The sequence below is a fragment of the Atopomonas hussainii genome, from assembly GCF_900109735.1.
GTDB lineage: Bacteria > Pseudomonadota > Gammaproteobacteria > Pseudomonadales > Pseudomonadaceae > Atopomonas > Atopomonas hussainii.
Map to the genome: position 1 here is coordinate 1 of NZ_FOAS01000020.1, position 54,233 is coordinate 54,233.

The window sequence follows — 54,233 nt, forward strand, 5'->3', positions numbered from 1 at the left end:
ACCGACAAAGCCGCGAATAGCCTGACTGTCGTAAACCGCATCTTCTGTGCCTTCGTCCGAAAGACCAAAGCACTGCTGCACAACGTACAAGCGAAGCATGCGTGGCAAACCAATGCTGGGACGCCCACGCTTGCCCGTGTTGTCTGCATAGAAGGGGGCAATCTGAGCTTCAAGCAAGGTCCAAGGCGTGAGCTGCTCAAGATCGCTGAGAAATCGATCGCGGCGTGTCAGCTTTTTCTTGCCGGCATATTCGGCTTCGGAAAAGGTTTTTTGCATGCGGCTGACTCAGGCGATGGGCTTCCCGCGATTGTGCCAGCCAAGAGAGCTGCTGAGGAATAAATCAGCGTTTCCTTAGCATCGACCACGGTGCGCAAGATGGCTTTGACGATATGGAAGCCTTCGACCTCTTCCAGAGTCGTGACAATTTTGTCCTCCTCTTGGTCAGCGCTCTCTTCGTTGGTGGCAGGCTCGTGGGCAATCTGAGTCTGAACTACCGCGCCACTCATGGCTGACTTGAGGCGGTCGTTTATCTGGTCATTTAAGAACTGAGCCAGTGCTTTGCGGGTAAGCTCGTAAAACTGCTCACGCACTTTCTGAGTCAGCATGCCGTCATAGACTCGGCTGGCGAATAGCTTCACAAAGTCGTCGTCTGGCTTGGAGAACTGCCCAGCAATGGCTTTCTTGAGCTGTCCAACGTATTTCAATTCACCCGCTGCATTGATGATTGAGTCCACGTCAAAAGCATCCTTGGTCAGCTTTTGCAGCTCGGGGATTACATGCTCGTCAATGTCCAGCAAGTCCAGCTCCAAGAAGGGTTTTTCGTCCATCTTGTTAGGAGCATCGAGGTCTGTGAAGAACTTGAAAATGCGACCGTTGGTGAGAATGGAAATACGGGCATTGGTGACGTGGAAATAGCGGAAAAGCTGGCTTGCGTGGTTGAGGCTTAGTGGCTCGCCAATTTTTTTGCACTCAATCAGAATCTGCACTTCGCCACCTTTGAGAATGGCGTAGTCAATTTTTTCCCCTTTCTTGGTGCCAACGTCGCACACATATTCTGGGGTCACTTCTGTGGGGTCGAATACGTCGTAGCCCAAAACAGAATGGATGAAGGGCATAACGAAAGCGTTTTTTGTAGCTTCTTCGGTTTGAATGGGCGCGCTTTGCTGGCGAACCTTTGAGGCGAGAGCGTTCAGCTTGTCAATGAATTCCATGTCCTGCTCCTTTTTAGGGACTGCCTGCATCCTAGTAGCACTTGAGCTTGTCTTGCAATCCGTGAAGTGCTGAGCAGTTTTTGGGCGAAAAATCTGAATGGCCTTTAATAAATAAGGCTTCGGCCCAGTTCCCCCCGTAGGCGGGGTGGTCTCTTTGAGAATTGCTGCCCAGCCTCTTAGCAGCAAGCTAAGCGTAAACCTCCAACCCCTTACCATCCTGCCGCGCAAGCGGGCTGGGTTGCTGCGTTCACTCTGTTCCTTTTGGGTATACCTAAGCGACTACGGCTAAAGGGGCGGTCTTTGTTGTTGTTTGTTGGCGATTGACAACTCAAACGACAACAGTAATAGTGACAACACTTAAACGACCACAAGGACTCCTCCCTATGTTTATCCGTGCTTACCTGCGCGCCAGTACCAGCGAGCAAGACTCTAACCGCGCTCGCAGCTCTCTTGCCAAGTTCGCTGAAGAGAAAGGGAAGAAGGTCGCCGCTTACTATGTGGAGAACGAAAGCGGGGCATCACTACAGCGGCCTGAGCTGTTCCGCCTGCTGGACGAAGCGCACGCTGGAGACGTTCTCTTAGTGGAACAGGTAGACCGCCTATCACGCCTCACTGAAAGCGACTGGCAGAGCTTACGCGCTGCGATTAAGGCTAAGCAGGTCAAGGTAGTGGCTCTGGACTTACCGACCTCTCACCAGTTCCTTAGCGATGCTGAGACGGCTACAGACGCCTTTACCTCCCGCATGCTGGCGGCAGTGAATGACATGATGCTGGACATGCTCGCCGCTGTGGCTCGCAAAGACTACGAAGACAGGCGCCGACGCCAGAATGAGGGCATTGCCAAGGCCAAGGAGAAGGGAGCCTATAAGGGCCGAGGCATCGACAAGGAGAAGCACGCGCGCATTCTCAAGATGTTGGGCGATGGCTACGGCATCCGAGAGACAGCCCAGACTTTACAGGTCAGCACCAGTACGGTCTTGAGGGCGCGAGACAGAGCTAAGTAGCAGGCTTAAACCACCAGTACTAGGGAGGGGTGAGGGTTGTTGGCACTATATATTGTGTTGCCTTTCCCTTTGGGGTCGATGGAACACTACCTAGCCGCACTCAAAGCCTCTTCATGTACGTCCGAGTGGCCTTCATGCAGCTCTACAGCGAACACGACGTCCTCAAAGACTTCCGCGAACAGGTACTCCTCCAGTTAGACCCGGCGCAGCTCGACGACCTCCCGCCACTCCCCAGTAAAGGCAACTTGGAACTGCACTCTGTCCTTCAGAGCAAGTACTGCTTTGCCTAAAAGAACCGCAACCGTTGATAAATACATAACCGTTAGGAACACTGAACAATGAACGCACTGACCTCCCTGAACACCGCCAACACCCTGACCATGAGCAGCCTAGAGATTGCCGAGCTGTTGGGCTGCCGCCACGACAACGTGAAGGTGACCATCGAGCGCCTTGTGGCGAAGGGTGTGATTGTCCGTCCTGCAATGCAGGATGAACCCACCAAAGACGCTATGGGCCGTACCCGCATGATGAGCGTCTACCGCATCGGCAAGCGTGACAGCTACGTCATCGTCGCTCAGCTATCCCCTGAGTTCACCGCCAAGCTGGTTGACCGCTGGCAGGAACTGGAAGCCCAAGTCACCCAGCCAGTCTTCCAAATCCCTCAGACCTACGCTGAAGCCCTGCGCTTAGCGGCCACTACGATGGAAGAGAAGGAAACCTTGCGCCTCCAGAACGAAGCCATGAAACCAGCGGCCACTATCGGCACCGCCGTAGGCTCCCGTAAGCGCACCACTATCATGGACTTCGCTCGCAAGCTGCCCTACGTCAACACCATGCAAGTGCAGGCCACGCTGGCCGCTAAGGGCCACCTTCACAAGCGCCAAGGCATCTGGGCGGTCTATGCCAAGTCCAAGAAGTTCTTCGTTGAGGGATTCGATGGGCGCGGCTTCTCGGTTATCACCCTGACCGACAAGGGTATGGAGTTGGTGGCCTGAGTATCACCATGAGCAGCCGAGAGCTTGCTGAGCTGCTGGGTTGTCGCCAAGGAGTACCGCACTTACCCACTCCTCCAGCTCAAGGACGACGAGGTGGGGGTCTTAAAAATTCAGACCTTTAGCGGGGAGGAAAAGAGGGTAGGCAAACTACTGGGCTTTCGTGGTCACGGCGCGCTGACCATCTCCGAGTCCGGCCTTCACAAGCTCATCATGCGTTCGGGCAAACCTCGCCTTTCTGTCGTCCGTCTCTAAGCCCCTGCTGTTTTACCACCAGTACTAGCTGAACCAGCCATCGTCATAGCGACGGCTCAGCAATCCCTTAACACCCACTAAGCGCCCCCTGCCAAATACCTAGGCGGGGTCTCTGCGCTTGCCTATCACAAGGACATTAATCCATGAAAAAAGAACGAGCGCTAACTCGCCTCAATCTACACATTCGCCCGCGCCACCTAGACGAACTAACCAACCTTGCCGACTTGTTGTCACGCTGGCAGGGGCGCGAGGTTCGCCTAGGGGAGGCGCTTGAGCTTGCGCTTGAGGGCAGCTTCACACGCTTTGATGAGTTTGAATTGCTGGAGTTTGCCAAGCCGGACGCTGAGCAGCCGCATTGGAAAGCCCTCGGGCCAATCTTTCGGACGCGCTGAGGTCAAGCAATGAAGGGACGATACCAATCCATTCCCCTGACAAACATCATCACCAGCGCACGCCTACAGAATCGCAACACGAAAGCGCCCATAGTGAGGCACAGGGCACCGCTCACGCCGTCGAGCTTTGAACATCTGGACGACTTAAAGCAGGCCATAAGCCAAGGTGTAAGGCTGCCGCCTGTTCAGGTCGTTAAAGCTGAGGCCGACAAGGGCGGGCGCTTCTACTTGGTCGATGGCTTCCACCGCTTCTGGGCACATGAGCAACTCAAGAAAAAGGTCATTGCTGCCGAGGTCTTGGACGGTTGCGGTATAGCGCATGCCCTGATTGCAGCGGGAAGAGCGAACCTGAGCCACGGCCTAAGGCTCGACAAGCACCAGCGCGCTGAGAACGCTTGGCGATGTCTGAACCTCCCCGAGTCTGACCACTTCAGACGGTTGAATAAAACCGAGGCTGCGGGAGCGCTAGGCGTAAGCAGCGAGACGATTAAGAAAATGCGCAAGAACATCCGAAAGAGAGGTGTTGAGGCGGGTCTAATAAACTCAGACTTGAGCGGCAGCGCTGGCGAAGAGGCTTTACAAGCATACTGGGATGAACACCCAGCGCCGGACACTTGGCGAGACGCAAGGCGAGGCACTACGCCTACGCGCAAGGGCGATGACTGGAAGGTGCAAAGAGCGGGGCGAGAGATTGCCCAGCTATTAGTCAGCCTTGCCGAGGCATACGGCCCCGAGGTGATGAAGAGCGCTCACAACGCTGTCGGCTTCCACCTGCGCGACCTCAAGCCCGCCGAGGGAGTCACCAAGCTGACCAAGGCTTTCTCAGTAACCCCCAAGCCACTGCTTAGTGATGATGAGGCTGCAATCTCTACAGAGGCCATGGCGGGGTTCTTGGAGTGGCAACAAGCGCAAGGCTTTGACCACGACCCTAAATCACTATTTAACGACGTTGAACTGGAGGACAGCTCCTCGGACTTTTGAGGGGTTGTCAGGTGGGTCTCATCAGGGGGGTCTCATACCCACCCTGAGGCGACCTTTTCACCCAGTAAAGGACATTCATCCAATGACCAAATACACGATTTACACCGACGGCGCATGCCTGAACAACGGCACCAGCAAAGCCAAGGCAGGCTTCGGAGCTGTCTTAACCAACCCGCAAGGGAAGCGCTTAGAGATTGCTGGGCCAGTTCCTGCTGACCAACAACAGACCAACTCAAGGGCTGAGCTTATGGCGATTGTCGAAGCGTTAAAGCGTTGCACTAAGGTGGCGCCTATCACCGTCTTCACCGACAGCAAATACATAGCCGACGCTTGTAATGAGTGGTTAGACGGCTGGAAGCAAAGAGGCTGGAAGAAGGCAGACGGTAAGCCACCCAGCCATAGCGACCTATGGGAAGAAGTTGACCAGCAGTTACAGACTAAAGGCGTCACTGTCGTCTGGGTTAGAGGTCACAGCGGCATTATCGGCAATGAACAGGCTGACGCTTTGGCAGGGCTTGGCGCGCAAGGTAAAACGGTGAATAGACTGCGCACTAAGGCTTAACGAAAAAGCCCCTGAGAGCGTATCTCGGGGGCTTCTTGGGGGCTTGCTTAGTGCAGGTAGTCGGTTAGGCCTAAGTCGCTCAGGGCGGCCTCGGGCGAAGGGTTGCTACACCGCCACCAATACGAGAAAGCGTCAGTGAGGACAACTTCGTCCATAGTCTCAAGGCGCTCGGCTAAGGTCTTGCTAACTAACCACCAAGAGCTGCCAACGGCGTCCCGCTCTTCGACTAGCGTACCGAGATACAGCGCCAACGAGTCGGTCTGCTCAGCGAATACATGAGGGCTAGGTCTGAAGGTGGGGGTGGTTGCTGCTACTACTACGGACATTGTTCCTTTCTCCTTGTCACGTTCTTTAAGGCCTGCACAGCGCGTGCTGTGAGTGCTGAAAAGCCTACCTAGGAGAAACTAAAAATTGCAGTCTGCCGTTTTCGTTTTGTAGCATATAGACGCACGTTTACAGGAGATATGCACCGCTTCCGTAACTTTTCAAGCGTTGCTGTCTTTCTCTCTGCTGTGGGCTTAGCGTCTAAGCGGCAGGAGCTGCTAAAGCGTGAATCGTTGTTTACCTCTGTCAGTCAGGCCTCTTTCAATAAGCCAGCTTCAACTGCTAGGCGCGGGAATTTCGTCAGCTCTCGGGCCATGCGCGTTAGTGGATTTTCCCCGTAAGAGTCCCCGACTGTTGGGGATGAGTGGCCCACCATCCAGTCACCCACCTCTCGGGGGATGCCTACCTCTCGACATAAGGTCTTGAAGGTGTGACGGAAGCCATGCGAAGGGCTAACACTGCTTATCAGGCCTAGCTCTTTGGTCAGGTACTTTTGCCAGAGCTTCCCAAACGCCGCCCCGTAACCGTTGCGAGCGTTGTAGGGTAGGGCAGGGAACAGCCTCCCGTCTTTGGGCAGGCTCTGCGCGTACTCAACGAACCCAAGGGCCAGAAGGTCGCCGTGCAGCGGCATGCGTCTATTGCTGTCGGCTGTCTTGGTTGTTTTACCGTCGCTGTCGCTTATGTCCAGATACCAGCAGGCAGCTTCAGCGTCGTGCTTTACGTCTTTGGTCAGAAGTTGGGCCAGCTCTTCACGCCTTGCGCCTGTATACGCCATAAGCAGCGGGAGCCAATAAGGCGCTTTGCCATAGTCGGCGCGAGCGGGCGACCACTTGCCATGGAACAAGGCGCTGCCAAGAATCGCCGTGAGTTCTTTGCGGGTGTAGGTCTTGTCGCTGCGGCTCCTAGTCTCGACTTTGCGGGCTGACTTGGAGAGGCGAGACAGAACGCCTGAAGCTGAGACGGGTTCCTCGGCTATATGGCCTTGCTGGCGGGCGTGAGATAGCACAGCGGCAAGGCTCTTTAAGCGCTTCTTAACGCTGTGGATGCTCGGAAGGGGTAAGCCCTGAGCCTTTGCTTGTTCGATGGCTGCGGCAGCGGCGAGGCCTCTTGGAATGCCCTTCACAGGAATCTGGCTCAATGCTTCGTAGAAGCTGAAGACCTTGGCGCGGCTTATCTCTGTTACGGGGAGGTCGCCGTACAGCTCAACAAAGCGGCGCACAGTGGTGGCGTAGTCGTTGCTGGTGTTGTCGCTGGTGCGCTGGCTGGTTGCAGTGGCTTTGGTGAATGACGACCAAGCATCAAAGGCTTCAGATAGCTTGGGTGCTTTGGGGGTGGTCGCTTCCAGAGCAAGGGGCTGGCCCGCTGCTGAGGTGTCGGGGGCTGACCTCCAATCGTCGTGGGCGCGTAGCTCGGCGTATTCGCAGAGCGACACCCAGCTTCGTGCAAATTCAGCTACTAAGGGTGCGTACGTGGGTGAGTGCTGCGCAGGCATCGGTAGTTTTTGGCGCTGTAGTTCCTCTCTCAGCAAAGGGAGGACGGTGTCTTCAGGCGCTGCCGGTGCCACTGAAGAGAAGGCGACGGCGCCACCTTCACTATCACGCGCCAAGAAGGCTTCGATGCTTGAGTGGTCTTGTTGCCAAGTCTCCAGCACATGCTTTTTCCAGCGGTCGGCCAGCTTGGGGGCGTCTGAGGGAATGAGTAGAACAACGCCTTGGAGCTGGGCTTCGGCGGCAGCGAAGGCAGCCTCACACTTGGCGCTTTCAGCAGCAAAGCGGATGCGCGCTTCTGAGAAGTCTTTGGTGTGTAGAGAGACCTTCCACTCACGCTTACCAATGAGGCTGCGTAGGCGCTCAGGAACAGCTTTGCGGTAAAGGTAAGTCCCTGTTTTAGGGCATCTGGTAGGGCTTGGCATGCAGGCCATTTTGTACGACACCTTTGTACGAATTCAAGGGTGCAGCACTGGCCTAGAAATGAAAAAGGCCCGCAAGTTATTGATTTTGCAGGCCTTTCTTAAAATGGCGGAGAGATAGGGATTTGAACCCTAGGTACGGTTGCCCGTACAACGGATTTCGAATCCGTCCCGTTCGACCACTCCGGCATCTCTCCGTGGGCGCGCATCATAGCAGCTTAGGCGTGCGGTGGCACGCGCTAGGCTGATGATTTTGCGGCTTTTTTACAGCGGCACGCCGATGCGGCGGGCGACTTCTTCGTAAGACTCGATCACGTCGCCAAGGCCTTGGCGGAAGCGGTCTTTGTCCATTTTCTTGCGGGTTTCTTTGTCCCACAGGCGGCAGCCATCCGGGGAGAACTCGTCGCCGAGGACGATCTGGCCGTGGAACACGCCGAATTCCAGTTTGAAGTCGACCAGCAGCAGGCCAGCCGCGTCGAACAGGGCGCTGAGCACTTGGTTCACTTTCAGCGACAGGGCTTTCATCTCGACCAGTTGCTCGGGCTTGGCCCAGCCGAAGGCTTCGACGTGCGATTCGTTGATGAAGGGGTCGCCCAAGGCGTCGTTCTTCAAAAACAGCTCGAAGGTGGAGGGCTTCAGCTCAATGCCTTCTTCCAAGCCCAAGCGGCGTACCAAGGAGCCGGCGGCGAAGTTACGCACCACGCACTCGACAGGGATCATGTCGAGTTTTTTCACCAAGCATTCGTTGTCGGAGAGCAGGGCGTCGAACTGAGTCGGTACGCCGGCTTCTTCGAGCTTTTGCATGATGAATGCGTTGAATTTGTTGTTGACCATGCCCTTGCGGTCGAGCTGTTCGACTTTCTTGCCGTCAAAGGCCGAGGTGTCGTTACGGAACAGCAATACCAAGCGGTCGGCATCATCGGTGGTGTACACGGACTTGGCTTTGCCGCGGTACAGCTCGTTACGTTTTTCCATGGGAGTTCTCCACAGGGCGGTGAATGGGCAAGGGCCAGACATTGCAGTCTAGCCCTTGCTGAGTCGCTAAAACCTGCGCGCGTTAGGCGCGCAGTGTTTGGTTTAGTACAGGTATTCCTGAATGCGTTGCAGCACTTCGCGGGATACCTCGGCCGGTGCGGCGGTTTCGATGCTCTTTTCCAGGTTGATCTGGATGCGCTCGCCGTATTGGCTTAGGCGCAGCTGATAGCGCTCGCCAGGGGTGTTTTCGTCATATTTTTCATCGGACGAGAACGCGCCGCTGAACCAGCCTTTTTTCTCTTCGGCTTTTTTGCGCGAGCCTTCGGCGATGTTGATGTAGTAGATGCCTTGGGTGCGGTTTAAGTCGTCGACGCGAATGTCGGCTTCTTCCAAGGCGCGGCCAACGCTGGACCAAGCGCGATTGAAGTCGGTGTCGAGATTCAGCAGCGGCATGCCGTTGCCGTCTTCGCTGTAGCTAACGCGACCGGGGCTGTCGAACTGTTGGCCTTGCGGACGTTCGCCGCCAGCGAGCAGGGATACCGAGCCGCCGCGTTCTTCGTTACGGGCCAGCGCCAGCATCAGCTCGTCCAGCAGGGCGCCTTCAAGGCTCGGGCTGGAAGGGGCAGCAGAGATGTGCAGTTCGCTGGTGTTGCGCTGCACGCCAGGCTCGATGCGCACGGCTAAATGCTGGGTCGGTGAGAGGTTCTGCACGCGGCTATTGAGGCGGCTTTGCAGACCGGCGCTGAGTTGGCTCAGCTGGCTCCAGCTGGCGTCTAGCTCGCCGGTTTGCGGGCGCTCGCGGGTCAGATTGAAGCCGTTGTCTTCAAAGTACTGACGGGTCGCTGGCCACATTTCGCTGGGCAGGCGCTGGGCAATTACCCAACGGCGCTCGCCTTGCTTTTGCAGGCTGAATTCGCTGGTGTTTTCTTTCAGGCGCAGCGCAGTGGGGCGCGGCACTTCGTATTCGCCCGGGGTGGTGCTCGGCAGCGGCACATGGCTGGGGATGGCCAACAGCGGGTCGAGCGGGCGGGTTTCTACGCCAGCCGGCACTTGCATGACCGGGGCGACGCGGTCTTTTAGGTAGTCGTCGCTGCGATCGCGGAAGTAGCCTTTCTCACCGTACAGCCAGCCACATCCTGAGGCGCCGGCTATGGCGACGGTAAGAACAGACAACTTAACAAGGTGCTTCATGAATTCCCCCAAATCCTTAATTAGGCGATAACGCCGGTCTGACGCATGGCTTGGCGCACGGCTTCGTGGCAGCGCGGGCTGAGCCAAGTCATGGGCAGACGAATCCCTTCCTGAATCAGACCCATTTCGTGCAATGCGAACTTGGCCGGAATCGGGTTGGCTTCGATGAACAGGTTTTTGTGCAACGGCATCATTTGGTCGTTCAGCGCGCGGGCTTTGTCGGCGTCGCCGGCCAGTGCGGCGGCGCACATTTCGCTCATTAAGCGCGGCGCGACGTTGGCGGTGACCGAGATATTGCCTTTGCCGCCCATCAGCATCAGCTCGACGGCGGTTGGGTCGTCACCGGAGTACACGGCGAAGTCTTTCGGCAGGCGCTCAAGCAGCTCTTTGCCGCGCTCCAGATTACCGGTGGCGTCTTTAATGCCGATGATGTTGCTGATCTTGGCTAGACGCTCGGTGGTTTCCGGCAGCATGTCGCAGGCGGTGCGGCCCGGTACGTTGTAGAGAATCTGCGGAATGGCCACCGCTTCAGCGATGGCGCGGTGGTGCAGGTACAGGCCTTCTTGGGTCGGCTTGTTGTAGTAAGGCGTGACCAGCAGCGCGGCATCGGCGCCGACTTCTTTGGCCGCTTGCGTCCACTCGATGGCTTCGCGCGTGCAGTTAGCGCCGGTGCCGGCGATGACCGGGATGCGCCCGTTCACCTGATCGACCACGCGGCGGATGACTTCTAAGTGTTCGGTGTCGAAGTCCAGCGTGGCGGATTCGCCGGTGGTGCCGACCGCGACAATGGCGTTGGTGCCCTCTTGCAGGTGGAAGTCCACCAGTTTGTGCAGGGCGTCCATATCCAGACGACCTTGAGCATCCATGGGGGTGACGAGCGCCACCATACTGCCGCAAATCATGCGCACCACTCCTGCGGGGTGTATAAACGAAAGGCGTAATGGTACTGGTCATTAAAGGCTGCCGACAAGCCGCCAAGGGGCGCTGAGTGCTCTGTGGGCGTGGTTTCTTGTCTGCTACCGTGCTTGTACTAATCCGTAATGTGGCATGCGCCGAGTCGCTGTCGAGTGTGGTAGAGCTCGGCTAGGCTTTTGGGTAACCTTGCCGGCCTTTTTTATTTCTTTAGCGATTCGCCCCACCATGAGCCAAGAAGCACCGCGTGAGCAGCAACTGTTAATTTCTGTGTTAGGCGACGACCCGCGCAGCATGGCCAGCGAGCTGTGTCGTTTGTCGTTGGAGGCACGCTGCTCGGTGAGTTCGTCACGCTTAAGCCGTCACGCACAAGCCGGCGCTATGGTGCTACAAGTGTCAGGCAGCTGGGATGCCTTAGTGCGTCTAGAGAACAACCTCGCCCCGCTGGGCAAGCGTATGGGCTGGCAGGTGTCGGTTTTACGCACCCCGGTCAACGCCCCGCGCAGTGATGGCCTGCCTTACGTGGTGTATGCCAATGCGGCGTATCGCCCCGATGTGCTGAATGAGCTGTGCCACTTTTTTGCTCTGCACAACATCGAGCTAGAAGCGATGACCTGCGACACCTATCAGGCGCCGCACAGCTCGAGCCTGCTGATGACCGCCACGCTGACGGTGAACTTGCCGCAAGGCATCCAGATCAGCTGGTTACGTGAGCAATTCCTAGATTTTGCCGACTCGCTGAACCTAGACGCGATCATCGAGCCGTGGCGCCCAACCCATGGCTAAGCCGCTGTTGATGATTTATTAAGTGCTGACGGAGGACGACCTATGCGCGTACAACTCGATCAAGCCCTGCCGGCTTTTACTGCCCAAGCCACCAGTGGCGTTACGCTGGATAACGCCGCGCTGGCGGGCAAGCAAGTAGTGGTGTACTTCTACCCCAAAGACAACACCCCGGGTTGCACCACCGAAGGCCAAGGCTTTCGCGACCAGATCGACGCCTTTGCGGCGGCTAATACGGTGATTTTTGGCGTATCGAAAGACAGCCTGCGCACCCACGAAAACTTTAAGGCCAAGCACAGTTTTCCCTTCGAGCTGATCAGCGATCCGGACGAAACCTTCTGCCGTCTGTTCGATGTCATCCAGCTGAAAAAGCTCTACGGCCGCGAATACGAAGGTATCGAACGCAGCACCTTCTTAATCGATGCTCAAGGCGTGCTGCGCCGTGAGTGGCGCAAGGTCAAAGTCAAAGGCCATGTGGATGAGGTGCTGGCCGCCGCGCAGGCTTTAGCGAAACACTGATTTAATGTCTGCACGATTCAATCACTGCGTTGTGCGGTGCTCGCAAGCTCGTCTACCAAGCGGTATGCCTCGCTTGCTGCGCGCCGTACGCCTTGTGCTTGAACCGTTCGACGATTAAATCAGCGCTTCGTTAACCAAGAGCGAGTAATCACGTTGCACACTGCGCCCGCCCGCTGGGACATCTTTTGTGCCGTGGTGGATAACTACGGCGACATTGGCGTGACCTGGCGCTTGGCGCGGCAGTTGGTGGCCGAGCATGGCCAGCAGGTGCGCTTGTGGGTGGATGAGCCCGCCGCCTTGGCGCACCTGTGGCCAGCCGCTAACCCGCATCTCGAGCAGCAAGTCTTAGCGGGTGTCGATGTATGGCGCTGGGATGCCCAAGCCGAACAGGCCGAACCGCCGGATGTGGTGATCGAGGCTTTTGCCTGCGAGCTGCCCGCCGCGTATGTGGCGCGCATGGCGGCACAACCCCGCCCACCCTTGTGGCTGAACTTGGAATACCTGTCTGCCGAGGATTGGGTGGAAGGCTGTCACGGTTTGCCATCGCCACAGGCAGGGTTAAAAAAACACTTCTTCTTCCCCGGTTTTACTGCCAAGACCGGCGGTTTGCTGCGCGAGCAAGGGCTCATGGCCGCGCAGGCAGGGTTTGATCGGCGGGCGTTTTTACAAACTTTAAATGTGCCGCTGGCGCAGTTAGAGCAAGCGCTGCTGGTGTCACTGTTTGCCTACGCCGATGCGCCGTTGGCGTCTTTGTTAGCCGCCTGGCAGGTCGATAGCGCGCCGGTTATCGCTTTGTTACCAGCGGGGCGCTTAGTGCCGCTGGCCGCGCAAGCCTTGGGCGTTGAGCAGCTAGCGGTGGGCGATGTGCTGACGCGCGGCGCCTTAACCTTAGTGGTGCTGCCGTTTTTGCCGCAGGACGATTACGACCAGCTGCTGTGGAGTTGCGACCTGAACTTTGTGCGCGGTGAGGATTCTTTTGTGCGCGCGCAGTGGGCCGCGGCACCGCTGCTGTGGCATATCTATCGGCAAGCTGACGATGCGCATCTAGACAAGCTGAACGCGTTTCTTGATCGCTACGTGAGCGGGCTTGCTGCTGAGCAGGCGGCTTTGGTGCGTCAGGTGCAGCTGGCGTGGAACCAACAGACCGACATGCGGCAGAGGTGGCCTGAGCTGCGTAACTCCTTGCCGGTACTGCAAAAACATCACGCAGCGTGGCGCGCCGGCCTCATGGCGCAAGAGGATGCCGCATTAAAATTGATGCATTTTTACGCGACTTGGTTATAGTGCGCGGCTTTCCAATCTATTTATTTGTTTCGGATAGTCCGTATGAAAACCGCACAAGAGTTTCGCGCTGGCCAAGTTGCCATGGTCGATGGCAGCCCATGGGTGATCCAGAAGGCTGAATTCAACAAGTCTGGCCGTAACGCCGCCGTGGTGAAGATGAAGCTGAAGAACCTGCTCGATGGCCGCGCCACCGAGACAGTGTACAAAGCCGACGACAAGCTGGAGCCGGTGATCCTTGAGCGTAAGGAAGTGACCTACTCCTACTTCGCTGACCCGATGTTTGTGTTCATGGACCCCGAGTTCAACCAGCACGAAGTCGAGAAAGAAGACCTGGGCGATGTAGCCAACTTCATCGAAGACGGCATGAGCGACGTGTGTGAAGCCGTGTTCTACAACGACCGCGTGATCTCCATCGAACTGCCGACCACCATCGTGCGTAAAGTGGTGTACACCGAGCCAGCCGCGCGTGGCGATACCTCGGGCAAAGTCATGAAGCTGGCCCGTTTGGGCAGTGGTTTCGAGCTGCAAGTAGCGGCGTTCATTGAGAACGACGAGCTGATCGAGATCGACACCCGTACCAACGAGTACAAAGGCCGCGCCAAGGGTTAATTAATCCTCTCGCGTAGCACCAGAAAGCCTCGGCATTGCCGGGGCTTTTTGCTGTTTGGGGTGCCAAGGTGCGATGGCAGAATGGTCATCGACAGGGCGAATGCCGACAAACGGTGAAAAAATTAGGCTGTGTTTTCTAGATATTGGCCAAAAAGGCTTTTCAGTCATCTTGCCGTGGGTATACTCGGGACAGGCCGCGATAGGAACGCCTTTGCCTATGCGCCTCCCAAGTCTTAGACCGGGAAGCCCAATAAGCATAATAAGAAGCGTGTTTAAGTCGGTCGCACCCTGTGGGTGTTTTGCCCTCAGGTCATCACATCGCAAGATTTGGAGAGAGTGGTAATGGCTGATCGTGAGATCGGAACCGTAAAATGGTTCAACGACACCAAAGGCTTTGGTTTTATTTCTCGTGCTGCTGGTCCGGACGTGTTCGTGCACTTCCGCGCCATCCGTGGCGAAGGCCACCGCAGTCTGGCCGAAGGTCAGAAGGTGGAGTTCTCTGTGACCCAAGGTCAAAAGGGTCTGCAAGCTGAGGACGTTGCCAAGATCTAAGTCTTGGATACTAGGCACCAGGCATTTTTAACTGGTGCCGCTAAACACCCTGCTCAAGCTACCTTGTGCAGGGTGTTTTGTTTCTGGTTGCGGGCGTTTGGCTTGGTTCTTTTAGCTTGTAGCTAAGCGTATGGCCACTTCATCAACACTCAATAATATTCACCGCCAAACCGCCGCGTGCGGTCTCTTTATATTTGCTCTTCATGTCAGCACCGGTCTGGCGCATGGTGCGGATGACTTTATCCAGCGAGACAAAGTGCTGACCGTCGCCGCGCAGGGCCATGCGGGCGGCGTTGATGGCTTTGATCGCGCCCATGGCGTTGCGCTCGATGCACGGTACTTGCACTAGGCCGCCGATGGGGTCGCAGGTTAGGCCTAGGTTGTGTTCCATGCCAATCTCGGCGGCGTTTTCCACTTGCGCGGTGCTGCCGCCTAACACTTCGCACAGCGCGCCGGCGGCCATGGAACAGGCGACGCCCACTTCACCTTGGCAGCCGACTTCCGCGCCGGAGATCGACGCTTGCTCTTTATATAGAATGCCAATCGCCGCAGCGGTGAGTAGAAAGCGCACCACGCCGTCGTTGCCCGCGCCGTGGGTAAAGCGGGTGTAGTAGTGCAGCACAGCGGGCACGATACCGGCGGCGCCGTTGGTGGGCGCGGTGACTACGCGGCCGCCGCTGGCGTTTTCTTCATTCACCGCCAGCGCGTAGAGGTTGACCCAGTCCAGCACGTTAAGGTGGTCACGCAGGTTGGCTTCGGGGTTGTCGCTAAGCTGGCGCTTGAGGGCTGGGGCGCGGCGTTTCACTTTCAGCCCGCCGGGCATGATGCCTTCGGTGCGGCAGCCGTTATCGACGCAGGTTTGCATCACTTGCCAAATCTTCAGCAGGCCGGCGCGGGTCTCGGCTTCGCTGCGCCATACGCTTTCGTTACGCAGCATCACTTCGCTGATCGACAGTTTGTGTTCCGCGCAGTGCGCCAGCAGTTGCTTGGCGGTGGTGAAGGGCAGGGGCAGAGCGGTGGTGTCGGCGACGATGCGGTCGGCACCGGCGGCGCTGTCATCCACCACAAAACCGCCACCGACCGAGTAGTACTCGCGTTCGCGCAGTTGCACGCCGGCGCTATCCAGCGCGCGGAAGATCATGCCGTTGGGGTGATAGGGCAGCGGCTTGCGAATCATCAGCACATGCTGTTTTTCGACAAAGGCGATGGCGTGTTCACCGAGCAGTTTGAGCCGGCCGCTGCTACGAATAGCAGCGAGGTAATCCGGCACGCGCTGGGTATCCACTTGATCGGGGTAGTGACCTTCCAAGCCCAGTAGCACAGCGGTGTCGCTGCCGTGGCCTTTGCCAGTGGCACCGAGCGAGCCATACAGCTCAGCCTTCACATTAGCCACTTGGCTGAGTAGGCCATCGCGCTTTAGCCCCTCGACAAAACGCACGGCCGCCAGCATCGGCCCCACCGTGTGCGAGCTAGAGGGGCCGATACCGATTTTGAACAGGTCAAACACACTTAACGCCATGGGATTCTCGCGCGGTAGTCACTGCTTACAGCTTAGTCAGCTGGTTGAGCGTTGACGCGCGAGGATGCGACACCCCTGTAAGCGGCGGCGACGCGTTGGGTTGTCAGGCGGTGACCGGTTCAGCTGTGGCAGCCAGTGCTTGCAGAAAACACTCCAGCACCAAGTTAGGCCGCCGCCCTTTGCGGGTGACCGAGGCCAGCTGCAAATCGTAGAAACGGCTCTCGGCTTTTAGGGCACGCAAGCGGCCCTGCTGCACCCAGCTTTCGGCGTAGTGGTCGGGCAGATAGCCGATATAGCGCCCGGTTAAGATCAAAAAAGCCATGCCTTCGCGGTCGCTGGCGCTGGCGGTGCAGTTCAGCCGTTGGTAGTGCGCTTGCACATCGGCTGGCAAGCGGAAGGTCGGGGCGATGGCCTCTTGCTCATCTAAGCGCGCATCGCTGAGTTTGCGGTCGTCGACATAAAACAGCGGGTGGCCAACGGCGCAGTACAGCAGCGAGCGCTCGCCATACAGGGCTTGGTAATCCAGCCCTGAGAGCGGCGCGGTTTGCGGCACCACGCCCACTTGCAGGCGGCCATCGAGCACGCCTTGCTCCACTTCATCCGGCGGGCTCATGCGGATGTTGATCTGCACGTCTGGGCCTTGCTCTTTCAGCTGGCTAAGCGCGTTGCTGATGCGCATGTATTGGATGGTGACCAAGTTGTCGGTCAGGCCAATGTTCAGCTCGCCGCGTAAATGTTGGTGCAGGCTGTTCACTTCGCTGCGAAAGCCTTCCAGTGCGGCGAGCAGTTGCAGGCTGGCTTGGTACACCTCTTGGCCTTCTTCGGTTAAGGCAAAGCCGGCGCGACCACGTTGGCACAGGCGCAGGCCTAGGCGCTGTTCCAAGTCGCTCATTTGCTGGCTGATGGCCGAGCGGCCAATACCGAGGGCGCTTTCCGCTGCTGAAAAGCCGCCGCATTCCACCACGGCGCGAAACACGCGCAGTAGACGGATTTCAAAGTCGCTGACTTGGGCGAGGGGTTCGGCGCGGCGCTGGCTCATTGTTTAGTTACTCTGCAACTTAAGGTTTAAAGAGTTGGATTTTTGTGAATCTAACCGCGTGGCAGTCTAGGCTCAATCTTTATCGCGTTCGGCCTGTGGGTGGTTGCCGGGCGCGGCCCTTATTGCTTGGAGCCAACCCATGAACATGCCGCACAGTTTGTCCGCGACAGCCCCATCGTCCACCGCCGGTTTGAAGCTGGACAGCTTCTGGATGCCGACCACTGCTAACCGCAGCTTTCACCGCGATCCGCGGATGATTGTCGGCGCCGAAGGCAAATACCTGATTGATGCCGATGGCCGTCGCGTGTTCGACAGCCTCTCCGGCCTGTGGACCTGCGGTGCCGGCCATTGCCGTAGCGAGATTGCTGCGGCGGTGAGCAAGCAGATGAGTACGCTGGATTACTCGCCGGGCTTTCAGTTTGGCCAGCCGCTGGCGTTTCAGCTCGCCGAAAAGGTCGCCCAGTGGATGCCCAGCGAGCTGGGCCATGTGTTCTTTACCAACTCCGGCAGCGAGTGCGCCGACACCGCAATCAAGATGGCCCGCGCCTATTGGCGCTTAAAAGGCCATGCCACCAAGACCAAGCTGATTGGTCGGGCGCGTGGTTATCACGGCGTTAACGTCGCTGGCACCAGCTTGGGCGGCATCGGCGGTAACCGTAAGCTGTTCGGCACACTGATGGACGCCGACCACCTGCCGCACACCTTGCAGCCGCAGCTGGCCTTTACCAAAGGCATGGCAGAAACCGGCGGGGTCGAGCTGGCCAACGAATTGCTCAAGCTGATTGAGCTACACGATGCCTCGAACATTGCCGCGGTGATCGTCGAGCCCATGGCCGGTTCTGCCGGCGTCATCGTGCCGCCGCAGGGTTACTTGCAGCGTCTGCGTGAGATCTGCACGCAGCACAACATCCTGCTGATTTTCGATGAGGTGATCACCGCCTTTGGCCGTATGGGCAAGCGCACTGGCGCGGAATACTTCGGTGTCACGCCAGACATCATCAACTGCGCCAAGCAGATCACTAACGGTGCCATCCCCATGGGCGCGGTGGTCACCAGTGGCGAGATTTATCAGACCTTTATGAACCAAGCCGCGCCGGAGCACATGATCGAGTTTCCGCATGGCTACACCTATTCCGCCCATCCGGTGGCGTGCGCCGCAGGCTTGGCCACGCTGGAACTGCTCGAGCGCGAACAGCTGATCGAACAATCCGCCGCGCTGGCGCCAGTGTTTGAAGAAAAACTGCACGGCCTAAAGGGCAGCCAGCATGTGCTGGATATCCGTAACTGCGGCTTGGCAGGTGCCCTGCAATTGGCGCCGCGTGATGGCGATGCGGTGATCCGCCCCTTCGAGGCCGGTTTGGCTTTATGGCGCGCCGGTTTCTACGTGCGCTTTGGCGGCGACACGCTGCAATTTGGCCCCACCTTTAACACCACCGCCGACGAGCTGGACACCTTGTTCAACGCAGTGGGCGACGCGCTAACTCAATTGGATTAATGGCCAGCCCCGCGCTGCCACAACGCTTTTAGGTTTGGAGAAAACAGATGACCACCCCGATTGTGCATTTTATTAATGGTGAACTCGTAGCCGGCGGCGGCCGCGAAGCCGAGGTGTTTAACCCCTCGCAGGGCGAAGCCTTTCGCCGCGTAGAGCTGGCCGACAAGGCCACCGTCGAGCAAGCCATTGCTGCCGCTAAAGCCGCATTTCCCGCGTGGCGCAACACGCCGCCGGCCAAGCGTGCGCAGGTGATGTTCCGCTTTAAGCAACTGCTGGAAGAAAACGAAAGCAAGATTGCCGAGCTGATCAGCCAAGAGCACGGCAAAACCATCGAAGACGCTATTGGCGAACTCAAGCGCGGCATCGAGAACGTCGAATTTGCCTGTGGCGCACCGCAGCTGCTCAAAGGCGAATACAGCCGTAATGCTGGGCCAAATATCGACAGCTGGAGCGACTTCCAACCGCTGGGCGTAGTAGCTGGCATTACCCCGTTTAACTTCCCGGCCATGGTGCCGCTGTGGATGTATCCGCTGGCCATCGTGTGCGGCAACACCTTCGTGTTGAAGCCGTCTGAGCGTGACCCAAGCTCCACCCTGATGATCGCCCAGCTGCTGCACGAAGCCGGTCTGCCTGCCGGTGTGATCAACGTCGTGCAGGGCGATAAGCTGGCGGTGGATACGCTGATCGAATCGCCTACGGTAAAAGCCATCAGCTTTGTCGGCTCCACGCCGATTGCCGAATACATCTACACCGAGGCCAACCGTCGCGGTAAGCGCGTGCAGGCCTTGGGCGGGGCGAAAAACCACGCGGTGGTCATGCCCGATGCCGATTTGGATAACGCCGTGAATGCTTTGATGGGCGCGGCTTACGGCTCGTGCGGCGAGCGCTGCATGGCGATCTCGGTAGCCGTGGCGGTAGGCGATCAAGTGGCCGACGCGTTGGTGGCCAAGCTAACCCCGAAAATTCAGGCACTGAAGATCGGTGCGGGCACTTCTTGTGGCCTCGACATGGGGCCGCTGGTCACTCGTCAGCATTGCGACAAGGTGCGTGGTTATGTGGACACCGGCGTTAGCGAAGGCGCTGAGCTGGTGGTCGATGGCCGCGGCCTCAGCGTAGCCGGTAACGAGGCGGGCTTCTTCTTGGGCGGCTGCCTGTTCGACAAGGTCACCGCAGAGATGACCATTTACCGCGACGAAATCTTCGGTCCTGTGCTGTGCATCGTGCGTGTCGGCAGCTTGGAAGAAGCCATGCAGTTGATCAACGACCACGAATACGGCAACGGTACCTGCATCTTCACTCGCGACGGTGAGTCGGCGCGCTTGTTCTGCGACGAAATCGAAGTGGGCATGGTCGGCGTCAACGTACCCCTGCCGGTGCCGGTGAGCTACCACAGCTTCGGCGGCTGGAAGCGTTCGCTGTTCGGCGACCTGCACGCCTACGGCCCCGATGGCGTGCGCTTCTACACCAAGCGCAAAACCATCACCCAACGCTGGCCAGAACGCGCCAGCCACGAAGCAGCGCAGTTTGCTTTTCCTAGTAATGGTTAAGTAATTAGCGGTGCGTAAAAAAGCCGGCGTTTGCCGGCTTTTTGCTGTCTTGGCTTGGGCGCTTAGGGCTTAGAAATAGCTGTTCTTAATCGCGGTTAACTCGCCTTGTGCACGCAGTTCATCCAGCGCTGTTTGCAATGCCTGCACGACCTCGTCAGGGGTTTCGTGGTTCAGTGCCAAATACAGGTCAGCGCTGTTGAAGCGATAGACGACTTTCAGGCTGCCCAACGGTGATTGTTTAGCCATGAAACGCCCGGTGACATCATCGGTAGCCCACAAATCGATCAGGCCTTTCTCAAGTTTGTTGAGGTTTTCTTTGTCTTGCAGGCTAGTTTGTACCGCTAGGCCGCGGTCGAGCAGAAATTGCGAAATGGCATCGTTACGGTAGCCGCCGATGCGGTACGTGGCGGCTTGTTCCAGGCTATCTAGACTGATCGGGCTGTCCACCTTGGCCAGCAGTACCCAGTCACTGACAGCAATGGGGCCGACCCACTTGAACAGCGTTTCGCGCTCTGGTGTGCGAATCGTGGAAAACAAGCCATAGCCTTTGTGCTCCAGCGTTTGCTTGTACAGACGATCCCAGGGGAAGCGCAGAATCAGTTGGCATTCTTGTGCGGCCTTTTGGCACATGGCGCGCACGGTGTCGCTACTGATGCCTTGCACGTCAGCCTCTTTAGCAAAGTTACCGCCACTGGCGGCCATGCTGAAGGGCGGTAGGTTTTCCGTCAGCAGAACTAGGGGTTGTGCTGGCGCTAGGCTGGCAAAAGACAATAACCAAAGTGCGGTCAAAAGCCGAATAGCGGGCATAAGGACTCCGTGAAGTGATAAGGCCACATAAAGGTGAGGCGCATTGCCTGAAGCAGCCAAGGCCACAAAGGCAACGCTCATGAGCTGATTTTAGCGGTTCAGCCGCTGCTGTGTTGTCGACTTGGCAGCACGGAAGTATCGCGGTGAGGAATAGTTGAGCAGTGGTGCGGTAAGTGGCTGTCTTAGCTATAGCCACTTAATAAGTGGAGAATTGTTCCGGTAATCCTTAGACCGGCCCAACGTGATGTGTCCGTTAGGCCGGCTTGGGTTGGTGCGGACAGTTATTGCTGGCGTTGATAGGCTGCCGCATCAATAAACGGCACTGCATCGCCAGGCAATACCGTGGTGGGCAAAACACCATTCCAGCGCTCGGCTTTGGTTAATTCCACCAGATTCTTATTGCTCGCCAGTGCTTCGGCACGAGCGCGAATGGCTTCGGCTTCGGCTTGGCCGCGTAGGCGAGTGGCTTCGGCATCGGCTTTGGCTTGGGCCAGTTTTGAGTCCGCTTCAGCTTGCGCTTGAGTGACGCGAATCTGCGCCTGTACTTGCTCGGTGGCTAGTTGTTGCTCGCGCGTTTTGACCTGCACCTCGGCGGTCATACGCGCCTCAACTGCTTTCTCGTAGGCATCGGAGAAGTCGATGTTTTCGATCTGCACGCTATCAATCACCACGGGGCCTTTGATGCTGTTTTTGATGGCTGTGGAGATGTCGCTCACAAGCTGGCCACGGTTTTGCACGGCAGCCACGGCGTTATAGCGGCCAAACACATTTTCGACTTGCGTCGGCACTTGGCGGCTGATCAGGCGTTCGCGCATGGAGTCGCTGGTTTGATAGGCGGTATAGACCTTGGCTACCTCGGAAGGCGCTACATGCCATGACACGGATACGCGCAGCGTGGCGGCCTGCTGGTCTTTACTGTAGGCCTGCAAGCGGTCATACAGGGTGACTTGGCTTTGAATGGAAATCAGCTTAACGCTCTCGATAAAGGGCACTTTGAAGGACAGCCCCGGCTCAATAACGCCAACCAGCGCGCCATTGCGCAGTAAAACCCCGCGCTCGGTTTCGTCGATGGTGTACCAAGAGCTGGCTAAGGCGAAAATGCCCAGTACTACAGTGGCACCGATGGCGACAGCCTTGTTGCTGATCTTCGGGGGTGTGGGCAGGTTGTTCATTCAAGCATCCTTATTTGAGGGGATAACGGCGGCGTTCGTTTTGCGAGTGCTGTCTGGCGCAGAGGGGCAACCCTAACCTTGTAAGGCCTGTGGAACAAGGTTGGCTGAGTGAGTGTGTGGCGCCCGTCGTGGTTATGACGTTTTGCGCGGTGAGTCTTCCGCTGGGCCTTTACTGCTAAGCACGCAGAGCAGTGCCAACACCGCACAAGCCCCCATCACCCACGCTAACGGCTGAGCCGTGCCGTTGTGCAACACGCCGACCAGTGCCGAGGTAAAACCGGCCACGGCAAACTGGCTAAAGCCGAGCATGGCAGAGGCGCTGCCAGCGTTGGCGGCTTGGCCGCTCATGGCGCAGGCGGTGGCGTTGGGCAGTAGGCAGCCGATGCTGGCGATATAGCCAAACAACGGCACTAATATTGGCCACAGGCTGCGTGGCTGCAGTTGGGCAATCACCAGTAAGACTAAGGCACACGCCACGGTAATCAGCATGATGCGGCCTAGCCAAACCTGCGGCGGGGCATAGCGCAGCAAGCGGGCGTTGATTTGCGCGGCGATGATAAAACCCGCGGCATTGGCGCCGAACAGCCAGCCGTAGTGCTGCTCGCTAATGCCGTACAGGCTGATAAACACATAGGGCGAGCCGGCGATGTAGGCAAACATGCCCGCCATGACTAAGCCGCCGCTTAAACCATAGGCCATAAAGCGCCGATCGCTGAGCAAGCGGCGGTATTGTTTACCGGCTTGGCTGAGCTTGGCGCGGGGGAGTTCGCTGGGCAGGGTTTCCGGCAGATACAGCGCCACAGCGAGCAAACACAGGCTGGCGATGAGCGCCAGCCAGAGGAAAATCCACGGCCAGCTGGCATGCACCAATAACCAGCCACCGGCAATGGGCGCCAGAATTGGCGCGAGGCCCATCACCAGCATGAGCTGCGAAAACACTTTGGCAGTGGTCAGGGTGTCGCACAAATCGCGCACCACCGCGCGAGCCACCACCATCCCGGCGCAACCGCCCAGGGCTTGCACAAAGCGCGCGGCAATCAGTTGTTCCAGCGTGGTAGCCATAGCGCAGGCGACCGAGGCCAAGGCAAACAGGGTGATGCCCACCAGCAAAGGTTTGCGCCGCCCATAGCGGTCGGCCATTGGGCCGTAAAATAACTGCCCTAGTGCCACGCCAACAAAGTAGGCCGACAGGCTCCACTGCACGTGCTGCACGTCGGTGGCAAAGGCTTTAGCGAGAGTCGGGAAGCTGGGCAGGTAAAAGTCGATGGCCAGTGGGCCAAAGGCGCTGAGCGCGCCCAGTATCAGCAATAAACGCAGTGGCATGCGGTATCCAAATGGGTTGTTGGTCTGCTTGCAGGGGGCGCTCGGGCAGCGATGCGTACCCTGTGCAATACTCAAACAGCATGCTTGAGTCTAACGAGGCCTCGTCATGGCCGATACCTTTGTTTTAGGGCATTCCAGTGCCGCTACCGAGCAACCGGGGTGGGCGGCCTTGCAAGTGGCCGGCCTACAGTTGCAACTGCTGCACAATGCCGAGGCCCCGCTGCCGTGCCAGTTGGTGTTGCTGGATGACGCCCTGTTGGATGTCGCGCCGCTAACCCAGTGGCAGCAGACAGGGGCGGGGTTGCTGAGCTTTCGGGCGCTGCCGGGAGTGCTGCCGCTGCCGCTGCAAGCTTCGCCTGATGAGCTATGTGCCTTGCTCGGTTTTGCTGTGGAGCAGCAGCGCTTGCAGCAGATTACCGCTGAGCTGGCGGGTGCCTTGCACAAGAAAGATGCCGATTTGCGCCAGTTGGTGGATGTCGGCTTGGCGCTCTCAGCAGAGCGCGATCTGGATTGTCTGCTGGAAAAAATCCTCGAAGAAGGCCGCCGCTTGTCACATTGTGATGCGGCTTCACTGTTCTTGATCGAGCGCCGCGCGGGCGAGGCCGAACAGTTGTTGTTCAAACTCACCCAAAACGCCAGCCTCAATACCAGCCAATTTCAGTCGCAACGTCTGCCGTTAAGCAAGGCGTCGATTGTGGGCTATGTGGCGCTGACCAGTGAGGAGCTCAACCTGCCGAATGTGTATGCGCTGGCGGCGGATGCGCCGTATCGCTTTAACCGTTCGTTCGATTTGCAGATGGGTTATCGCACCGAGTCTTTGCTGGCGATACCGATGCTCAATCACCGGCAAGAGGTGGTTGGCGTGCTGGAGTTTATTAATCGGCACAGTGAGGCCCAAGCCGGCGAGCCCTTGCACTGCTTGCCATTTAGCGAAGAGGTGGCCGCTTCGTTACGCGCGTTGGCCAGTCAGGCGGCGGTGGCGATTGAGAATCGCCAGTTGTTGGATGACATCAGCCGGTTATTCGATGGTTTTGTGCAGGCCTCGGTGTTTGCGATTGAGCAGCGCGACCCGACCACTAGCGGCCATTCGTTTCGTGTCGCCGAGTTGTGCTTAGCGCTGGCAGGGCAGCTGGCTAATGCGCCACAAGCGCATTTGCGCCAGCAGCGCTTTTCGGCGCAGGCCTTGCGCGAGCTGCGCTATGCCGCGCTGTTGCATGACTTTGGCAAGGTTGGCGTGCGTGAGCATGTGCTAACGAAGGCACGCAAGCTTAACGATACTGTGCTGGAGAACCTGCACTACCGCGTGGCGTTAGCCAAAGAGAACCTCACCAACCACTGCTTGCGGCGAATGCTGGCGGCCTGTCGTAGTCAGGGCGGGTTGAGTGACGAACAACGCGCGCTTATGGAGCTTGAATTAGCTCAAGAGTGCTCACGGCTGGACAACTACTTAGCGCGCATTGTGGCGGCGAACGAGCCGACCATGCTCAGTGAGGGCGATTTCGCGGATTTGCGTGAGGTGCAGAGTGAGCTGGTGAAAGCACCGGATAATCGCTTGATCAGCCTGTTGGATGAAGGCGAGTTCTGCGCGCTGGCCGTGCGTAAAGGCAGTCTGACCCCCGAAGAGCGCGAAGAAATTGAGCGCCACGTAGTACATACCCGCGACTTTCTGAATCTGATTCCTTGGACGCCCGACCTGCAAGCCGTGCCGAAAATTGCTGCGGCGCACCATGAAAAGCTCAATGGCAGCGGCTATCCCTATGGGTTGAGCGGTGACGATATTCCCTGTGCTTCGCGGATCATGACGATTTGCGACATCTTCGATGCGCTAACCGCTGCTGATCGCCCTTATAAGCCGGCGATGCCAGTAGAGCGGGCTTTGGATGTGCTGCAGAGCGAGGTGAAAAGTGGCTTGTTAGATCAAGACTTAGTACAGGTCTTTATTGATTCACGCTGCTTTTTGCCGGCGGTGGCGAGCTCCCCGCATCAGGCGCCGCCGTTTAGCCATCATGTGTGTGATTACGAGCCCAGCTGCAATCACGACAGCCATCATCAGGGCAAAAGTACATAGCCTTGATAACGCTCTGCTAAGGTGGCGCCGCTGTTGGGTGCTTGCTTGTCGAGGTATTGATAGGTCTTCTCCAACGCTTGCAGGCGGTCGCCTAAGTTGGGGTGCACCTTAAGGAAGCTCACCAGCGCCGGGGTGTCGGCGCGCTCACTGCTCATTAATTGCAGCACACTGGCCAGGCCATAGGCGTCGTAGCCGGCACGCCGCGCTAACACGACTCCCATGGTGTCGGCTTCGTACTCATCGCTGCGTTGCAGGCCACGGCTGTACAGGTCGCTGACACTTTGCTTGAAGCGCTCGCCCATCGCGGTGTCTTTGCTGCTCATGCCGCCTTGTCGACTGACTTGGCTGGCTTGCGCCGCGAGCAGGGCTAAATCGCTAAGCAGGCCGCTTTGCGCCTGCTGCTGTAAGGCGGTGAGGTGGTGCTTTTGCACGACATGGGCAATTTCATGGGCGAGTACGCCGGCTAACTCAGCCTCGCTGTTGAGGCGCTGCAATAAGCCGTTGGTGATCACGATATAGCCGCCAGGGGCTGCATAGGCGCCCACGCTGGGGCTGTCGAGCACGGCAAACCGCCACGCTAGTTCGGGGCGTTCGCTGTGCAAGGCAATCCATACGCCGACCAAATTCACGTAGCGCTGAATGCGTTGATCGGCCAGCAATGGCGCTTTTTCTAGCAGCACGCTGGTCGCGCCTTGGCCGATCTGTTGCTCTTCGTCGAGGTCTTTGGCGCCGAGGTTGCCGAGGTTGCGCCCAGCGCTAACGAGGTTGCCTAAGTCGACGCCTTGTATGCTGAGGCCTTCGACACCTTGGCAGCCGGTGAATAGGCCCAAGCTGAGGAGCAATAAGGCGCGCGGCCAGTAATGTCGAGACATGGGGCCTCCGTTAGCGTGGGTAGTCCAGCGTTTCGCTGCGCAGCGGCGCTTGCGCGGCAAAGGCGCGTGCTTGTTCGGCGTTGGCGCGGTAACGGTCCAGCGGCTGTAGGTCAGCAGGCAGGCTGCTGCTCGGGCCGCTCAGTTGTTCTTCGTTAACACCGCGTACGCCACTGCTCAGCGTGCTGCCTTGGCTGGCGCTGGTGCTGCCCAGTAGTTGGCCAAGGTCGCTGCGTTGCTGGTTGTTGCTGGGGGCTAGGCGCACATGCAGTAAGGGCAGCCAGCCTTCTTGGCCATTAGCAAGCTTGACCTGATACCAGCCGCCTTCGCGCTTTAGCAGCGTCAGCGATTGGTTGGCAGGCAGGGCTTGTACAGCGCTGGCTTGATGGGCGGGCGTTAAGCGCAGTTGGGTGGCTTGGCTGGTGAAGGCCGCTTGGTTTGCCCAGGCGTGGCTGAGCAGGGCCGTTAAGGCGAAGAGCAGGCCGGCGAGCGGCAGGGTTACTTTCATGGTGCTCTCCTGTGCGGGGTGAAGAGCTCAACGGCTTCAAGGCGGCCTTTAACCTGATGCGCACCTTGCGGGGTAAAGTCAAAGTGCTCGGCACACGCTGCGCGAGTGGCGGCCGAAACCAGCAGGCTGGCGCGGCCTTTGGTAAGGCCTTCGATGCGACTGGCTAAATTAACGGTGTCTCCAATGGCAGTGTAGTCGTAGCGTTGCGAGGCGCCGATCAAGCCGACGACCGCTGGTCCGGTGTGAATGCCAATGCCGATATCGAACTCTGGGCACTGGTAGTCGCGGCGAAAGGCCTCTAGGTTGTCGAGCATTTGCAAGGCCGCTTCGATTGCCAGACGAGCGTGGTCGGGGGTATCCAGAGGCGCGCCCCAGAAGGCCATCACCGCATCGCCGATAAACTTGTCGAGCGTGGCTTGATGCTGGAACAGCACATCGACTTGGCGCGCAAAGTAGCCTTCCAGCAAGGCGACGATTTCGCGCGGCGGACGTTGTTCCGACAAGCTAGTAAAACTGCGGATATCAGAGAACAACACGGTGATTTGGCACTCTTTGCTGCTGAGCAGGGCTTCGGGGTCTTCCCGCGAGAGCAAGGCGTGCACGACGTTGGGGTCCATAAAGCGGTTGAACACGCGCACTGTGCTTTCCAGTTGCAGTTGCCGCTGCCGGTGCAGCATAGCCAAGGCCATGAGGCTAACCAGCATGAGGCTGGCTGCGCTGGGCACAATATCCAGCAGCCAACCCTGCCGCGCTAACCACCAACTGCCGAGTGCCAAGCTCGTTAGATACGCTGCCAATAGTGCATAGGCATAACGCGGCTGGGCCTTGGCAAACAGCAGGCAGCTTAAAAACAGTATTAGCGAACTGGCTATCAGGCTACTCAGCGCTGGTAAGCGCTGCAGCGCGTGGCCATTGAGCAGGTTGTCGAGCACGCTGGTGAGAATAAATGGCGCAGGGTAAAGCGGGTCGATGGGCGTGCGGCGAATGTCGTGCAGACCGCTGGCGCTGGTGCCAATCACGATGAGGCGCTGCTGCAAATTGGGGATGGCGCTGAGGGCTAGTTGGCCGCGAGCGACGGCCAGCACGTTGGCATAACTAACGCGGCTATGCGGGGTGCGCTGTGCACTGGGCCAGTCGATCAGCCACTCTTGGCTAGTGGGCAGCGGCATCTGCAAGTCGTGGGCAACTCGCGCGGGCAGACTGGGGAGGCGCCAACCATCGTGTTGCCAAAACAGTTGGTGGCGGCGCGCTACGCCATCGGCATCGGTGCTGAGGTTGATGTGGCCGCTGCGCCAGAGGTTAGCCTCAATAGCATTCGGGGTTAACAGTAAGGCGCGGCTGTCGTTGTGCCCGCGCTGTGCTGGTGCACGCCAGAGACTGGCGGGGTAGCTGCTTAACAGTGGCGCTTGGCTGGGTGTTTGTGCCTGCTGCACAAGCATGGCGAGGTAGCTATGTGGGGCACGGGCCAGTGCTTCATTGAAGTAGGCGTCAGCAGCGGGTAGCTGGGTATCTGCCTCACTGAACAACAGATCAAAAATCACCGCGCTAGGTGTTTGCGTGGTTAGGAAATCGAGCAGCTCGGCATGTATGGCGCGTGGCCAAGGCCAGGGCCCGGCTTCGGCACTGAGCGCGGTGAGGCTGAGGTCGTCGATATCGATGAGTACAAGGCGAGGGTCTGCCGTGCGAGTTGCTGCGCGCTCGCGAGTTAGCCAGTCTAAATAGGTTTGGCTAGGCGCGTATAACAGCGCCGAAAAATGGCTGAGTAACAGCAGGCTCAGCCCGAGCCCAGCTAAGCCAAGCCAGTAGGCGCGAAGTGAATGCGCGAGGACAGGGGAGGCCACCAGCACTCCTTGTGGCGCGCGGCACCACGGTATGGCGCAACGCGCCGGAGTACTTTCAACTGTAGACGTTGGGCGGGTGGAGTGCTGATTTTGCCGTGCTTAGTTTAGGCGTAAAACAGCGTGGCTAAGCCGAGGAAGGCCATAAAGCCAACCACGTCGGTCACGGTGGTGAGAATCACACCGCCCGCCAGAGCGGGGTCGATGTCCATCTTCTTTAAGATTTGCGGAATCAACGCGCCGGCCAGCGCTGCGGCGAGCAGGTTGATGACAATCGCGGCGCCAATCACGATGCCGATGGTCGGGTCTTTAAACCAGGCCACCGCCACGGCGGCGATCACTAAGGCCCAGAGCACGCCATTCAATAGGCTGACCACCACTTCGCGGCGTAGCAGCCAGCTGGCGTTGCCGGGGTTGATTTGCCCCAAGGCCATGCCGCGAATAATCAGCGTTAAAGTTTGGCTGCCGGCAATGCCGCCCATGCTGGCGACCACGGGCATCAAGATCGCCAAGGCGACGACTTTTTCGATGGTGGCATCAAACAGGCCAATTACCGCCGAGGCGATAAACGCGGTGATCAGGTTAATGCCTAGCCAGATGGCGCGGCCTTTGGCGGCTTTGCGCGCGGGGGCGAAGGTGTCTTCTTCTTCATCCAGACCGACCGAGGCGAGCAGTGAGTGGTCGGCCTCGTCACGCATAACGTCGACGGCATCGTCAATGGTGATACGGCCAAGCAGCTTGCCGTGAATATCGACTACCGGCGCGGAGACTAAGTCGTCGCGGGCAAACAGTTCGGCCACTTCGTGCGATGGCATGTCGGCGGGAATGGCTTCGATGTCGGTGTCCATCAGCTCGCGCACGCTGAGCTCGGGGTCGGAAATCAAAATGCGTGACAGTGGCAGCACGCCAATAAAGTCTTCCTGACGGTTCACCACCATCAGGCTGTCGGTCATCGGCGGCAGTTCGTCAAAACGGCGCAGGTAGCGCAACACCACGTCGAGCGTGTGGGTGGGGCGCACGCTGATGACGTCGGTGTTCATCAAGCCGCCGGCGCTGTCTTCCTCGAACGCCATGACTTGCTCAACGCGCTGGCGGTCTTCATCTTCCAGCGATTGCAGCACTTGCTGGGTGATGGCCTCGGGCAACTCTTGCAGCAGGTCGGCGAGGTCGTCGGTGTCGAGTTCTTCGATCAGTTCGGCCAGCTCGTCGGCATCCATGTGCGCGATGTAGTACTGGCGGATGTCTTCGGGCAGGTGCGCGAGCACCTCGGGCTTGAGCTCTTCGTCGATCAGTGGCCAGAGCAAATTACGCTGGCGCTGCGGCAGGCTGGTCAGTAAGTGGGCGCAATCGGCGCCGCTTAAACTGTTGAGCTGACGGCGAACAGGGCGCGACACGCCACTCTCGAGCATTTCCTCGAGGGCATGAATATCGATGTGCTGGGCGTTTTCGATGTCGGCCATGACAAGCTCCCTGTTTTGCTCAATCGGCGGGTGTGACGGGTGACTAACTAGTCAAGTCACGCCAGCTATTCAGGTTCGTCAAAGCGATTGTTGATCAGGCCAATCACGGCCTCGAGCGCCTGATCGGCATCGTTTCCTTCGGTGTGTACATGCAAGGTGGAGCCCTTGGCGGCGGCGAGCATCATCACGGACATGATGCTTTTGCCGTCGACCAGTTTTTCCGCGTTACGGCCGACACTCACCTTGGCCTGAAACTGCGTAGCCACGCCTACCAGTTTGGCAGCGGCGCGGGCATGCAGGCCCAGTTTATTGATGATGAGGATGTCGGTACTTGGCATGCGGGTCCTTAGCCGTGCAAATCACGGTGACGGACCTGCACATGGCGCAAACTGGGTTTTAGGGCGGCGGCTAACTGCTCGGCAATGTACACCGAGCGGTGATGCCCGCCGGTACAGCCAATCGCTACGGTGACATACGAGCGATTACTGGCGGCAAAGCGCGGTAGCCATTTGCTCAGGTAAGTGAAGATGTCGCTGAACATTTCGTCCACCTCGGGCTGCGCCTTGAGGTAGTCGATCACTGGCTGGTCCAGTCCGGAAAAGCCGCGAATATCCGGCTTCCAATACGGATTGGGCAGGCAGCGCACATCAAATACCACATCGGCATCGACCGGTACGCCACGCTTGAAGCCAAACGATTCTAGCAGAAAAGCCGTGCCCGGCTCAGGCTCGGCCAATAAGCGCAGCTTGAGTAAGTCTTTGAGTTGATAGAGGTTTAGCTCGCTGGTGTCGACTTTGAGGTCGCACAGATCGCTAATGCTCGAGAGCAGCTTGGCTTCATCGGCGATGGCTTCGGCCAGCGAGCGATCGTTACCCGTTAGCGGGTGTTTGCGGCGCGTTTCCGAAAAGCGTTTGAGCAAAATTTCGTCGGCCGCATCGAGGTACACCACATCGCAACGAATGTTGCGACTGCGCACTTCTTGCAGCAGCTCGGGAAAGCGCTCCAGCTGGCTGGGCAAGTTGCGCGCGTCAATTGAGACGGCCACTTTGGGGTAGAGCAAGTCTTGGCTGGGCAAGGTGCGCTCAGCCAAGTCGATCAACAGGCCGGCAGGTAGATTGTCGATGCAGTAAAAGCCGTGATCTTCCAGCACATTCAGGGCGGTACTTTTGCCTGAGCCGGAGCGGCCACTGACGACAATCAGGCGCATGTTAGGCCGCCTGCTGCAGGGTGACGATGGTTTGGTACAGCGCTTGGTTGCTGTCGGCGGCGCGTAGCTGCTGACGAATATCGGCTTTATCGAGCAGGCCGGCGATTTGGCTGAGTAGCTCTAAGTGTTCGTCGGTGGCTTCTTCAGGCACCAACAGCACAAACAGCAGATCTACCGGCGCGCCGTCGAGGGCGTCGAAGTCGATGGCGTTGGCCAAATGCATGACCAAACTTAGCGGCTCGCTGGCGCCGGGAATGCGGCAGTGGGGAATGGCAATACCGTTGCCAAAGCCCGTGGAGCCCAGTCGCTCGCGGCCAATCAGGCTGTCGAAGATGTTATCGGCACTTAAGCCAGGTTGGTCTTTAGCGACCAGCTCGGCAATGTGTTCGAGAACGCGTTTTTTGCTGCCGCCCTGAACGTTCACTAAAGAACGTTCAGGGGTCAGGATATGCTCCAGTCGGATCATAGAGTAATAAGTCGTGAATTAACGGGCATTAACGCCGTTTTGACGGTCGTTATGTTTTTCTTTGTGCTTGATCAGTTGGCGATCGAGCTTGTCGGTCAGCAGGTCGATGGCGGCGTACATGTCATCGTGCTCGGCGTTGGCGGCAATCGCAGCGCCGGTAACGTGTAAGGTGGCTTCCACTTTCTGGCGCAGCTTTTCGACTTCCATGGTGACTTGCACATTGGTGATTTTGTCGAAATGGCGTTCCAGTTTTTTCAGTTTCTCCTGGATGTACTCGCGCAGGGGTTCAGTTACTTCAAGCTGATGGCCACTGATGTTGACTTGCATACAGCTGTCTCCTTGTTGCCCGTGGTTTTACTGACAGGTTAGCTAACCTGCCAGACGGATGCCTGCTTCAGATCAAAAAAATCACACCAGTCGTTTGCGTTCGCTGGATGACAAAATGCCGAGAGACTCACGGTATTTGGCGATGGTGCGACGGGCGACCTGAATGCCTTGTTCTTCCAGTAAACCAGCGATCTTACTGTCGCTCAACGGCTTTTTCGGGTTTTCCGCGCTGACCAATTTCTTGATCATGGCGCGGATGGCGGTGGACGAACACTCGCCACCTTCAGCGGTGCTAACGTGGCTGGAGAAGAAGTATTTCAGCTCAAAAATACCGCGCGGGGTGTGCATGAATTTTTGCGTAGTAACCCGCGAAATGGTCGACTCATGCATGCCCACGGCCTCGGCAATATCGGCCAGCACCATGGGTTTCATGGCCTCTTCGCCGTACTCCAAAAAGCCGCGCTGTTGCTCAACGATTTGCGTGGAGACTTTCATCAGGGTTTCGTTGCGGCTTTGCAGGCTTTTGATAAACCAACGCGCTTCTTGCAGCTGGTTGCGCATGTAGCTGTTGTCGGCGCTGTTGTCGGCGCGTTTGACCATCGATGAGTACTGGCGATTAACCCGCAGACGCGGCATAGCATCGCTGTTCAGTTCCACCAGCCAACGGCCGTTATCGCGGGTGACGATCACATCAGGGGTGACGTACTCCGGCTCTTCGGCGCTGATCTGCGCAGCAGGGCGCGGGTTAAGCGTTTGGATCAGAGTGATGATGCCTTTGAGCTCGTCTTCGCTGAGCTTCATGCGGCGCATCAGTTGGCTGTAATCGCGGCTGCCGAGTACGTCTAAGTAGTCATTCACCAAGCGCTTGGCTTGCGCTAGCAGTGGCACATCCTCGGGCAATTGGCGCAGCTGCAGGGTCAGGCACTCGCCTAAATTGCGTGCGGCAATGCCGACGGGCTCAAACTGCTGGATGTGGTGCAGCACCATTTCGACTTCGTCGAGTTCGATATCTAGCTCTGCATCGAAGGCGCTGAGAATTTCTTCGAGGGTTTCCTCGAGATAGCCGTCGCTGTTGATGGCGTCGATCAAGGTGATGGCGATCATGCGATCACGATCATTCAGCGGCAGTAGATTCAACTGCCAGAGCAAGTGGCTTTGCAGGCTCTCGCCGCTGCTGGTGCGTTGAGTGAAGTCCCACTCATCATCGCTGGAGGCGGGCAGGCTGCTGGCGGAGGTTTGGTAGATGTCTTCCCAAGCGGTATCGACGGGTAATTCGTTGGGGATGCGGTCTTCCCATTGATTGGCGTCGAGGTCATCGGGGCTGGCGTTGTCGCTGTTCAGTGCCTCGATCTTGCTCGGCTCGGGGTGCTGGATGTCGTCGCCGTCGCTCTCGTTGCTGTCGTTGTCGGCGCTGTGGTCATCGTCGCCGTCTTCGGGCATTTCCAGCATGGGGTTGGAGTCCAGCGCCTCTTGGATTTCTTGGCGCAAATCCAGCGTGGAAAGTTGCAGGAGGCGGATGGCTTGCTGCAGCTGCGGGGTCATTGTCAGCTGCTGGCCCATTTTTAGGACGAGCGTAGGTTTCATGAGCGGAAGCTTAGCACCTTGTCTTCAAAGCGCCGCAAGGCGGCGATCACTGCGGAAGCCAAGCGCGAGAGCGCTTTAGCAAATTATATGCCCGACTTAGGTGGTTTTGCCTAGGCGTAGAGGAGAAAAGCTGCGGAAAACTGCGCGCCTCTACGCAAGGCGCGCGTGAAAAGATTACAGGCGGAAGCTTTCACCCAAGTACACATCGCGCACTTGTTGGTTAGCCAGTACTTCGGCGGCACTGCCTTCGGCGATCAGGCGACCTTCGCTAACAATGTAAGCGTGCTCACATATGTCTAGTGTTTCGCGCACGTTGTGGTCGGTGATCAGCACGCCGATGCCACGGTCTTTCAGCTGCTGAATGATTTGCTTGATGTCGCCGACCGAGATGGGGTCAACACCGGCAAACGGCTCGTCGAGCAGAATAAAACGCGGTTCGGTGGCCAGTGCACGGGCGATTTCTACCCGGCGGCGCTCACCACCGGACAGGCTCATGCCGAGGCTGTCGCGGATATGGGTAATGTGGAACTCGTGCAGTAGGCTTTCCAGCATCTCGCGGCGCTGGCTGCGGGATAGCTCGCTGCGGGTTTCCAGAATGCCCATGATGTTTTCCGCCACGGTGAGCTTGCGGAAAATCGACGCTTCTTGCGGCAAATAGCCAATGCCGGCGCGCGCACGGCCATGCATGGGGCGGCGGGTAACGTCGAGGTCGTCAATCATGACGCGGCCTTGGTCGGCACCCACCAAGCCTACGATCATATAAAAGCAGGTGGTTTTGCCGGCGCCGTTGGGGCCGAGCAGACCTACGACTTGACCGCTTTCAATGGCAACCGACACATCACGCACCACTTGGCGCTTGTTGTAACTTTTGGCCAGGTGTTGAGCCTTCAGGATTGCCATTAGTTGTCCTGTTTCTTCTTCGGCTGAATAACCATGTCGATACGTGGGCGCGGGCTGCTGACATTGCTGCCCGTGGCGCGGCCGGCATTGACGATCTGGCGAGCCGTGTCGTAAACGATTTTTTCGCCTTCGAAGGTGTTGCCTTCCTGCACGACCTTGGCTTGGTCGATGAGGATGATGCGCTCATTGGCGGCTTTGTACTGAATGGTTTTGCCCCAGGCTTTGACCAGTTGTTTGTCGCTGGAAGGCTGCTGCTGGTACTGCGCGAGGTTGCCGGTAGCGGTCACTACATCGACTTCGCCGCTGGCGTCGCGGGTCAGGGTGACCTTTTCACCGGTGATGCGCAGGCTGCCTTGGGTAACCACCACGCTGCCGGTATACACGGCAACGCCTTGGCGGTCGTCGAGTTCGGCGGCGTCGGCTTGAATACGAATGGGCTGCTCGCGATCCGACGGCAGTGCCCAGCTATGCATGCATCCCAGCAGCAGGCTCAGGCCGAGTAGGCCGGCAGAAAAATCAAGGCGCTTCATGCTGTCCTCTTACATTTGAAAGCAGTTGCATGCGGCCTTCTTTAAGGTAGGCGCGCATACCGGTGGCGGTGGTGACTCCGTTTGCGGCGTCGATTCTAACGGGTTGTGCGGTTTCGGCATAATCCTTGTCAGGAATAACCGTCAGGCGCGAGGTTTGCAGTTGCGTGCGGCGTTGTTTGACGTCGAGGTGGTCGATGTTGACTTGATCGATCAGCTCGACCTCTTTGCCGCCGGGGCCGACTTCGCCTTTCAGTGCGTCAACCACCCAAGGTTGGCTTTCGTCGCTGCGAAACAGCTTTAGGTGCGGCACGCTAACGTGAGTGATGTCACTGGCTTGCACGTGGTCTAAGCGCGTGGCAGTCATAAAGTACTTTTGGCTGCCGTCAGCTTTGAACTCGCGGCTGGTCGCGCCGACCACAAAATAGTCGATGTCTTGGTTTTGCTGGCCGACGGCTGCTGGCTTGTTAAAGCTATCTGGGCTGATGTTCCAGTAGCCCACTGCTAAAAGCCCCAGCCCGGCAATGCTTAATAAGAGAATTTGCAGATAGCGTGGCATGCTGTCCCTCAAAGATAGTGCTCTTGCAGGGCGTCCAATTTGCCCTGTGCGCGTAAAATAAATTCACAAAACTCGCGTGCCGCACCCGCACCGCCAGCGGCAATGGTGACACCATGGGCGTGCTGGCGAACAAAGCTGTCGGCGCTGGCCACGGCCATGCCCAGGCCCACTCGGCGAATGGCGGGTAGGTCGGGTAAATCGTCGCCCAAGTAGGCTACTTGCTCAAGCGTTGGTGCATCGCTGAGGCTGCTGAGCAGCTCTTGCAAGGCAACGAATTTGTCTTCGCGGCCTTGGAATAAATGCTGAATGCCGAGGTTCTTCGCGCGTCGCTCCACCACGGGGCTGCTGCGCCCGGTGATGATGGCGGTTTGGATGCCGGCCTGCATGAGCATCTTGATGCCGTGGCCGTCCAAGGTATTGAAGGTTTTAAACTCACTGCCATCGGGGAGAAAGTACAGCTTGCCGTCGGTCAGTACGCCGTCGACATCAAGCACGGCGAGGCGAATCTTTTGCGCGCGTTGGATGAGTTCTTGGTTCATTAAACGACTCCCGCACGCAGCAAATCGTGCATATTCAGCGCGCCAACGGGGCGCTCGTGCTCATCTACGACGATTAAGCCGCCAATCTTAAATTGTTCCATGATGTTCAGCGCTTCGGCGGCCAGATGCCCGGCTTGTGCGGTTTTGCAGGCTTTGGTCATCACAGCATCGATACGCGTGTTGGCGAGGTCGATGGGCTTGTCGAGCGTGCGGCGCAAGTCGCCATCGGTAAAGATGCCGGCCAGACGGCCTTGCTCATCAATGACGGCGGTTAAGCCCAAGCCTTTACGGGTCATTTCCAGCAGGGCGTCTTTTACCGACGTGTGTGGGCTAACTTGGGGGAAGCGTTCGCCACTGTGCATGATGTCATCGACTTTAAGCAGCAAACGTCGGCCCAGGGCGCCGCCGGGGTGCGAGAAGGCAAAGTCTTCAGCGGTAAAGCCGCGCGCTTCTAATAAGGCAATCGCTAGCGCATCGCCGAGTACCAGTGCCACGGTGGTTGACGAGGTGGGCGCCAAGTTGAGCGGACAGGCTTCCTCGGCAACGCGGGCATTTAGTGCTGCATCGGCGCTGCGTGCCAGTGCTGAATCTGGGTTGCCGGTGATGCTGATCAGCGGGATGCCCAAGCGCTTAATCAGCGGCAGCAGGGTGACGATTTCGCTGGTCGAGCCAGAGTTAGACAGGGCGATCACTACGTCATCTTTAGTGATCATGCCCATGTCGCCGTGGCTGGCTTCGGCGGGGTGCACGAAGAACGCTGGGGTGCCGGTGCTGGCCAAGGTGGCGGCTAGCTTGTTGCCAATGTGCCCCGACTTGCCCATGCCGACCACGACCACGCGACCGGCGCAGGCCAAAATCAGCTCGCACGCGCGAATAAAATGCTGGTCGATTTGTTCGAGAAGATCGTTGATGGCGTCGCGCTCAAGGGCAATCGTGCGTTGCGCGGACAGCAAATGCGGGTGCGTCTGGCTCATGGTTTTATCGGCGACGATAGAAAGCCCGGCAGTATACCTTGAAACCATGGCGGGGGTGTGAAGCAGCTACAGAGTTGGGCAATAAGCGTGCCGGATGGCTTTGGTAAGGCGTCTTGCCAGTGATATAGTGCGCGCCGCGCGCCTGCTCGGGCAGGAAGCCCTTACTGTTGGGGGTAATTTGCCCGTTTAATGCGGCGCGTTTGGCGCTGATCGGATGGTTTTACAAGGAGTCGGCATGACGTCTGACGCTCGCTACGCCGTTGAGTTGAAGGGGGTTTCCTTCAAGCGCGGCGAACGCTTCATCTTTAAGGACGTGGATATCGTCATCCCCCGCGGCAAGGTCACCGGCATTATGGGGCCTTCAGGCTGCGGTAAAACCACTTTGCTGCGCTTGATCGGTGCTCAATTACGCGCCGAGAAGGGTGAGATTTGGGTGGCGGGTAGCAACGTGCCTGCACTCTCGCGCAGCGATTTGTTTGACCTGCGTAAGCGCATGGGCGTGCTGTTCCAAAGCGGCGCTTTATTTACCGATTTAAGTGTGTTTGAAAACGTGGCTTTTCCGCTGCGCGTACACACAGCGCTGCCCGATGACATGATTCGCGACATCGTCTTAATGAAGTTGCAAGCGGTGGGCCTGCGCGGCGCTATCGATCTGATGCCCGATGAGCTCTCTGGTGGCATGAAGCGCCGTGTGGCACTGGCGCGGGCGATTGCCTTGGATCCGGAAATTCTCCTCTATGACGAGCCGTTCGTCGGCCAAGACCCGATTGCTATGGGTGTTTTGGTGCGTTTGATTCGCAAGCTTAACGATGCCTTGGGGATCACCAGTGTGGTGGTCTCCCATGACCTAGCAGAAACCGCCAGCATTGCCGACTACATCTATGTGGTGGGTGACTCCCAGGTGTTGGGCCATGGCACGCCGGAATCTTTGATGGAGTCTGATAACCCACGGATTCGCCAATTTATGAAAGGCGATCCGGACGGCCCGGTGCCGTTCCACTTCCCGGCCGCTAAGTTGGCCGACGATTTACTGGGAGGTGGTCATGCGTAACAAATCCATGCTCGATCGCTTAGCGTTGCTCGGCCGCTCGGGTATCGCGGTGGTTGAGGCGCTTGGTCGCTCGGTGGTGTTTTTGCTCATGGCGCTGGGCGGGCGTGCCTCGTTTGGCAATCGCTTCGAGCTATTGATGAAACAACTGTATGCCGTTGGCGTCTTGTCACTGGCGATTATTGTCGTGTCGGGGCTGTTTATTGGCATGGTATTGGCCCTGCAGGGTTACAACATCCTCTCGGATTACGGCTCAGAGCAAGCCGTCGGGCAGATGGTGGCTCTGACCTTGCTGCGTGAATTAGGCCCCGTGGTGACGGCGCTGTTATTCGCCGGGCGTGCGGGTTCGGCGTTGACCGCTGAGATCGGCAATATGAAGTCGACCGAGCAGCTGTCTAGCCTCGAGATGATCGGTGTCGATCCGCTCAAGTACGTTATCGCCCCGCGCCTGTGGGCGGGCTTTATTTCCATGCCGCTGTTGGCCTGCATTTTTAGTGTGGTCGGCATTTGGGGCGGCAGCATGGTGGCCGTCGATTGGCTGGGCGTTTTTGAAGGCTCCTACTGGAGCAACATGCAGAATTCGGTGGACTTCTTTGATGATGTGCTCAACGGCACCATCAAAAGCGTGGTGTTCGCCATTGTGGTGACTTGGATCGCTGTGTTCCAGGGCTACGACTGTGAGCCAACTTCGGAAGGCATCAGTCGGGCGACCACACGTACCGTGGTTCATGCCTCGCTGGCAGTGCTGGGCTTGGACTTTATTTTGACTGCTCTGATGTTCGGAGATTACTGATGAAAACCCGTACTTTGGAAATCAGTGTCGGGCTGTTCCTGCTAGCGGGATTGCTGGCATTGCTGTTGTTGGCGCTGCGCGTAAGCGGCTTAACCGTGGCCAGCACGCAGGACACTTACCGGGTCTATGCTTATTTCGACAATATTTCCGGCTTATCGGTGCGTGCCAAAGTCACTATGGCGGGCGTCACCATCGGTAAGGTGGTGGGTATTGATCTGGATCGCGACAGTTATATGGGTCGTGTGGCGATGGATATTCGCGGTGATGTGAATAACCTGCCGACCGACTCTACCGCTTCCATTCTGACCGCGGGTTTGCTGGGTGAGAAATACATCGGCATCAGTGTTGGTGGCGATGAAGAGCTGTTGGCTGAAGGTGACACCATTCGTGATACCCAGTCGGCACTGGTGTTGGAAGAATTGATTGGTAAGTTCCTGCTCAACTCCGTCAATAAAGACGAGTAACTAGGAAGCGTTAAGAGAGTTTGCTGATGAAAAAGTTATTTGCGCCGATTCTGTTTTGCTTTGCCGTGCTGCTGCCGTTGGCGGCGCAGGCCAATACCGCGCAGCAAGTTGTGCAGAAGACCGTTGACCAGATGATCCACGAGCTGACCACTCGCCGTGCCGAGTTTCAGCAAGACCCCGAGCTGTTCTATCAGTCGCTCAATGGCATCTTGAGTCCGGTGACCGATTTTCCGGGTATTGCGCGTGGCGTGATGACGGCCAAGTTCATCGGTCGCGCTTCAAAAGATCAAATGAGCCGCTTTGAAGAAACTTTCAAGCGCAGCTTGGTGCAGTTCTATGGCAACGCGCTGTTGTCGTACAACAATCAAGCGATTCGCGTGCTGCCCAGTAATGGCCGCGACAGCGCAGAGCGCGCCAGTGTGGATATGGAAGTGCAGGGCGATAACGGCGCGCTGTATAAGGTCAGCTACACCATGGTCAACAACGCCGGCCAATGGCAGCTGCGCAATGTGATCATTGAAGGCATCAATGTCGGCAAGTTGTTCCGCGACCAGTTCGCCGACGCCATGCGCCGCAACGGCAACAACATGGATAAAGTGATCGACTCGTGGGCGGACACCGTGGCGCGTGCGCGTAAAGCCGCTGAGGATCAGCAGTAATGGCCGCCGCCAGCTTGCAAGGCAGTCTGCTTAAACTCTCTGGTGTGCTAGACCACCGCAGCGTAGTGGCAGTGCGCCAAGAGGCAGAGCGCCTGCTGCGTGATGCTGGGCAGGCGGTCGTGGTGGATTGCAGTGGCGTGGAAAAATCCAACAGCGTGGGTTTGTCGTTGCTGCTGGTGTTAAAGCGTGCGGCGGCGGCTCGCCAGCAAACGCTGCGGATTCAAGGCCTGCCGCATGACCTGCAGCAAATGGCGCAAGTCACTGAGCTGACAGAGCTTCTGGTCTAATTCTGGCAGCGTTAAACAGGAAAGCCGGTGGCTCAGTTCACCGGCTTTCCTGTATTATTCGGCGTTCTTTTCGCCCGCTAGGGGCGCAGTTGTTTGAGGACCGCCATGCAAGCGCTCGACGTAAAACGTCATCTGGAAAGCCAACTGGCCGACACACAGGTTGAAGTCGAAGGCGAAGGCTGCAACTTCACCTTGAATTTGATCAGCGATGAGTTAGCCGCTTTGCGCCCTGTGCAGCGTCAACAGCGTGTGTACGCACAGCTCAATCACTGGATTGCCGATGGCAGCATGCACGCTGTCACGATGAATTTCTTTACCCGCGCGGCCTGGGCCGAGCGCAACTGAGAAGCCCGCTATGGACAAACTGATCATCACGGGCGGTAAGCGCCTAGACGGCGAGATTCGTATCTCTGGCGCAAAGAACTCTGCGCTGCCGATTTTGGCCGCCACCCTGTTGGCCGATGGGCCGATCACCATCGGTAACCTGCCACACCTGCACGACATCACCACCATGATCGAGCTGTTCGGTCGCATGGGCGTGCAGCCGACCATCGACGAAAAGCTTAATGTCGAAGTGGATACTTCCAGCATCACCACCTTAGTCGCGCCGTACGAACTGGTGAAAACCATGCGTGCGTCGATTCTGGTGTTGGGCCCGATGGTGGCGCGCTTTGGTTATGCCGAAGTAGCGTTGCCCGGTGGTTGTGCGATTGGTTCGCGTCCGGTTGATTTGCACATTCGTGGTCTAGAAGCCATGGGCGCCGATATCGTCGTCGAGAACGGCTATATCAAGGCCAAGGCGCCGGAAGGCGGCCTGCGTGGCGCGCATTATTTCTTCGATACCGTCTCAGTTACGGGTACCGAGAACATCCTCATGGCTGCTGCGTTGGCTAATGGCCGCAGCGTGATCGAAAACGCCGCGCGTGAGCCAGAAGTGGTCGACTTGGCCAACTGCCTGATCGCCATGGGTGCCAATATTCAAGGCGCCGGCACCGCGACTATTACCGTGGACGGCGTCAAGCGTCTGGCCGGCGGTCGCTACATGGTGATGCCCGACCGTATCGAAACCGGCACCTATTTGGTGGCCGCTGCCGCCACTGGTGGCCGCGTTAAGCTTAAAGACACCGATCCGACGATTCTCGAGTCCGTGCTGCTCAAGCTTGAAGAAGCGGGCGCTATGGTTGATACCGGCAACAATTGGATCAGCCTCGACATGAAGGGCAATCGCCCGCGTGCGGTGAACATCCGTACCGCGCCGTACCCGGCGTTCCCCACCGACATGCAGGCGCAGTTCGTCAGCCTGAATGCTGTGGCTGAAGGCACCGGTACGGTGATCGAAACCGTGTTTGAAAACCGCTTCATGCACGTTTACGAGATGATTCGCATGGGCGCGAAGATTCAAGTCGAAGGTAACACCTGCATCGTCACTGGCGTGCCGCAGCTGAAGTCAGCACCGGTGATGGCCACTGACTTGCGCGCCTCGGCATCGCTAGTAATCGCTGGTCTGGTGGCCGAGGGCGACACCTTGGTCGACCGCATTTACCACATCGACCGTGGTTATGAGTGCATCGAAGAGAAACTGCAATTACTCGGTGCCACCATTCGCCGCGTGCCGGGTTAATCGGCCGCGTTTGTTTGCCTGCCGCAGCGCTATGGCTGCGGCACTGCGTTAAGAGAGCTGCGTGATGCTGACCATCGCCTTGTCCAAGGGCCGTATCCTCGACGATACCCTGCCGCTACTGGCCGAAGCTGGGATTGCCCCGGCGGAGAACCCGGAAAAAAGCCGCAAGCTGATCATCCCCACCACCCGTGATGATGTGCAGCTGCTGATCGTGCGCGCTACCGATGTGCCGACTTACGTTGAGCACGGCGCGGCCGACTTGGGCGTGGCCGGTAAAGACGTGTTGATGGAATACGGTGGTCAGCTGTATGAGCCGCTGGATCTGAACATCGCCCGCTGCAAACTGATGACCGCCGGCAAGGTTGGCGCTCCGGAGCCCAAAGGCCGCCTGCGTGTGGCCACTAAGTTCGTCAACATTGCGCGTCGTTACTACGCCGAGCAGGGCCGTCAGGTTGAGATCATCAAGCTGTATGGCTCGATGGAGCTGGCCCCGCTGGTGGGCTTGGCGGACAAGATCATCGACGTGGTGGATACCGGCAACACCCTGCGTGCCAACGGGCTGGAGCCGCAAGAACTGATCGCCCACATCAGCTCGCGCTTGATCGTTAACAAGGCGTCGATGAAGATGAAGCACGCCGAACTGGATACCCTGATCCAAGCCTTGCGACAGGCCGTGGAGGCCCGCGCGTAAGGTTATTTGTAGTCCCTAGTTAAAAGAGAAAGACCATGAGCCAGAACTTCGCTATCCGCCGTCTCAACGCCAGTGACCAGGACTTCGCGCAGCATCTGGATCATCTACTGGCTTGGGAAAGTGTCTCCGACGACAGCGTTAATCAGCGCGTGCTGGAGATCATCGCCGCCGTGCGCAGCCGAGGCGATGCCGCGCTGGTGGAGTTCACTCAGCGCTTTGATGGCGTTGACGCACAGGCCATGGCTGAGCTGATTCTGCCGCGCGAGCGCTTGGAGCTGGCGCTGACGCGGATTACCGCCGAGCAACGTGCGGCGCTTGAGCAAGCCGCCGAACGTGTGCGCAGTTATCACGAAAAGCAAAAGCAAGACTCTTGGCAGTACACCGAAGCCGACGGCACGGTGCTCGGCCAGCAAGTCACCCCGCTGGATCGCGCCGGTTTGTATGTGCCCGGCGGCAAGGCGGCGTACCCGTCATCAGTGTTGATGAATGCCATCCCCGCCAAAGTGGCCGGTGTGCCCGAGGTGGTGATGGTGGTGCCGACCCCGCGTGGCGAGCTTAACGAGTTGGTGCTCGCCGCAGCCTGTGTGGCCGGTGTCGACCGCGTGTTCACCATCGGTGGCGCGCAAGCCGTGGCTGCGCTGGCGTATGGCACCGAGAGCGTACCGCGCGTGGACAAGATCGTCGGCCCGGGCAACATCTATGTCGCCACCGCCAAGCGCCATGTGTTCGGCCAAGTGGGTATCGACATGATCGCCGGCCCGTCGGAGATTCTCGTCGTGTGTGACGGCCAAACCGACCCGGACTGGATCGCCATGGACCTGTTCTCGCAAGCCGAGCACGACGAAGATGCGCAGAGCATTCTGGTCAGTCCCGATGCGGCCTTCCTTGAGCAAGTCGCAGCGAGCATCGAAAAACTGCTGCCGAGCATGGAGCGCGCCGAGATCATTCGCACTTCGCTGCAAGGTCGTGGTGCCTTGATTCAGGTTGCCGATATGGCGCAAGCCATCGAAGTGGCCAACCGCATCGCGCCGGAGCACTTGGAGCTGTCGGTGGCTAATCCTGAGCAATATCTGGCGCAGATTCGCCATGCCGGGGCCATCTTCATGGGCCGTTACACCGCCGAGGCGCTGGGCGACTACTGTGCAGGCCCCAATCACGTGCTGCCGACCTCAGGCACGGCGCGCTTCTCTTCGCCGCTGGGCGTGTATGACTTCCAGAAGCGTTCGTCGATTATCCATTGCTCGGCGCACGGCGCTTCCGAGCTGGGCAAGGTGGCTTCTGTGCTGGCCCGTGGCGAGTCGCTGACCGCTCATGCGCGCAGCGCCGAATACCGCATTAACGACTAAACGCAGTGTTGTGACCGCCGGTGGCTGATGCCGTTGCACGGCTTAGCCGCCCTGCGCCTATCGAACGAACTGAAGAGGAGAAGGGCAGATGAGCAAATTCTGGAGCCCCTTCGTGAAAGACCTGGTGCCTTACGTGCCGGGCGAGCAGCCCAAGCTGCAAAAGCTGGTGAAGTTGAACACCAACGAAAACCCCTATGGCCCGTCGCCGAAAGCTGTGGCGGCCATGCAAGCCGAGCTAGGCGATAGCCTGCGTCTGTACCCAGACCCGAACAGCGACCAGCTCAAGCAAGCAGTGGCCGACTATTACGGCGTGCAGCGCGCGCAAGTGTTTGTCGGCAATGGCTCGGACGAAGTGCTCGCTCACCTGTTTTACGGTTTGTTCAAGCAAGACCAGCCGATCCTGTTTCCGGATATCACCTACAGCTTCTACCCGGTGTATTGCGGGTTGTACGGCATTGCCTACGAAAATGTGCCGCTGCGGGATGATTTCAGCATCGACGTGGCCGCGTATTTAAAGCCTAACGGCGGGATTATCTTCGCTAATCCCAACGCGCCCACCGGTCGCTTGCTGGCTTTGGATGAGATTCGCCGTTTGCTGCAAGGCAACCCTGATTCTGTGGTGGTGATCGACGAAGCCTATATCGACTTCGGCGGGCAGAGTGCGATCAGTCTGGTGAATGACTTCCCGAACCTGCTGGTGACGCAAACCTTGTCCAAATCGCGTTCGCTGGCCGGTTTGCGGGTCGGTTTGGCGGTTGGTCATGCGGATCTGATTGAAGCACTGGAGCGAGTGAAGAACAGCTTTAACTCCTATCCGCTGGATCGCTTAGCGATTGTCGGCGCCGCTGCCGCGTTTGCCGATGAAGACTACTTTATCGAGACCTGTAGCAAAGTGATCGCCAGCCGCGAGCAAGTGACTGCTGAGCTGATCAAGCTGGGCTTTAACGTGCTGCCCTCGGCGGCCAACTTTATCTTCGCTACGCACCCAGAGCGGGATGCCGCCGCTTTAGCCCAGGGCTTGCGCGAGCAAGGGGTGATCGTGCGGCACTTTAACAGTGCGCGTATCGATCAATACCTGCGGATCAGTATCGGCACGCCGGAGCAAAATCAGGCCTTGCTAGAGGCGCTAAAGCCCTTGGTTTGAGCCTAAAACACAGAGCCCGCGTAAGCGGGCTCTGTGTTTATACGCGCTGATGGGTTCAGGCGTTCTGCTTGGTGCTTTGGCCAGATAGCGCGCCCGGTGCGTTCGGGTCTTTCGGTGCGTAGTCTTTAGGTGCCTCGGTGCTGGCCGGGGTTTCACGCTTGGGCTTGGGCGCTTCGCTTTTCAGCGCAGCGATAAGGCGCTGACGGGTGATTTCATCCAGCGCTAGGCGGTTGGCGCTGCTGTTCAAGTGGTCTTGCACGTCTTGATAGCTCTTAGTGAGCTTTTTCACCAAGCTGGCGGTGGTGTTGAAATGGGTGACGACTTCATGCTGGTAGTCGCTGAATTGCTCCTGCAGGTCTTCTAGGCGCTGCTGCACTTTGCCTGCGGTGCTGCCGGGAATGATTCGCCCTAAGGCAAAACCAAGGCCTAAACCTATAACCAAAGCGGCCGCTGGAATCAGCCAGGTGGAGAGAAATGCTTCCACGTCGTTGTCCTCAATCTTTTGCTACAGCTTAACGTTAACCCTGTTCTACATGGCAGTATAGCGGGCCTCATGTCAGCTAGACGCCGGCTTTAGTCGAACAAGTCACGGAGAAATACCATGCCTGCAGAAAAACCAGTACTCATTGACGGGCCGCAAGGGCCGCTGCAGGGGCTTTATCAAGAAGGTGAGCAACCGGCAGCCGTGGTGCTTATTTGCCATCCGCACCCCTTGTTTGGCGGCAGTATGCTTAACAAAGTGGTGAGCACCGTACAGCGCACTGGGCGTGATCTGGGTTTGGCGACACTGCGGTTTAACTTTCGCGGTGTTGGGCAAAGTGCTGGTGAGCACGCCGGCGGCGAAGGCGAGATTGACGATGCGCAAGCGGCGCTCGCTTGGCTTACCGCGCAGCATGCGGGGTTGCCGGTGTATTTGGTGGGGTTTTCGTTTGGCTCCTGTGTGGCTGCCTGTTTGGCGGGGCGCATGGAGCAACAAGGCACTGCGATCGCACGCTTAATCATGCTGGCGCCGCCAGTGGAACGCTTTAATGTGGATGGCCGTTTGCCGCATCACGCGCTGTTTAGCGTGATTCAGCCTGAGGATGATGAGGTCGTGACGCCAGAGAAGGTCTACGCCTGGTCGCAGAGCCTAGAGATCGCCCATGAGCTTATCCATGTGCCGCAGTGCAGCCATTTCTTTCACGGCAAATTGGTCGAGTTGAAAGCCTTGCTGGAGCCGCGCCTGGGTTAATCGACGCGGATATTTGCCAAGCGTGGGGTTGGCGAGTAAATTGTCGGCCCCTTGTCACAACCCAGAACTCGCCCATGACGCCGCTTGAGCGCTATCGCGCGGATCTCGAACGCCCCGATTTTGTTTACGACACCGCCCAAGAAATGGCGGTTAAGCACTTGCAGCGCCTCTACGACGACTTGGTCGCCGCCGAGCAAGAGCGCGGCAAGCTGCTCAATAAGCTGTTGGCGCGTAAGCCGAAAAAGCCGGTCAAAGGCTTGTATTTTTGGGGCGGGGTAGGGCGCGGTAAAACCTATCTGGTCGATACCTTCTTCGACGCTTTGCCGTTTGAGCAAAAAAACCGTACCCACTTTCACCGCTTTATGAAGCGTGTGCATGACGAACTCAAGCAGTTAAAAGACCAAAAAAACCCGCTGAAAATCATTGCCGCGCGTTTTGCTGGCGAGGCGCGGGTGATCTGCTTCGATGAGTTTTTCGTCTCAGATATCGCCGATGCGATGATCTTAGCCACCCTGATGCAAGAGTTGTTCGCCTTGGGTGTGAGCCTGGTGGCGACCTCTAACATCGTGCCCGATGGCTTGTACAAAGACGGCCTACAGCGCGCGCGCTTCTTGCCGGCGATTGCTCTGCTCAAAGAACACACCGAGGTGGTGAACGTCGATAGCGGCGTCGATTACCGCCTGCGCGCCTTGGAACAAGCCGAGATTTATCACTACCCGCTCGACCCGGCTGCCGAAGAAAGCCTCGAACGCAGCTTTATCAGCCTGATTCCCGATGCCGAGCACATCACCATCGGTGAGCCGTTGATGATCGAGAATCGCCCGATTCAGTCGCGCAAAATCGCCGACGACGTGGCGTGGTTTGACTTCCGTGCCCTGTGCGACGGCCCGCGCAGCCAGAATGACTACATTGAACTGGCTAAAGAATTTCACGCGGTCTTGCTGGCCAATGTCGAGCAGATGAGCGTGAGCACCGATGACATCGCGCGGCGCTTTATCAACTTGGTGGACGAGTTCTACGACCGCAACGTCAAGCTGATTATCTCCGCCCAAGTGCCCCTCAAAGACCTCTACACCGGTGGGCGTCTGGAGTTTGAATTCCAGCGCACTTTAAGCCGCTTGCTAGAGATGCAGTCGCACGAATACCTCGCCAGACCGCACAAGCCATAAAACAAAAAGCCCAGCATGATGCTGGGCTTTTTGTTGGTAGAGAGGTTATCCAGCCTGCGCTTCTGGCTCTTCTTCTTTTAATTCATCGCCATGGCGCCAGTTCACCCACAGGCCGAACAGGGCGGCGGTGAAGAACATGATGATGCTGTAAATGGCTGCGGGAATGGCCATGGTGGCGTTGTTCAGCAGCACCGGGCTTAAGGCGAGGGCGATGGCTAGCGTGCCGTTGTGGATGCCGATTTCCATGCCGATGGCAATTGACTGGCGCTTGTTAAGGCTCAGCAGCTGCGGCACGTAATAGCCCACGGCCATGCTGACTAAGTTAAACAGCAGTGCGGCGGCACCCACCACAGGCGCGTAATCCACTAAGGTTTGCCAGTCTTGCACCATGGCCAGCACCACGATCAGGGCGAGGAACAGTGCCGACATGATCTTCACTGGTTTTTCCATGCGCTGGGCAAAGTTGGGCAGTTTGCTTTTTAGCAACATGCCGATGGCAACCGGGCCGAGCACAATCACGAACACTTGCAGCACTTTGGTGAACTGCAGCGGGATGGCTTGATCAGCGGTCATGAAGTAGATCAGCGACAAGTTGACGATGATCGGCATGGTCAAGATGGCGATCACCGAGTTGACGGCAGTCAGGGTGATGTTCAGGGCGACATCGCCATGGGCTAGATGGCTGTACAGGTTGGCGCTGGTACCGCCGGGGGAGGCGGCGAGCAGCATCAAACCGACGGCCAATGCCGGTTCGAGTTCGAAGCCTAAGGCAATCCCGAAACAGGCCAGTGGCAGTAGCAGGATTTGGCAGCCAAGGCCGATCAGTACCGGTTTGGGGTAGCGGGCAACGCGTTTGAAGTCGTCGAGGGTGAGCGACATACCCAAGCCCAGCATGATGATGCCTAGGGCAATGGGTAGGGCTAGGGTTAGCAAGGGATCGTTGGTCATTGTTGGAATTCTTGTGGCTGAACAGATGCGCCTCGGTGGCTAGCCTACTGTACGGGGCTAAACCCCGTGCGACTAGCCTCAGACGCCTGCGAATAGTGCCGCCTTGATCCGCTGAATAACGTAAACCCCGCGACAGTTGCCTGTGCGGGGTTGCGTGTGCACCGCTTGTGTTACCGCTGTGCTAGCTGCGTTTCTTGTTCGCGCAGGAGCTTTTTCGCCAGCTCTACCTCGAGGGCTTCCATGGCGTAGCGTGGTTTTAGGTTGGCGGCCAAACGCAGGTGATCAATCACTTTGCGCTGTTCGTCATCGCCGTACACATAGGTGAGGGCGTTGGCATATTCAAAGTGGCTGATGGGAATGTCATCCACTACCGCCATCGACTGAGCAAAGTACTTCTCCATATCACCTTTATTGGCGCCGTAGGTCATGCGCGCCATCATGCTGCCGACTTTGCGGATCACCCCGGCGTGGTAGCCGCCTAAGGTGGCTAAGGCGAAGGCGTGTTGTTGATCTTGCTTAAGCAGCTGCTCTAGCTCAGCGGGGATCTGCGAGGTGTAGCCGCGTTTTAGCACCGTGCCAATCGGCAGTTCTTCACCGAGGCGCGCTTTGGCATAGGCGCGGCCGAATTGCGCCAAAGTATCGGCCTGCACCAGTTCGCCGGCGGCATCGGTACGGCTAATCACTTCTTCGAGTAGCTGATGTTTGCGCTCGGTATTGGGCTCTAAATAGAGGGCGTAGGTGACTTGAGCGAACATGGCCGGTACTTGGCCGGCGGGGCCGAGTTTTAACCCCTTGGCTTTGGCTTTGGCGTAGTCGCCGCGAAACATATCGCGCCAGACGTCTTGCAGGGCTTGGCTGTAAGCCTCGGCATCACCATTAAACGCTGTCTGCTCGCGTACCTCTGGGTAGCGCTGGGCCATTTCCGTCACTTTGGCGGCATCAGGAAATGGGTAATTAAAACCACGGGTGAGCACCGGCCATTGTTCTTGCAGCTTGGTGCCGCTGAAGTCATAGGCTGATTGATCGAGCGGGAAGGGTTGCCAGTCATCATTGGCATGGGCCTGGAGGGCCGCAACGCCAGCTAAAGCGAGGAGGAGAGAGCGCATGGTGGTCTGCCTTTGTTGTTATGGATGCAGTCACACCATGCTAGAGGGCGCAAGCAGCACCGGCGCCCATCCAAGGTTTAGGCCGATTAAGCAGGGATAGTTTCGCGCGCGAAGGTGCCGCTCACCAGTTGCCCGGTGTTTTGTGCGTAATGGCGCGAAACTCTCGGGTCATGTGGGCTTGATCGCTAAAGGCGCAGGCGTGGGCAATCTCCGCCAAGCTGCTCGGCTGGGGTTGTGCGAGCATCTGGACGGCTTTATTCACGCGGGCAATTCGTTGATAGAACTTTGGTGTCATGTTTAGCCAATGGCTAAATAGGCGCTCCAATTGACGCTGACTCATGCCGGTGTGCTGATCCAACGCGCCAGCGGGGATGTCATTGCCGATACAGGCTAGGGCCCTTTGGATTGCCTTGGGGATGGGCTGCTGAGGCGTTAAGCCACTGGCTGACCAAGCCTGCAAGATATCGAGCATGGCAGCGCTGTCTGTTTGCTGGCAGAGGGTTCGATAAAGTCGATCCAGCTGTTGCGCCAGTGGGCTTGCTAGGGGCAGCGCGGTTGGCTGGGGGAAGCTGTGTGCAATCAGAGCATGACCGCTGGCCGGGGTGAGATGAATGCCGGCCAAGCGTGTGCCGGCCGATAAGGTCATGCTTTTACTGGTCTTTAAGGTGGGTAGAACGATCACCCCGTGAGGCAGGGGGCGCTGATCTATGGTTATGTCGCCGGCACAATGAAAAATCAGCCCGCTGCCGGCATTGGCATGCAAGGATTTAACAACCGGCTGCGCCGCCGAGTTGTTAACCGACGCGACCCACAAGTCTTTAACCAGCGCTGCGGCGGGCAGCGCTGGGTGGCGAAGATGCAGCCTGAAAGCAGGCGTGCTGGCGTTACTCTGCGGGATGGCTACCAACCTCGGGTTTAAAGGTTTTGGCGATGCGGTTCCAACTATTGATGGCATTCACCGCGATGGTTAACTCTACCAGCGCTGGCTCGCCAAGCAGGTTACACGTGTCTTGGTAACACTGATCGTCAATTGGCTGGGCAGCGCTGATGAGTTCTGCCCACTGCAGCGCGGCGATCTCTTGCGGTGAATAAAAAGGCATGTCTCGCCAGGCACTCAAGCCAATAATTCGCTCTGTGCTTTCCCCATAACGTTGGGCGGCCTTGCTGTGCATGTCGATGCAGAAGGCACACTGATTAAGTTGAGAAACGCGCAACTTAACCAGTTCCCATAGGCTTACCGACAGCGTTGTTGAACTGCGGAACTGTTCGTGGAGGTGTTCTTCCAAGGCCAGTAGTTGCTGCATGGCTTGCGGCGCAAGGCGAAAGTAATTGGCACGTCGACTCATGATGGCGTCACTCGAAAAGGGATGAGTGCGCACCGTAACGAGTGCTCGTTGGCGGGTATTGAATGTTTTCGACAGGCTTGCTCGCCGTTAACGCCTAGCGCGCGAGCCTGTCGGTGTGCGCAGTCGGTGATGTGGTTATCCCGGCTGGTTTTGTCGGCGGTACTGATGCGGTGATAGCTCAGTATGTTGGCGGAACAGCCGGGCGAAGAAGCTGGCGTCGTCATAGCCCACTTCATAGCTGATGGTTTTAATGCTCTTGCGGGTGCTGGAAAGCAGCGTTTTGGCGGTTTCGATGCGTAAGCGCTGTAGGTAATGCAGCGGTTTTTCGCCGGTGGCCGCCTGAAAACGGCGCATAAAATTGCGAATGCTCATGCCGTGCAGGCGGGCCACGTCTTCGAAGCGGAACTTTTCGGCAAAGTGTTCTTCGAGCCAGTGCTGAATCTGCAAAATCAGCGGGTCTTGATGCAGTTTCTGCCCGCCAAAGCCGAGGCGTCCGGGGGTGTAGCTGCGTTGCACTTCAAACAGGCTATCGCGCGCCACCGCTTGGGCAACGGGCAGGCCGCAGAGTTGCTCAATCACATACAAGTACAAGTCGCAGCTGGAGGTCACGCCGCTGGCGCAATACAGCTGATCGGCATCGGTGAGGTGCTTGTCCTCGTTGAGCTGCACCTGCGGAAAGCGCTGGCGAAACTCCTGATAAAAACGCCAATAGGTGGTGGCTTCTTTTCCCGTCATCAGCCCGCTGGCGGCCATCCAGAACACCCCGGTGGCCACGCCGCAGAGAATCGCGCCGGCGGCATGGCGGCGTTGTAGCCACGGAATAATCTGCGGGTAACGTTGGCGAAGTTCGTCAAAGTCGCCCCAAAAAGCCGGCAAAACGATAACTTCGGCTTCATCATCCAGCGCGCTGTGCACCGCCACGGGAACATCGCCAAAACCGCTCACCGGTTCGCCCGTGGGGCTGACCAGCGTGGTGCGGAAGGCGGCCTCGGGGCTTTGGTGGCGGTTGATGCGTTGCGCGGCCATTTGGAACTGATCCATGGCCTGCATGGCCGTGGAGGCGAACACGCCGTCGATCACCAAAATGCTGACACGGCTAAGGTTAGATGGGCTATTTGGCATAGTTATAACGCGATAGTGGTCAAGCGATGGCTGGATCGTCCTGATTTTTGGCTGCTATGTCCAGCGCTAACTGAGCAAGCGCTTGTTTATAGTCGAAAAGGTTGACCCGCAATCCCCCTACAGCGTTGAGTGTTTTGCCATGATCCCAAGAACAGTGTTTAGCTCCGACCACGAGATTTTCCGCGACAGTGTGCGCAAGTTTTTTGAGACCGAGGCGGTGCCTTTCCACGCCCAGTGGGAAGAAGACGGCCAGGTATCCCGCGAGCTGTGGCGCAAGGCCGGCGAGCAAGGTTTGCTCTGTGCGCCTATTCCAGAAGCCGATGGTGGTCTGGGGGCGGATTTCCTCTACAGCGCCGTGGTGATCGAAGAAGCCGCGCGTCTGGGTTTATCCGGCGTGGGCTTCTCGCTGCACTCGGACATCGCCGTGCCGTATATCCAGCGTTACGGCAGTGCTGCGCAAAAGCAGAAGTACATTCCTAAGTGCACCAGCGGCGAAATCGTCACCGCGATTGCCATGACTGAACCGGGCACCGGCTCCGACCTGCAGAGCGTAAAAACCACCGCCGTGCTGGATGGCGACGAATACGTCATCAATGGCTCGAAGACCTTTATCACCAACGGTCAGATGGCTGATTTGGTGATCGTGGTGGCCAAGACCGACCCCAAAGGCGGCGCCAAAGGCACTAGCCTGTTCTTGGTCGAGGCCGGCACGCCGGGCTTCACCAAAGGGCAGAACCTGCACAAGGTGGGCATGAAGGCGCAGGACACCTCCGAGCTGTTCTTCCAAGACGTGCGCGTGCCGAAAGAAAACCTGCTGGGCCAGCCCGGCATGGGCTTTATCTACCTGATGCAAGAGCTGCCGCAGGAGCGTTTGTCGGTGGCCGTCGGCGCCATCGCCAACGCCGAAGCGGCGCTGAAGTGGACGCTGGACTACACCCGCGAGCGCAAAGCCTTTGGCCGTAGTGTGTTTGACTTCCAAAATACCCGCTTCAAGCTGGCTGAGATCGCCACCGAGCTGCAAATTGCCCGCGTGTTTGTCGATCGCTGCCTTGAACTGCACATGCATAAAAAGCTCGATGTGCCGACTGCCGCCATGGCCAAGTACTGGTGTACCGACCTGCAGTGCAAAGTGCTGGATGAGTGCGTGCAGCTGCACGGTGGCTACGGCTATATGTGGGAGTACCCGGTAGCACGTGCGTGGGCCGATGCGCGCGTGCAGCGGATTTACGCCGGCACCAACGAGATCATGAAGGAAATTATTTCCCGTTCGCTGTAAAGCGCCCGTACTTTGGTCGATAGCGAGGCATTGCGGTTAGTTTGGCTTGCCTGTGAGCTACCTAAATCGGCTAGTCTTACGGTATTCCGGCTTTGCCGGATGAGTTGCGGTTTTCCCTGGCGGGTCCCGCAGTCTCCTTCAGCCCCGGCACTGCCGGGGTTTTTTATGCCTGCGCGCTTAGCAGCTGTTCTAACAATTGCTGGCTGGAGGCAAGCACCGCTTTTTGCGCAGCCTCGGTGGCCAGCATGCGTGCCAACACAATGCTGCCGACACATTGCGCCAGCATGCCCCAGGCTAGCTCGGGCTGTGGGTGCTCGTTGGCCCAGCGGCTGACTAAGGTTTGTAGCGCTTGCTCAACGTTTTCGCGCACCTCTGGCGCGGCGCGGCTGATCTCGCTGCCTAGGCTCGGCAGCATGCAGCCTTGACCCACCGCAGCGACGTGCTTGGGGTTTAAGTACAAGGCAAAGGCCTGGCGCAGCTTCTCGGCGCCTTGGCCGGGCAGTTCCGAGAGCAGGGCCACGCTGCGGGCTAATTCTTGCGCCACTAGGCTGGCAAACAAGTCTTCTTTGCTGCTGAAGTGGCTGTAAAAGGCCCCGCCGGTTAGGCCGATGGCCTTCATCAACGCATCAACCCCAGTGCTGGCGAAGCCGCCTTCTTTGGCTAGGCAGGCGCTGCTGTCGAGTAATTTCTGCCGGGTTTGGGCTTTGTGCTCGTTGCTGTAACGCATGGCGAACTCTCATGGCTTGCATTTGTGGGTAGCGTAGCATAACGTTCGTTTACTAAGTGATCGTTTAGTAAA

58 protein-coding genes, 1 tRNA gene and 1 pseudogene are annotated in these 54,233 nt (G+C 58.0%); 26 read left to right on the forward strand and 34 right to left on the reverse strand.

Translation table 11 applies throughout. The features are described from left to right. Both BMX80_RS16215 and BMX80_RS16220 read right to left on the reverse strand, forming a co-directional pair. On the reverse strand, positions 1-276 hold a 276-nt coding region (locus BMX80_RS16215), incomplete at its 3' end, for a transposase (RefSeq protein WP_139214188.1). Between the two features lie 214 nt (positions 277-490). Next, positions 491-1,211, reverse strand: a pseudogene (locus BMX80_RS16220) (type I restriction endonuclease); the annotation flags it as partial. A gap of 383 nt (positions 1,212-1,594) precedes the next feature. Between BMX80_RS16220 and BMX80_RS16225 the strand changes: the two are divergent. The 5 genes from BMX80_RS16225 to BMX80_RS16255 all read left to right on the forward strand — a co-directional run bounded on the left by BMX80_RS16225 (position 1,595) and on the right by BMX80_RS16255 (position 5,397). Continuing rightward, positions 1,595-2,215, forward strand: coding sequence for a recombinase family protein (locus BMX80_RS16225; RefSeq protein WP_074870462.1), 621 nt, complete (start codon positions 1,595-1,597; stop codon positions 2,213-2,215). A gap of 338 nt (positions 2,216-2,553) precedes the next feature. Next, positions 2,554-3,210, forward strand: coding sequence for a Rha family transcriptional regulator (locus BMX80_RS16235; protein WP_074870463.1), 657 nt, complete (start codon positions 2,554-2,556; stop codon positions 3,208-3,210). Positions 3,211-3,605: 395 nt separating this feature from the next. After that, positions 3,606-3,854, forward strand: coding sequence for a hypothetical protein (locus tag BMX80_RS16245; RefSeq protein ID WP_074870466.1), 249 nt, complete (start codon positions 3,606-3,608; stop codon positions 3,852-3,854). A 9-nt stretch (positions 3,855-3,863) separates the two neighbouring features. Then, positions 3,864-4,835 carry a ParB/RepB/Spo0J family partition protein gene (locus tag BMX80_RS16250; RefSeq protein WP_074870467.1) on the forward strand — a complete coding sequence of 324 codons (972 nt, stop codon included), beginning with the start codon at positions 3,864-3,866 and terminating at the stop codon, positions 4,833-4,835. 82 nt (positions 4,836-4,917) lie between these two features. After that, positions 4,918-5,397, forward strand: coding sequence for a ribonuclease H family protein (locus BMX80_RS16255; RefSeq protein ID WP_074870469.1), 480 nt, complete (start codon positions 4,918-4,920; stop codon positions 5,395-5,397). Positions 5,398-5,444: 47 nt separating this feature from the next. On the opposite strand, the gene BMX80_RS16260 is transcribed toward BMX80_RS16255, so the two are convergent. From BMX80_RS16260 to dapA, 6 genes are all read right to left on the reverse strand, one after another. Then, positions 5,445-5,723: a hypothetical protein gene (locus BMX80_RS16260; RefSeq protein ID WP_074870471.1), complete on the reverse strand. Its 279-nt coding sequence runs from the start codon at positions 5,721-5,723 to the stop codon at positions 5,445-5,447. A gap of 248 nt (positions 5,724-5,971) precedes the next feature. Next, positions 5,972-7,642, reverse strand: a complete 1,671-nt coding sequence (locus BMX80_RS16265; RefSeq protein ID WP_074870473.1) for a site-specific integrase — start codon at positions 7,640-7,642, stop codon at positions 5,972-5,974. Between the two features lie 95 nt (positions 7,643-7,737). Continuing rightward, positions 7,738-7,827, reverse strand: a tRNA-Ser gene (locus tag BMX80_RS16270). A 67-nt stretch (positions 7,828-7,894) separates the two neighbouring features. After that, positions 7,895-8,605, reverse strand: a complete 711-nt coding sequence (gene purC, locus BMX80_RS16275; protein ID WP_074870475.1) for a phosphoribosylaminoimidazolesuccinocarboxamide synthase — start codon at positions 8,603-8,605, stop codon at positions 7,895-7,897. Between the two features lie 102 nt (positions 8,606-8,707). Next, positions 8,708-9,796, reverse strand: a complete 1,089-nt coding sequence (bamC, locus tag BMX80_RS16280; RefSeq protein WP_074870476.1) for an outer membrane protein assembly factor BamC — start codon at positions 9,794-9,796, stop codon at positions 8,708-8,710. Positions 9,797-9,816: 20 nt separating this feature from the next. Next, the gene (dapA, locus tag BMX80_RS16285; RefSeq protein ID WP_074870478.1) at positions 9,817-10,698 is read right to left on the reverse strand and encodes a 4-hydroxy-tetrahydrodipicolinate synthase; all 882 of its coding nucleotides are present in this window, start codon (positions 10,696-10,698) and stop codon (positions 9,817-9,819) included. Positions 10,699-10,936: 238 nt separating this feature from the next. On the opposite strand from dapA, the gene BMX80_RS16290 reads away from it, so the two are divergent. The 5 genes from BMX80_RS16290 (at position 10,937) to BMX80_RS16310 (ending at position 14,455) form a co-directional block, all read left to right on the forward strand. Next, on the forward strand, positions 10,937-11,494 hold the full coding sequence (locus BMX80_RS16290; protein ID WP_071872865.1) for a glycine cleavage system transcriptional repressor: 558 nt from the start codon (positions 10,937-10,939) through the stop codon (positions 11,492-11,494). 42 nt (positions 11,495-11,536) lie between these two features. Continuing rightward, positions 11,537-12,010, forward strand: a complete 474-nt coding sequence (locus BMX80_RS16295; RefSeq protein ID WP_074870480.1) for a peroxiredoxin — start codon at positions 11,537-11,539, stop codon at positions 12,008-12,010. Between the two features lie 153 nt (positions 12,011-12,163). Beyond that, positions 12,164-13,294 carry an elongation factor P maturation arginine rhamnosyltransferase EarP gene (earP, locus tag BMX80_RS16300; RefSeq protein ID WP_083394360.1) on the forward strand — a complete coding sequence of 377 codons (1,131 nt, stop codon included), beginning with the start codon at positions 12,164-12,166 and terminating at the stop codon, positions 13,292-13,294. 42 nt (positions 13,295-13,336) lie between these two features. Further along, complete coding sequence (gene efp / locus BMX80_RS16305) at positions 13,337-13,903, forward strand: elongation factor P (RefSeq protein ID WP_074870483.1); 567 nt, start codon at positions 13,337-13,339, stop codon at positions 13,901-13,903. 342 nt (positions 13,904-14,245) lie between these two features. Next, entirely contained in the window at positions 14,246-14,455 is a 210-nt protein-coding gene (locus tag BMX80_RS16310; protein ID WP_071872795.1) for a cold-shock protein, read from the forward strand. Positions 14,456-14,597: 142 nt separating this feature from the next. Here the strand turns inward: BMX80_RS16310 and BMX80_RS16315 are convergent, their stop codons facing one another. Together BMX80_RS16315 and BMX80_RS16320 are read right to left on the reverse strand one after the other, a co-directional pair. Then, a complete protein-coding gene (locus BMX80_RS16315) occupies positions 14,598-15,974 on the reverse strand; it encodes an L-serine ammonia-lyase (RefSeq protein ID WP_074870485.1) in 1,377 nt (458 codons plus the stop codon). Positions 15,975-16,077: 103 nt separating this feature from the next. After that, on the reverse strand, positions 16,078-17,013 hold the full coding sequence (locus BMX80_RS16320) for a LysR family transcriptional regulator (RefSeq protein ID WP_074870488.1): 936 nt from the start codon (positions 17,011-17,013) through the stop codon (positions 16,078-16,080). A gap of 139 nt (positions 17,014-17,152) precedes the next feature. On the opposite strand from BMX80_RS16320, the gene BMX80_RS16325 reads away from it, so the two are divergent. Together BMX80_RS16325 and BMX80_RS16330 are read left to right on the forward strand one after the other, a co-directional pair. Then, entirely contained in the window at positions 17,153-18,508 is a 1,356-nt protein-coding gene (locus BMX80_RS16325) for an omega-aminotransferase AptA (RefSeq protein WP_175474920.1), read from the forward strand. Between the two features lie 47 nt (positions 18,509-18,555). Next, entirely contained in the window at positions 18,556-20,055 is a 1,500-nt protein-coding gene (locus BMX80_RS16330) for a CoA-acylating methylmalonate-semialdehyde dehydrogenase (RefSeq protein WP_074870490.1), read from the forward strand. Between the two features lie 69 nt (positions 20,056-20,124). Here the strand turns inward: BMX80_RS16330 and BMX80_RS16335 are convergent, their stop codons facing one another. The 3 genes from BMX80_RS16335 to BMX80_RS16345 all read right to left on the reverse strand — a co-directional run bounded on the left by BMX80_RS16335 (position 20,125) and on the right by BMX80_RS16345 (position 23,357). After that, positions 20,125-20,862, reverse strand: a complete 738-nt coding sequence (locus BMX80_RS16335; protein WP_074870492.1) for a substrate-binding periplasmic protein — start codon at positions 20,860-20,862, stop codon at positions 20,125-20,127. 281 nt (positions 20,863-21,143) lie between these two features. Continuing rightward, complete coding sequence (locus BMX80_RS16340) at positions 21,144-22,034, reverse strand: prohibitin family protein (protein ID WP_071871986.1); 891 nt, start codon at positions 22,032-22,034, stop codon at positions 21,144-21,146. A gap of 132 nt (positions 22,035-22,166) precedes the next feature. Continuing rightward, positions 22,167-23,357 (reverse strand): Bcr/CflA family multidrug efflux MFS transporter, encoded by a 1,191-nt coding sequence (locus tag BMX80_RS16345; RefSeq protein ID WP_074870493.1) that lies wholly within the window; start codon positions 23,355-23,357, stop codon positions 22,167-22,169. A gap of 106 nt (positions 23,358-23,463) precedes the next feature. Here BMX80_RS16345 and BMX80_RS16350 point away from each other — a divergent pair, with 106 nt between their 5' ends. Beyond that, positions 23,464-25,425: an HD domain-containing phosphohydrolase gene (locus BMX80_RS16350; protein ID WP_074870495.1), complete on the forward strand. Its 1,962-nt coding sequence runs from the start codon at positions 23,464-23,466 to the stop codon at positions 25,423-25,425. Here the strand turns inward: BMX80_RS16350 and BMX80_RS16355 are convergent. The 14 genes from BMX80_RS16355 to BMX80_RS16420 all read right to left on the reverse strand — a co-directional run bounded on the left by BMX80_RS16355 (position 25,407) and on the right by BMX80_RS16420 (position 37,183). Beyond that, positions 25,407-26,297: a M48 family metalloprotease gene (locus tag BMX80_RS16355; protein WP_074870497.1), complete on the reverse strand. Its 891-nt coding sequence runs from the start codon at positions 26,295-26,297 to the stop codon at positions 25,407-25,409. The two genes, BMX80_RS16350 and BMX80_RS16355, sit on opposite strands and share 19 nt — an antisense overlap. Before the next feature lie 10 nt (positions 26,298-26,307). After that, positions 26,308-26,802, reverse strand: a complete 495-nt coding sequence (locus BMX80_RS16360) for an SH3 domain-containing protein (protein ID WP_074870499.1) — start codon at positions 26,800-26,802, stop codon at positions 26,308-26,310. Continuing rightward, positions 26,799-28,643, reverse strand: coding sequence for an adenylate/guanylate cyclase domain-containing protein (locus tag BMX80_RS16365; protein WP_074870501.1), 1,845 nt, complete (start codon positions 28,641-28,643; stop codon positions 26,799-26,801). Before BMX80_RS16365 ends, BMX80_RS16360 begins: the two co-directional genes overlap by 4 nt. A 104-nt stretch (positions 28,644-28,747) precedes the next feature. After that, entirely contained in the window at positions 28,748-30,100 is a 1,353-nt protein-coding gene (gene mgtE, locus BMX80_RS16370) for a magnesium transporter (RefSeq protein ID WP_071871992.1), read from the reverse strand. A 65-nt stretch (positions 30,101-30,165) separates the two neighbouring features. Continuing rightward, positions 30,166-30,438, reverse strand: a complete 273-nt coding sequence (locus BMX80_RS16375; RefSeq protein ID WP_074870503.1) for an HPr family phosphocarrier protein — start codon at positions 30,436-30,438, stop codon at positions 30,166-30,168. 8 nt (positions 30,439-30,446) lie between these two features. Then, complete coding sequence (rapZ, locus tag BMX80_RS16380; protein ID WP_071871994.1) at positions 30,447-31,307, reverse strand: RNase adapter RapZ; 861 nt, start codon at positions 31,305-31,307, stop codon at positions 30,447-30,449. A gap of 1 nt (position 31,308) precedes the next feature. Next, positions 31,309-31,773 (reverse strand): PTS IIA-like nitrogen regulatory protein PtsN, encoded by a 465-nt coding sequence (ptsN, locus tag BMX80_RS16385; RefSeq protein WP_071871995.1) that lies wholly within the window; start codon positions 31,771-31,773, stop codon positions 31,309-31,311. A gap of 18 nt (positions 31,774-31,791) precedes the next feature. After that, positions 31,792-32,100, reverse strand: a complete 309-nt coding sequence (gene hpf, locus BMX80_RS16390) for a ribosome hibernation-promoting factor, HPF/YfiA family (RefSeq protein WP_071871996.1) — start codon at positions 32,098-32,100, stop codon at positions 31,792-31,794. An 81-nt stretch (positions 32,101-32,181) separates the two neighbouring features. Continuing rightward, the gene (locus tag BMX80_RS16395) at positions 32,182-33,684 is read right to left on the reverse strand and encodes an RNA polymerase factor sigma-54 (protein ID WP_071871997.1); all 1,503 of its coding nucleotides are present in this window, start codon (positions 33,682-33,684) and stop codon (positions 32,182-32,184) included. 174 nt (positions 33,685-33,858) lie between these two features. Next, positions 33,859-34,584 carry an LPS export ABC transporter ATP-binding protein gene (gene lptB, locus BMX80_RS16400; RefSeq protein WP_071871998.1) on the reverse strand — a complete coding sequence of 242 codons (726 nt, stop codon included), beginning with the start codon at positions 34,582-34,584 and terminating at the stop codon, positions 33,859-33,861. Continuing rightward, positions 34,584-35,114: a lipopolysaccharide transport periplasmic protein LptA gene (lptA, locus tag BMX80_RS16405; protein WP_071871999.1), complete on the reverse strand. Its 531-nt coding sequence runs from the start codon at positions 35,112-35,114 to the stop codon at positions 34,584-34,586. Before lptA ends, lptB begins: the two co-directional genes overlap by 1 nt. Then, positions 35,101-35,670: an LPS export ABC transporter periplasmic protein LptC gene (lptC, locus tag BMX80_RS16410; RefSeq protein ID WP_074870505.1), complete on the reverse strand. Its 570-nt coding sequence runs from the start codon at positions 35,668-35,670 to the stop codon at positions 35,101-35,103. Before lptC ends, lptA begins: the two co-directional genes overlap by 14 nt. A gap of 8 nt (positions 35,671-35,678) precedes the next feature. Then, positions 35,679-36,209, reverse strand: coding sequence for a KdsC family phosphatase (locus BMX80_RS16415; protein WP_074870507.1), 531 nt, complete (start codon positions 36,207-36,209; stop codon positions 35,679-35,681). Further along, positions 36,209-37,183 (reverse strand): KpsF/GutQ family sugar-phosphate isomerase, encoded by a 975-nt coding sequence (locus BMX80_RS16420; RefSeq protein WP_071872002.1) that lies wholly within the window; start codon positions 37,181-37,183, stop codon positions 36,209-36,211. Before BMX80_RS16420 ends, BMX80_RS16415 begins: the two co-directional genes overlap by 1 nt. A 235-nt stretch (positions 37,184-37,418) precedes the next feature. Between BMX80_RS16420 and BMX80_RS16425 the strand changes: the two genes are divergently transcribed. The 10 genes from BMX80_RS16425 (at position 37,419) to hisC (ending at position 45,236) form a co-directional block, all read left to right on the forward strand. After that, complete coding sequence (locus tag BMX80_RS16425; protein WP_071872003.1) at positions 37,419-38,234, forward strand: ATP-binding cassette domain-containing protein; 816 nt, start codon at positions 37,419-37,421, stop codon at positions 38,232-38,234. Further along, positions 38,227-39,024 carry a lipid asymmetry maintenance ABC transporter permease subunit MlaE gene (mlaE, locus tag BMX80_RS16430; protein WP_071872004.1) on the forward strand — a complete coding sequence of 266 codons (798 nt, stop codon included), beginning with the start codon at positions 38,227-38,229 and terminating at the stop codon, positions 39,022-39,024. Before BMX80_RS16425 ends, mlaE begins: the two co-directional genes overlap by 8 nt. Beyond that, positions 39,024-39,488 carry an outer membrane lipid asymmetry maintenance protein MlaD gene (gene mlaD, locus BMX80_RS16435; RefSeq protein WP_071872005.1) on the forward strand — a complete coding sequence of 155 codons (465 nt, stop codon included), beginning with the start codon at positions 39,024-39,026 and terminating at the stop codon, positions 39,486-39,488. Before mlaE ends, mlaD begins: the two co-directional genes overlap by 1 nt. 23 nt (positions 39,489-39,511) lie before the next feature. Continuing rightward, positions 39,512-40,147 (forward strand): MlaC/ttg2D family ABC transporter substrate-binding protein, encoded by a 636-nt coding sequence (locus BMX80_RS16440; RefSeq protein WP_071872149.1) that lies wholly within the window; start codon positions 39,512-39,514, stop codon positions 40,145-40,147. Next, entirely contained in the window at positions 40,147-40,434 is a 288-nt protein-coding gene (locus BMX80_RS16445; protein ID WP_074870509.1) for an STAS domain-containing protein, read from the forward strand. The genes BMX80_RS16440 and BMX80_RS16445 overlap by 1 nt, the downstream gene beginning before the upstream one ends. 105 nt (positions 40,435-40,539) lie before the next feature. Further along, positions 40,540-40,779 (forward strand): BolA family protein, encoded by a 240-nt coding sequence (locus BMX80_RS16450; RefSeq protein WP_071872007.1) that lies wholly within the window; start codon positions 40,540-40,542, stop codon positions 40,777-40,779. Positions 40,780-40,789: 10 nt separating this feature from the next. Next, positions 40,790-42,055, forward strand: coding sequence for a UDP-N-acetylglucosamine 1-carboxyvinyltransferase (gene murA, locus BMX80_RS16455; RefSeq protein WP_071872008.1), 1,266 nt, complete (start codon positions 40,790-40,792; stop codon positions 42,053-42,055). Between the two features lie 64 nt (positions 42,056-42,119). Then, positions 42,120-42,746 carry an ATP phosphoribosyltransferase gene (gene hisG, locus BMX80_RS16460; protein WP_071872009.1) on the forward strand — a complete coding sequence of 209 codons (627 nt, stop codon included), beginning with the start codon at positions 42,120-42,122 and terminating at the stop codon, positions 42,744-42,746. Positions 42,747-42,781: 35 nt separating this feature from the next. Further along, on the forward strand, positions 42,782-44,092 hold the full coding sequence (gene hisD / locus BMX80_RS16465; RefSeq protein WP_074870511.1) for a histidinol dehydrogenase: 1,311 nt from the start codon (positions 42,782-42,784) through the stop codon (positions 44,090-44,092). An 88-nt stretch (positions 44,093-44,180) separates the two neighbouring features. After that, positions 44,181-45,236 (forward strand): histidinol-phosphate transaminase, encoded by a 1,056-nt coding sequence (gene hisC, locus BMX80_RS16470; protein ID WP_074870513.1) that lies wholly within the window; start codon positions 44,181-44,183, stop codon positions 45,234-45,236. A gap of 55 nt (positions 45,237-45,291) precedes the next feature. On the opposite strand, the gene BMX80_RS16475 is transcribed toward hisC, so the two are convergent. Further along, positions 45,292-45,720: a Z-ring associated ZapG family protein gene (locus BMX80_RS16475; RefSeq protein ID WP_071872012.1), complete on the reverse strand. Its 429-nt coding sequence runs from the start codon at positions 45,718-45,720 to the stop codon at positions 45,292-45,294. Positions 45,721-45,837: 117 nt separating this feature from the next. Between BMX80_RS16475 and BMX80_RS16480 the strand changes: the two genes are divergently transcribed. After that, entirely contained in the window at positions 45,838-46,467 is a 630-nt protein-coding gene (locus tag BMX80_RS16480) for an alpha/beta hydrolase (RefSeq protein ID WP_074870515.1), read from the forward strand. 74 nt (positions 46,468-46,541) lie between these two features. Beyond that, positions 46,542-47,636 (forward strand): cell division protein ZapE, encoded by a 1,095-nt coding sequence (gene zapE, locus BMX80_RS16485; RefSeq protein ID WP_071872014.1) that lies wholly within the window; start codon positions 46,542-46,544, stop codon positions 47,634-47,636. Positions 47,637-47,681: 45 nt separating this feature from the next. On the opposite strand, the gene BMX80_RS16490 is transcribed toward zapE, so the two are convergent. The 5 genes from BMX80_RS16490 to BMX80_RS16510 all read right to left on the reverse strand — a co-directional run bounded on the left by BMX80_RS16490 (position 47,682) and on the right by BMX80_RS16510 (position 52,158). Then, positions 47,682-48,584, reverse strand: a complete 903-nt coding sequence (locus BMX80_RS16490; RefSeq protein ID WP_074870517.1) for a bile acid:sodium symporter family protein — start codon at positions 48,582-48,584, stop codon at positions 47,682-47,684. A gap of 170 nt (positions 48,585-48,754) precedes the next feature. Beyond that, positions 48,755-49,690, reverse strand: coding sequence for a hypothetical protein (locus BMX80_RS16495; RefSeq protein ID WP_074870519.1), 936 nt, complete (start codon positions 49,688-49,690; stop codon positions 48,755-48,757). A gap of 121 nt (positions 49,691-49,811) precedes the next feature. Then, entirely contained in the window at positions 49,812-50,336 is a 525-nt protein-coding gene (locus tag BMX80_RS17990; protein WP_175474921.1) for an AraC family transcriptional regulator, read from the reverse strand. A gap of 238 nt (positions 50,337-50,574) precedes the next feature. After that, a complete protein-coding gene (locus BMX80_RS16505; protein WP_074870521.1) occupies positions 50,575-51,036 on the reverse strand; it encodes a carboxymuconolactone decarboxylase family protein in 462 nt (153 codons plus the stop codon). A gap of 135 nt (positions 51,037-51,171) precedes the next feature. Further along, complete coding sequence (locus BMX80_RS16510) at positions 51,172-52,158, reverse strand: GlxA family transcriptional regulator (RefSeq protein WP_071871789.1); 987 nt, start codon at positions 52,156-52,158, stop codon at positions 51,172-51,174. A gap of 139 nt (positions 52,159-52,297) precedes the next feature. Between BMX80_RS16510 and BMX80_RS16515 the strand changes: the two genes are divergently transcribed. Beyond that, positions 52,298-53,434, forward strand: a complete 1,137-nt coding sequence (locus tag BMX80_RS16515) for an acyl-CoA dehydrogenase family protein (RefSeq protein WP_074870523.1) — start codon at positions 52,298-52,300, stop codon at positions 53,432-53,434. Positions 53,435-53,597: 163 nt separating this feature from the next. Here BMX80_RS16515 and BMX80_RS16520 read toward each other — a convergent pair whose 3' ends face one another. After that, positions 53,598-54,161, reverse strand: a complete 564-nt coding sequence (locus BMX80_RS16520) for a TetR/AcrR family transcriptional regulator (protein WP_074870525.1) — start codon at positions 54,159-54,161, stop codon at positions 53,598-53,600. Positions 54,162-54,233: the final 72 nt, after the last annotated feature.

What these genes read in the sequence shown, in the direction of transcription:
- BMX80_RS16225 (WP_074870462.1), top strand. Translation starts at nt 1,595, where the DNA reads ATGTTTATCCGTGCTTACCTGCGCGCCAGTACCAGCGAGCAAGACTCT.
- BMX80_RS16235 (WP_074870463.1), top strand. Translation starts at nt 2,554, where the DNA reads ATGAACGCACTGACCTCCCTGAACACCGCCAACACCCTGACCATGAGC.
- BMX80_RS16245 (WP_074870466.1), top strand. Translation starts at nt 3,606, where the DNA reads ATGAAAAAAGAACGAGCGCTAACTCGCCTCAATCTACACATTCGCCCG.
- BMX80_RS16250 (WP_074870467.1), top strand. Translation starts at nt 3,864, where the DNA reads ATGAAGGGACGATACCAATCCATTCCCCTGACAAACATCATCACCAGC.
- BMX80_RS16255 (WP_074870469.1), top strand. Translation starts at nt 4,918, where the DNA reads ATGACCAAATACACGATTTACACCGACGGCGCATGCCTGAACAACGGC.
- BMX80_RS16260 (WP_074870471.1), bottom strand. Translation starts at nt 5,723, where the DNA reads ATGTCCGTAGTAGTAGCAGCAACCACCCCCACCTTCAGACCTAGCCCT.
- BMX80_RS16265 (WP_074870473.1), bottom strand. Translation starts at nt 7,642, where the DNA reads ATGGCCTGCATGCCAAGCCCTACCAGATGCCCTAAAACAGGGACTTAC.
- purC (WP_074870475.1), bottom strand. Translation starts at nt 8,605, where the DNA reads ATGGAAAAACGTAACGAGCTGTACCGCGGCAAAGCCAAGTCCGTGTAC.
- bamC (WP_074870476.1), bottom strand. Translation starts at nt 9,796, where the DNA reads ATGAAGCACCTTGTTAAGTTGTCTGTTCTTACCGTCGCCATAGCCGGC.
- dapA (WP_074870478.1), bottom strand. Translation starts at nt 10,698, where the DNA reads ATGATTTGCGGCAGTATGGTGGCGCTCGTCACCCCCATGGATGCTCAA.
- BMX80_RS16290 (WP_071872865.1), top strand. Translation starts at nt 10,937, where the DNA reads ATGAGCCAAGAAGCACCGCGTGAGCAGCAACTGTTAATTTCTGTGTTA.
- BMX80_RS16295 (WP_074870480.1), top strand. Translation starts at nt 11,537, where the DNA reads ATGCGCGTACAACTCGATCAAGCCCTGCCGGCTTTTACTGCCCAAGCC.
- efp (WP_074870483.1), top strand. Translation starts at nt 13,337, where the DNA reads ATGAAAACCGCACAAGAGTTTCGCGCTGGCCAAGTTGCCATGGTCGAT.
- BMX80_RS16310 (WP_071872795.1), top strand. Translation starts at nt 14,246, where the DNA reads ATGGCTGATCGTGAGATCGGAACCGTAAAATGGTTCAACGACACCAAA.
- BMX80_RS16315 (WP_074870485.1), bottom strand. Translation starts at nt 15,974, where the DNA reads ATGGCGTTAAGTGTGTTTGACCTGTTCAAAATCGGTATCGGCCCCTCT.
- BMX80_RS16320 (WP_074870488.1), bottom strand. Translation starts at nt 17,013, where the DNA reads ATGAGCCAGCGCCGCGCCGAACCCCTCGCCCAAGTCAGCGACTTTGAA.
- BMX80_RS16325 (WP_175474920.1), top strand. Translation starts at nt 17,153, where the DNA reads ATGAACATGCCGCACAGTTTGTCCGCGACAGCCCCATCGTCCACCGCC.
- BMX80_RS16330 (WP_074870490.1), top strand. Translation starts at nt 18,556, where the DNA reads ATGACCACCCCGATTGTGCATTTTATTAATGGTGAACTCGTAGCCGGC.
- BMX80_RS16335 (WP_074870492.1), bottom strand. Translation starts at nt 20,862, where the DNA reads ATGCCCGCTATTCGGCTTTTGACCGCACTTTGGTTATTGTCTTTTGCC.
- BMX80_RS16340 (WP_071871986.1), bottom strand. Translation starts at nt 22,034, where the DNA reads ATGAACAACCTGCCCACACCCCCGAAGATCAGCAACAAGGCTGTCGCC.
- BMX80_RS16345 (WP_074870493.1), bottom strand. Translation starts at nt 23,357, where the DNA reads ATGCCACTGCGTTTATTGCTGATACTGGGCGCGCTCAGCGCCTTTGGC.
- BMX80_RS16350 (WP_074870495.1), top strand. Translation starts at nt 23,464, where the DNA reads ATGGCCGATACCTTTGTTTTAGGGCATTCCAGTGCCGCTACCGAGCAA.
- BMX80_RS16355 (WP_074870497.1), bottom strand. Translation starts at nt 26,297, where the DNA reads ATGTCTCGACATTACTGGCCGCGCGCCTTATTGCTCCTCAGCTTGGGC.
- BMX80_RS16360 (WP_074870499.1), bottom strand. Translation starts at nt 26,802, where the DNA reads ATGAAAGTAACCCTGCCGCTCGCCGGCCTGCTCTTCGCCTTAACGGCC.
- mgtE (WP_071871992.1), bottom strand. Translation starts at nt 30,100, where the DNA reads ATGGCCGACATCGAAAACGCCCAGCACATCGATATTCATGCCCTCGAG.
- BMX80_RS16375 (WP_074870503.1), bottom strand. Translation starts at nt 30,438, where the DNA reads ATGCCAAGTACCGACATCCTCATCATCAATAAACTGGGCCTGCATGCC.
- rapZ (WP_071871994.1), bottom strand. Translation starts at nt 31,307, where the DNA reads ATGCGCCTGATTGTCGTCAGTGGCCGCTCCGGCTCAGGCAAAAGTACC.
- ptsN (WP_071871995.1), bottom strand. Translation starts at nt 31,773, where the DNA reads ATGATCCGACTGGAGCATATCCTGACCCCTGAACGTTCTTTAGTGAAC.
- hpf (WP_071871996.1), bottom strand. Translation starts at nt 32,100, where the DNA reads ATGCAAGTCAACATCAGTGGCCATCAGCTTGAAGTAACTGAACCCCTG.
- BMX80_RS16395 (WP_071871997.1), bottom strand. Translation starts at nt 33,684, where the DNA reads ATGAAACCTACGCTCGTCCTAAAAATGGGCCAGCAGCTGACAATGACC.
- lptB (WP_071871998.1), bottom strand. Translation starts at nt 34,584, where the DNA reads ATGGCAATCCTGAAGGCTCAACACCTGGCCAAAAGTTACAACAAGCGC.
- lptA (WP_071871999.1), bottom strand. Translation starts at nt 35,114, where the DNA reads ATGAAGCGCCTTGATTTTTCTGCCGGCCTACTCGGCCTGAGCCTGCTG.
- lptC (WP_074870505.1), bottom strand. Translation starts at nt 35,670, where the DNA reads ATGCCACGCTATCTGCAAATTCTCTTATTAAGCATTGCCGGGCTGGGG.
- BMX80_RS16415 (WP_074870507.1), bottom strand. Translation starts at nt 36,209, where the DNA reads ATGAACCAAGAACTCATCCAACGCGCGCAAAAGATTCGCCTCGCCGTG.
- BMX80_RS16420 (WP_071872002.1), bottom strand. Translation starts at nt 37,183, where the DNA reads ATGAGCCAGACGCACCCGCATTTGCTGTCCGCGCAACGCACGATTGCC.
- BMX80_RS16425 (WP_071872003.1), top strand. Translation starts at nt 37,419, where the DNA reads ATGACGTCTGACGCTCGCTACGCCGTTGAGTTGAAGGGGGTTTCCTTC.
- mlaE (WP_071872004.1), top strand. Translation starts at nt 38,227, where the DNA reads ATGCGTAACAAATCCATGCTCGATCGCTTAGCGTTGCTCGGCCGCTCG.
- mlaD (WP_071872005.1), top strand. Translation starts at nt 39,024, where the DNA reads ATGAAAACCCGTACTTTGGAAATCAGTGTCGGGCTGTTCCTGCTAGCG.
- BMX80_RS16445 (WP_074870509.1), top strand. Translation starts at nt 40,147, where the DNA reads ATGGCCGCCGCCAGCTTGCAAGGCAGTCTGCTTAAACTCTCTGGTGTG.
- BMX80_RS16450 (WP_071872007.1), top strand. Translation starts at nt 40,540, where the DNA reads ATGCAAGCGCTCGACGTAAAACGTCATCTGGAAAGCCAACTGGCCGAC.
- murA (WP_071872008.1), top strand. Translation starts at nt 40,790, where the DNA reads ATGGACAAACTGATCATCACGGGCGGTAAGCGCCTAGACGGCGAGATT.
- hisG (WP_071872009.1), top strand. Translation starts at nt 42,120, where the DNA reads ATGCTGACCATCGCCTTGTCCAAGGGCCGTATCCTCGACGATACCCTG.
- hisD (WP_074870511.1), top strand. Translation starts at nt 42,782, where the DNA reads ATGAGCCAGAACTTCGCTATCCGCCGTCTCAACGCCAGTGACCAGGAC.
- hisC (WP_074870513.1), top strand. Translation starts at nt 44,181, where the DNA reads ATGAGCAAATTCTGGAGCCCCTTCGTGAAAGACCTGGTGCCTTACGTG.
- BMX80_RS16480 (WP_074870515.1), top strand. Translation starts at nt 45,838, where the DNA reads ATGCCTGCAGAAAAACCAGTACTCATTGACGGGCCGCAAGGGCCGCTG.
- zapE (WP_071872014.1), top strand. Translation starts at nt 46,542, where the DNA reads ATGACGCCGCTTGAGCGCTATCGCGCGGATCTCGAACGCCCCGATTTT.
- BMX80_RS16490 (WP_074870517.1), bottom strand. Translation starts at nt 48,584, where the DNA reads ATGACCAACGATCCCTTGCTAACCCTAGCCCTACCCATTGCCCTAGGC.
- BMX80_RS16495 (WP_074870519.1), bottom strand. Translation starts at nt 49,690, where the DNA reads ATGCGCTCTCTCCTCCTCGCTTTAGCTGGCGTTGCGGCCCTCCAGGCC.
- BMX80_RS17990 (WP_175474921.1), bottom strand. Translation starts at nt 50,336, where the DNA reads ATGACCTTATCGGCCGGCACACGCTTGGCCGGCATTCATCTCACCCCG.
- BMX80_RS16505 (WP_074870521.1), bottom strand. Translation starts at nt 51,036, where the DNA reads ATGAGTCGACGTGCCAATTACTTTCGCCTTGCGCCGCAAGCCATGCAG.
- BMX80_RS16510 (WP_071871789.1), bottom strand. Translation starts at nt 52,158, where the DNA reads ATGCCAAATAGCCCATCTAACCTTAGCCGTGTCAGCATTTTGGTGATC.
- BMX80_RS16515 (WP_074870523.1), top strand. Translation starts at nt 52,298, where the DNA reads ATGATCCCAAGAACAGTGTTTAGCTCCGACCACGAGATTTTCCGCGAC.
- BMX80_RS16520 (WP_074870525.1), bottom strand. Translation starts at nt 54,161, where the DNA reads ATGCGTTACAGCAACGAGCACAAAGCCCAAACCCGGCAGAAATTACTC.